The sequence below is a fragment of the Ramlibacter paludis genome (assembly GCF_022012305.1).
GTDB lineage: Bacteria > Pseudomonadota > Gammaproteobacteria > Burkholderiales > Burkholderiaceae_C > Ramlibacter > Ramlibacter paludis.
This window is the reverse complement of record NZ_JAKLTM010000002.1, coordinates 164,401-218,836: the sequence shown is the minus strand read 5'-3', so window position 1 is coordinate 218,836 and position 54,436 is coordinate 164,401. Positions and strand designations below refer to the sequence as shown.

Sequence of the window (54,436 nt, the reverse complement as noted above, 5' to 3'; positions counted from 1 at the left end):
TGCGGGCGGTGGCCATGCGTTCCTCGAAGGTGCGCGTTTCCTGCCACATGAAGTCCGACAGCTGCACCAGGAAGATCTTCTTCGGGTCGAGGTTCTCGATCTCGTCCAGCGGCGTCTTCGCGGCGAGGATGTGGAAGGAGTCCAGGCCGACGCCCAGGTTGGGGCAATCCGCGCGACAGACGACGTCCCAGGCCGTGGTGAACTCGTTGATCGTGCGGCCCCACGAGAGGCCTTCGTAGGCGATGCGAATGCCGAAGGGAATGGCCAGCATCGCCAGCTTGCGCAGGTCGCGCGCGATGTGGTCCAGGTCCGCGCTGGCGTGGGTGGAGGTCGAGGAGCAGGCGAGCAGCACGTCGCAGCCGAGCGCCGCGCACATCTCCAGCATCTGCTTGGCGATGTCCACCTTGTACTGGTGCAGGTGGCCCGACAGGCCTTCGAAGTCGCGCAGCACCTGGAAGCCGGTGCCGCGCAGGCCGCTGGCCTTGACCACTTCCACCGCTGCCCTCCAGCCGCCCGGGTGGCCGTTGAGGTCGTTCGCCTTGAGCATCACCTGGCGGAAGCCGGCGTCGGCCATCGCTTCGAGCTTGGCCTCCAGCGGCCCGGCGAGGGTGATGGTGTCCATGCCGAAGTCGCGCATGGCCTGCTGCACGCTGCGCGAGTCGGTCATGGCTGTTGGCTGTGCACCAGCTCGAAGACGACCGAGCCCAGGTAGGTCTTGGTGATGGCGCCGCGCTGCTCGGTGTGCGCCGCTTGGCTCTCGACGAATTCCATGCCGAGCGCGCGCAGCGCCTTCACGGCGGCCAGCACGTCGGGTACGCCCAGGCCGATGCGGTGCAGCCGCTCGCGGTTGTCGACGGAATCCGGCTCGGGCTCGATGATCTGCAGCATGAAGCGGTTCGCCGGCTGCAGCGCCGGCGCCCGCAGCAGCTTGCCGGCCGGCATGATGCCGAAGCGCTGCTCGTCGGGGATCAGGCTGGTGCCGAACAGCTCCGAGTAGAACTCGATCCAGTCGTAGCTGCGGCCCGCGCCTATGTATTGCACGATGCCGAAGAAGTGGATGCCGGCCACGGCGGGCGGCTTCTGGTCCACCGAGGGAATCGGCACGAAGTCGACGTCGTAGATCGAGAACTCGTCATACCTGTCGACGAAGTGGATGCGGCTGCCGCCGACCCCGTGGATGGCGGGGATGTTCAGCTCCATCGCCTCGGGATGCGTCGGCACCTCCCAGGCGCCGCGCTCCAGCACCCGCTGGTAGGCCGCGCGCGCATCGCGCACGCGCATGGCAACGGCCGCGATGGTGGGCGTGTCGGGCAGGCCGCCCTGGCCCTCGGCGTCGGGCGGATGCGCGTTGATCACGATGTTGAGGCCGCCTTGCCGGTACAGCAGCACTTCGCGCGAACGATGCCGCGCGACCGGCCGGAAGCCCATCATCTCCAGCACCTGGCCCAGGGCCTGCGGCTTGGCGGTGGCGAACTCGATGAACTCGACGCCGTCGAGGCCCAGCGGGTTGGCTTCGTCGCTGAAGGAGTCGAGCATCGGCTCGCGCGCGTGTTCGGGATGCAGCAGCAGGTCGCTCATGGCGGGCCTTTCAGTAATGCAGGCGCGCGACGGCGCGCAGGTTCTCCGCGGTCGTGGTGGGAAAGCCGAAGAACTCCAGGTAGGCGGGGATCTGCTCGAACAGCATGTCCGAGCCGATCTGCACGCGGCAGCCGCGAGCCTGGGCCGCGGTGAGGAAGGCCGTCATCTCGGTCTTCATCACGACTTCGCCCACGAAGGTGCGCGCCTCGAGCCGGTCCATGTCCATCGGCAGGGGGTCGCCCGGGTTCATGCCCAGCGGCGTGGCGTTGACGACGAGGTCGAAGCCGGCCGGGTCGTTGCTGCCGGTCGAAACGTCCAGCGCCGGATAGTTGTCGCGCAGGCGCTGGCCCAGGGCCTCGGCCACGGCGGCGTTGACGTCGTAGAGCGCGATCGCGCCCACGCCCGCCGCGGCCAGCGAGGCGGCGATGGCCGAGCCGACGCCGCCCGCGCCCACCACGAGCACGCGCGCGCCCTGCAGGTCCAGGCCCTTGCGCTGCACGCCACGGACGAAGCCGGCACCGTCGAACATGTCGCCCACCAGGCGGCCGTCGGCCGTGCGCTTGACGGCGTTGCAGGAGCCGGCGACGCGCACCGTTGCCGTCACTTCGTCCAGCAGGTCGACCACGCTCACCTTGTGCGGCATCGTGATCAGCGCGCCGCGGATGTTCTCCAGCGTGAACAGGCCTTGCAGCACGTTCGGGAAGTTCTGCGGCTTGCACCCCATGGGCACGACCACCGCGTTCACCCCCACCGACTCGAAGTAGGGGTTGTAGATCATCGGCGCCTTGAACGAATGCGTGGGCCAGCCCAGGTGCGCGATGAATTCGGTGTTGCCGTTGATCATGTCGCCCGCGTGCGCACCAGCGCGTCCAGCGCGACCAGGTAGCCCTGCACGCCGAAGCCGATGACGATGCCCGCCGCCACCGGCGAGATCCAGGACTTGTGGCGGAACTCCTCGCGCGCATGCACGTTCGAGACGTGGCATTCGATCACCGGCAGGCCGTCCACGCCCTTGATGCAGTCATGCAGGGCGACCGAGGTGTGGGTGAAGGCGCCGGCGTTGAACACGCAGCCGAGCGCCTTGCCTTCCTTGTAGAGGCGGCCGTACTCCTGGATCTTGTCCAGCAGCGCCCCTTCCCAGTTGCTCTGGAAGCACTCGACCTCGTAGCCCAGCCGCTCGCCGGCTTCGCGGCACATGGCCTCGACGTCGGCCAGGGTGGTGCGGCCGTACTGTTCCGGCTCGCGGGTTCCCAGCAGGTTCAGGTTGGGTCCGTTGAGGACGAGGATCTTCTTCATGCTTACTTCCGGGCCTTTTCCAGCTCGGCCATCATGGCCTTTACCGTGGCTTCGCCGGCGGTGGCGGAGTGCTTGGCGATCACCGGCTTCATCTTGTCGCGCAGCTTGGCCACTTCGGCCGGCGCCAGTTCGGTGATCTGCATGCCGCTCTTCTTCAGGCTGTCGAGGCCGGTGGCCAGCGCTGCGCGCGACTGGGCGCGCTCGAAGGCGATGGACTCGTGCGCCGCGTCCTGCAGGATCTTGTGCTCGGCGGGGCTGAGTGTGTCCCAGAACTTCTTGCTGACGATGATGGACTGCGGGTTGTACTGGTGGTAGCTGAGCGTCATGTACTTCTGCACTTCGTTCAGCTTGGCGCCGATGATGGTGGCCACCGGGTTCTCCTGGCCGTCGACGGCGCCCTGTTCCAGCGCGGCATACAGCTCGGGGAAGGGCAGGGGCGTGGGGTTGGCGCCGAGCGCACTGACCCAGTCGACGTTGATCGGGTTGGGGATCACGCGCAGCTTGAGGCCGGCGATGTCTTCCACCTTGGTGATGGCGCGCTTGCTGTTGGTGAGGTGGCGGAAGCCGAGCTCGTAGTAGCCCAGGCCGACCAGGCCCTTCTCTTCCAGCTTCTTGTGCATCATCTGGCCGAACGGGCCGTCCACCACCGCGTCCGCTTCCTTGGCGTTGCCGAAGAGGAAGGGGAAGTCGTAGATGGAGAAGTCCTTCACCAGGCTGGCGAAGATGCCCGAGTTCATCGAGGCCATCTCCAGGGTGCCGCCCTGCAGCGAGGACACGTTGGCCTGGTCGCTGCCCAGCGCGCCGCCGGGGAACACGTTGACCTTCAGCTTGCCGCCGGACTTCTGGTCCACCAGCTCGGCGAACTTGTCCATGCCGTTGACCAGCGGGTGGCCCTTGGCGTTCTGGTTGGCGAACTTGATGGTCTTGGTCTGCGCCTGGGCCATGCCGAAGGCGGCCACGGCCACGCAGGCCACCAGCGTCTTGAGGAACAGTCGTTTCATGCTTGTCGTCTCCTGGGAAAATTGCTTGGACATCAGCCGTAGAACCAGCGCGCCGGCACCATCACCAGCTGCGGGAAGAACACCATCAGGAACATGACGGCGAACTGCGCCACCATGAAGGGCCACACGCCCTTGGTCACTTCGTCCATGCTCACCTTGCCGACGCCGGCCACGGTGGACAGCACCGTGCCCACCGGCGGCGTGATCAGGCCGATGGCGTTGTTGATCATGAACAGCACGCCGAAGTAGACGGGGTCGATGCCCGCTGCCTTGACGATGGGCATCAGCACCGGCGTCAGGATCAGGATGGTGGGCGTCATGTCCATCGCGGTGCCGACCACCATGGTCAGCACCATGATCGCGAGCATCAGCAGGGTGGGTTGGTCCAGCAGCGGCTTCAGCAGGGTCACCACTTCGGCCGGCAGGTTGGCAACCGTGATCATCCAGGCCGAGACCATGGCGGCGGCCACCAGGAACATGATCACCGCCGTGGTGCGGGCCGCGGCTTCGAACAGGCCGTACAGCTGCGAGAGCTTCAGCTCCTTGTAGATGACCGTTGAGACGAACAGGGCGTAGACCGCGGCGACGACGGCGGCTTCGGTCGGCGTGAACACGCCGAACTTCAGGCCCACCACCACGATCGCCGGCAGCACCAGCGCGAAGGTGGCGTCCTTGAGCGCCGTGATCACTTCGGCCTTGGTGGCGCGCGGCGCGGCTTCGATCTTCTCCTTGCGCACCAGCCACCACCAGGTGAGCCACAGCGCGCCGCCCAGCATCAGGCCGGGAGCGATGCCCGCCATGAACAGCTTGGAGATCGAGACGTTGGCGGCGACGCCGAACACCACGAAGCCGATCGAGGGCGGGATGATGGGGGCGATGATGCTGGCGGCCGACAGCAGGCCGGCCGAGCGCGCCGTCGGGTAGCCGGCGCGGTTCATCATCGGCAGCAGCAGCGCGGCGAGCGCCGCTGCGTCGGCCACCGCGGAGCCCGAGAGCGCCGCCATGATGATGGCCGCCATGATCGCCACGTAGCCCAGGCCGCCGCGGACGTGGCCGACCAGCGTCATCGCGAAATTGACGATGCGCCGCGACAGGCCGCCGGCGTTCATGATCTCGCCGGCCAGCATGAAGAAGGGCACGGCCAGCAGCGGGAAGCTGTTGGCGCCCTCGATGGTGTTCTGCGCCAGGATCTGCGCGTCGAACATGTTCATGTGCCACATGAGGGCGGCGCCGCAGGCGAGCAGCGAGAAGGCGATCGGCACGCCCAGGGCCATTGCGCCGAGCAGGGCGCCGAGGAAGATCGTGATGGTCATGGCGGCGGCTTACTTGCGGGTGGCGGGGGCCGTGAGGGGGATGGCGGCGTCGGCTTCGGCCTCGCCGTGCGGGACTTCGTCTTCCGATTCGGTGATGCCGATCAGCTCCGACTCGGCCAGCTTGCCCGTGAGCAGCCGGTACAGGTCGTTCAGGATGAACAACATGGCGAACGCCGAGAAGAACACCCCGGTGGCGTAGAAGTAGCCCATCGAGGCTTCCATCACCGCGCTGGTCGTGCCCGAATTGATGATCGTCTGCTTCCACGAGCCGACCAGCATCAGCCAGCACAGGTACAGCATCAGCAGGTGGCTCAGGCCCAGGCAGATCTTCTTGCCCAGCACCGGCAGCCGCGACACCAGCGTGTCGGTGCCCAGGTGGGCGTGCTGGCGCAGGGCGACCAGCGCGCCGAGGAAGGTCATCCAGACGAAGAGCCAGCGCGAGAGCTCCTCCGACATGGTGATGCCGCTGTTGAAGCCGTAGCGCAGCACCACGTTGCCGAACACCATCACCACCATCAGGAACAGCGCCGCCACCATCACTATGGATAGCAGGCGGCAGAACTGGTCGATCAGTCTTTGCAGCATCACTTTGTCTCCTGGGTCCGGATTTTGTACGGACTGGTTAGTTTTATATGTGCGGGAAAACCCGTAGCCGCGACCAGCGGCTTTCAGCCCTTGCGCATGAACCGCACGATCATCTCCACCACGTTGTCGCGCCGGTGGGTGATGTAGCTGGGCGAGCGGATGTCGAGCTTGAAGATCAGCCCGAAGGTGTGCTGGTTGGACACGTTGAAGAAGCTCAGGGCGGAGATGGAGGCGTGGATGTCCACCGGGTCCAGCCCCTTGCGGAACACGCCGGCCTTCACGCCGCGGTCGTACAGGTGCTTGATGGCCGCGATGGCCGGCACGTTCAGCTCCTGGATGCGCTGGCTCTGCGCCAGGTACTGGCCGCGGTTGATGTTCTCGCTCATCACCAGGCGGATGTAGTTCTCGTGATTGAGGTGGTGGTCGAAGGTGAAGGCGACCAGCCGGCGCAGCGCCTGTTCCGGCTCCAGGTCCTGCAGGTGCAGCTCCGCTTCGATGTCGCGCACCTTCTTGTACGACTCCTCCAACACGGCGAGGTAGAGCCCTTCCTTGCTGCCGAAGTAGTAGTAGATCATCCGCTTGCTGGTCTGGGTAGCGGCCGCGATCTCGTCGATGCGCGCGCCCGCCAGGCCCTTCTCGCCGAACTCGGTGGCGGCGATTTCGAGGATGTTGGCCTTGGTGCGCTCCGGGTCGTTGGTGCGCGTCGTCTCCTTGCCGGCCGGCTTGGCGCCCTTCGCCGCCGGCTTCCGCGAATGTACTAGTTCGTTCATTCGGCGGAGTATAGGACCGCCGACCCGCTACGCCAACTCCGCTCGCCGCGCCAGGTCGGCGCCGCGGCGCGAACAGGCGATCGCTGCCGCCTGCGCGGCGAATTGCAGCGCCACCGCGAGCGCGCCGGCGTCCAGCGCCTGCAAGGCTTGCGGCGTCAGCACGTCGTGTTCGGCCAGCCAGGCGAGCAGGGCCGCCTGGAAGCCGTCGCCGGCGCCGACGGTGTCGACGAGCGGCATGGCGACCGCATCGACCCGTGCGCTGGCTTGCCCGGTGAAGGCCAGGGCCCCGCGCTCGCCCTGTGTCACCACCACCAGCCGCACGCCCTGGGCCAGCCAGCGCCGCGCCAGCGCTTCGGGTTCCTCCCCCGGATAGAGCAGGGCGGCGTCTTCGGCGCTGAGCTTCAGGAGGTGCGTGCGCTCGGCCATCCACTCCAGCGCGCTGCGCCAGCGCGCCGGCGAAGGCTCGACGTTCAGGCGCACGTTCGGGTCGTAGGCGACCAGCAGGCGCGCGTGTTCGCGCTCCACCAGCCGCAGCAGCGTGGCGGCAACGGGCTCGACGACGATCGCATACGAGCCGACGTGCAGCACGCGCGTGTGCGCGGGCAGGGTCGCCAGGGGGCGCGCGGCCAGCAACCGGTCTGCCCCCTGCGCGCCGTGGAAGGCATACGCCGGCACGCCGTGCGCGTCGGTGGTGACGACGCTCAAGGTGGTGGGCGCGGCGAAGCGCTGCACCGCCGCCAGGTCCACGCCTTCGCTTTCCAGCAGTTGCAGCAGGCGCTGGCCGAAGGCGTCGGTGGAGATGCCGCCCGCAAAGGCAACGGGCTGGCCGAGCCGGGCCAGGCCGAATGCCACGTTGAAAGGGGAGCCGCCGGCGCGGGCGTCGAGTGCCAGGCCCGCGGACGTGTCTCCCGCCGGGAACACGTCCATCAAGGCTTCGCCGCAGACCAGGAACATGCGCAGCGTCAGACCGAGTCGGCGGCCGGATCCTGCGCCAGCTTCTGCACCAGCAGCGTGAGGCGGTGCGCGGCCTCCGCATCGCCATGCTTGCGCTGCCAGCGCAGCAGGTCGACGAAGGCGTTGCCGCCCAGGGCGCGGACGGCGATCTTCACGCTTTCGAACAGCGCGTCGTCCAGCGCGAGGTCTCCCTCGATGCAGCGCACGGCCATGAAGGGGACGCGCTCCAGTTCCGGCGTGGCCTTCATGTGGCGCAGCAGGTCGTACATGCGGCCCTCGTCGAAGTGGCAGCCGCACACCACCAGCGCGGGCGGCGGATGCAGCAGCTTGCGGGCTTCTTCGACGCTGTGCGCCGGGACGAGCGAGGCACTGGTGGGAAGGGCGCGCCGGAATGCCGCGACGCCCTCCGGGGTGTCGGCGACAAGGATGGAGGGGGCGCTGGACATGTGTGGATTAGTGTAATGCAATGACACCCGAATGGCCACCCCATGGCAGTGCCGGGAGCGTGCGTGAAAGCGTCGGATTCGCTGCCTCCGCTTTCGTTCCGCCGGCGGCCGTGCACTATTTCTCCCCCATGCGGCGGATAGCTCGCTGGGCGTGCAGGCGTAAGGTGCAAGGATCATGCAATCGCCTACCGTCATCACGCGCCTGCAGTGGGGCGCCCTCCCGTTCCGGGGTGAGCTGCGCGCGCTCGGCACGGTGCGGCAGATCGTCGTGCACCACGCCGCGGGTTACGGCGCCGCCACGCGCCAGGAAGGCGCCCGCCAGGTCGCGGCGTTGCAGAAGCTGCACCAGGGGCCGCTGTGCAACTGCCCCGACATCGGCTACCACTTCCTGGTCGACGCCGGCGGCCACGTCTACCAGGGCCGCCCGTACTTCCGCGGCGAGACGCTGGACGAACTGCCGCAGTTCGCATTGGGCAACCACGTGCTGAACGTCGACTCGCACAAGCTGGGCATCTGCCTGCTGGGCTGCTTCCATGCCGAGGGCGGCGAATGCAGCGACACGCCGACGCCCGAGGCCCTGCAAGCGCTCGAGCAACTGCTGGGCTACCTCTGCCGCGGTTATGCGGTGCGGCCCTCGGACATCCTGACCCACCGCGACTTCGTCGCGACCACCTGCCCGGGCGAGAAGCTTTACGTGGCGCTGGGCCAGGTGCGGGACCGGCTCTCGCTGGCGGGCGGCTACCCCGCCGAACTCGCGGCCTGAGCGTCCTGCAGGCGGCGCCGGAACAGCGCGAATAGGCGCTCCCAATGGCGCTCGGCCGAAGGCTGGTCGTAGATGCCGGTGCGGCGCGGGAAGACGAAGCCGTGCTGCGCGCCGGGGTACCACTCGATGCGATACGGCGTGCCGCCTGCCTTCAGGGCCGCCTCGAGCTTCGCGATGGTCTCGCGCGGCGCCCAGATGTCGGTCTCGGCACAGGCGAAGTAGCTCTCGCACCGGATGCGCGGCGCCATGCGGTGCGGCGAGTCCTCGCGCTCCGTGACCAGGTTGGCGCCGTGGATCGAGGCAATGGCCTGGATCCGCTCCGGCAAGGCCGCGGCGGCCGCCATCACGAAGGGGCCGCTCATGCAGTAGCCCACCGCGCCGACCCGGCGCGCCTCCGCTTGCGGCTGCCCGTCGACGAAGCGCAGCATCGCTTCCGTGTCGCGCACCGCCATCGCATTGGTCAGGCTGTTCATGTGTTCGAACATCGGCTTCATGCCCTCGGGCGTGCGCTCCTTCAGTTCGAACTCCCGTACCCGCCGGTAGTACAGGTTGGGCAGCACCACGTAGTAGCCGACCGCGGCGAGCCGGCGCGCCATGTCGTGCAGTTCCTCGCGCTTGCCGGGCGCGTCCATGTAGAAGAGCACCACCGGGTGCGGTCCGCCTTCGTCGGGATGGACCACGAAGCTGTTCATGACGCCGTCGGCGGTGGGAATGTCCAGGTGCTGTTCGATCATGGTGCTTGCGCTCCTCGCGGCCGAGCTTGCCAGCGCCCGGCCGCGTTGCCTACCGGGTAGTCCCGCGCCTACACGGCTGTGCTTGCGTGGATGACGGTGGCCTGGCTCGTCCGGGCTTAAACCGGATGACCACAGCAGACGCCTGGAGACCTACAACATGCATACCGCCCTCTGTTCCTTCGACGACCGTGCGAACGCCGACCATGCCGTCGACCGCCTGGTCCAGGCCGGCTTCGACCGCCGCGACATCCACGTGCAGCACCGCGGCGGTGCCGCCAACGGCGACGGCGAACCCGGCCACCACTCGGGCACCGAGCGCTGGGACACCATGGAGCGTGAAGTCGCCGTGGATCCCGGCGTGCTGGCCGGCCTGGGCCGCTTCTTCAGCAGCCTGTTCGGCACGAACGACAGCCCGCATGCCAGCAGCTACACCGAAGCCGTGGAGCGGGGCCACTACGTCGTGGTGGTCGACGCGGTCGATGAAACCAGCGCCGACCACGCGCAGTCCGTGCTGCGCGACCTGCGCGGCGCCACCTTGACCGTGGTGCACCGGCCGACCCAGCTGCCGCTGCGCGAGATCGTCGGCACGCGGCAAGGCATGATGCCGCTCGAATCGGCACCGCGCGAGAGCTCCTACGAGGCCGAACGGGCCATGGCTTCGGATCGGCTCGACCAGAAGCGCAGCAGCGATCCGCGCGACGACCCGACGATGTCGCCGGGCCTGCGCTACGCGGACAAGGACAAGCCGAACGGCTGAAGACGGGGGCGTCTGTCCGGCGGCCCCCCAGCCGGAGGGGGCGGCCGCCTGAGGGAGAATGGCGAGGCCTCCCCATCGAGACAGAACCATGCCCCTGCAATTCGCCACCCGCCTGGACAACGTAGAAACCTCCGCCATCCGCGAACTCTTCAAGCTGCTGGGCAAACCCGGCATCATCAGCTTTGCCGGCGGCTTTCCCGACAGCGCCATGTTCGACGTCGAAGGCCTGCGCGAAGCTTCGCAGAAGGCGCTGAGCGAGGAGCCGGGCGGCGCGTTGCAATACGGCGCCACCGAGGGCTACGAGCCGCTGCGCACGCAGCTGGCAGCCTTCATGCAGTCCAAGGGCGTGAGCGACATCGCGCCGCAGAACCTGATCGTCACCACCGGCAGCCAGCAGGCGCTGGACCTGCTGGGCAAGACCATGATCAGCCCCGGCGACAAGGTGATCGTCGAAGGCCCGACCTTCCTGGCCACCATCCAGTGTTTCCGCCTCTATGGCGCCGACCTGGTGAGCGCGCCCGTCGACGAGAACGGCGTCGACACCGACAAGCTGGAACAACTGATCGCGGAACACAAGCCCAAGTTCGTCTACCTGATCCCCACCTTCGGCAATCCGAGCGGCGCGCTGCTGTCGCTGGAGCGGCGCAAGAAGGTGCTGGAGCTGGCCGTCAAGTACCAGACCTTGATCGTGGAAGACGATCCCTACGGCGACTTGTATTTCGGCGAGGCGCCGCCGCCCAGCATCCTGGCCCTGTCCAAGGACGTGCCGGGCAGCCGCGAGTGGATCGCGCATTGCGGCAGCATGAGCAAGGTGCTGAGCCCCGGCCTGCGGGTGGGCTGGTTGATCGCGCAGCCGGAGCTGCTGGCCAAGGCGACGATGTGCAAGCAGTTCAGCGATGCGCACACCAGCACGTTTGCCCAGGCGACGGCGACGCAGTATTTGAAGAGCGGGCGCATGCCGGCGACGTTGCAGAAGGTGCGGCAGGCTTATGCGCAGCGCGCGGCGGCGATGGGTTCGGCCCTGCGGCGTGAACTCGGGGACGCCGTGGCGTTTACCGAGCCGAAGGGCGGCTTGTTCTTCTGGGCGCGGCTGACCGGCGCCGGTGGCAAGGTGAAGGATGCCGGCGAGTTCGCCAAGCGGGCGATCGAGCAGGGCGTGGCCTTCGTGCCGGGGGCGCCGTTCTTCGCGAAGGATCCGGATGCGAGCACCTTCCGCCTGTCCTTCGCGACGGCGGGCATCGACAAGATCGAGGAAGGCGTCGCGCGCCTGGGCAAGGCGATCGGGGGCTAGGCCGTTCCGCGCCGCCCCTCGCTGTAGGCGAGGCGCGATGGACAATGCGCCGTGATCTTCGACCTGGCGCTCCTCTTCCTCGAAACCCTGCGCGGTGGCGATGCCTACCTCGGCTGGTTCCTCGCGCTCTTCAGCAGCGGCATCGGCGCGCCGCTCAGCCAGGACACCTTGCTGCTGGCGTCGGCTGCATGGATGCGCGTGGGTCAGCTCCAGCAGATCCCGCTGATGGCCATTGCGTGGCTGGCCGTGATCGGCGGGGACCTGCTGACCTTCTGGACCGGCCGCCATTTCGGCGCGCGCTGGGTGCGGCGGCCCTGGGCGGCGCGCATCGTTCCGCCGCAGCATCTGCCGGCACTGGAGGAGCGAGTGCGCCGCTGGGGACCGCTGGCGGCCTTTGTCACGCGCTTCCTGCCGGGGCAGCGCACTACGGTGTTCTTCCTCCTGGGCACCTTCCGGATGCCGTACCGGCAGATGGTGGTGTTCGATGCTTTCGCGGCGTTGGTGCAGGTGCCGCTGGCGTTCTACGGCGTGCGGGCGCTGGGGTGGCAGTGGCAGCGGTGGCGCGGGCCGGTCGACAAGGTCGACACACTGTTGACGGTTGCACTGGTGCTGGTGCTGATTGCGGCGTGGCAGAAAGGGCAGCCGAAACGCTGACCCGGCGCCGCAAGCCGCGGTTCCCGTTGGTCACCTTCCCGGCGCCTGCGGCGCCGGACGGCCTACGAAGAGGGAAACGTCAGTGGGAAAGCAGGCGCAGCAACGCCCGGTCGAAAGCCGCTGCGGCTTCGTATTGCGCCCAATGCCCCGCGCCGGGCACGTAGACCAACTCCCGGAAGGTCGGCCCTTCGCGCAGCCGCGCCTCCAGCTCCGGCAGCTTGTCGACATACAGCGCGTCGTGGTCGCCATAGATCGCATCGACCGGGCAGCGGATGGACTGCAAGGCCACGCTCAGGGCATCGGTCATCGCCAGCCGGCGCCGCTGCATGCGGTCGCGCGGCACGTTGGCGGCTTGCACGGCGACGGCGAGGTCGTCGATGGACTCTTCGCGGTACAGCATCAAGGTCGCCAGGTTGCGGCGATGCGCACGCAGCTGCGCGTCCTCGTCTTCCAGGTGGCGCCAGGCCGTCAAGGGCAGCCGGCGGTCGCGGATGCCGAGACCCGGCGCACCGACCAGCACCAGGCGGTGCACGCGCTGCGGATGCGCCGCGGCGAGCAATCCGGCGCTCAAGCCGCCGAAGGAAAAGCCCACCAGGTCCACCGGTGCGGAACCGGTCAGGGCGACGATCCCTTCCGCGATCGGATCGACCACCCCGTCCGCGTCCTTGTTCCCCGGCGGCACCGCCGAATCGCCGAAGCCGGGCAAATCGGGTACCAGCACCCAGCGGCCGGCCGCGGCCAGCGCCTCGACGTTGCGGATCCAGTGCATCCAGCTGCCGCTGCCGCCATGCAGCAGCACCAGCGGATCGGTGCGCGGGTCGCCCCAGGCATGCCAGACGACCTCGCCATCGCCGCAGGGCGTGGCGTGGCGGGTGGCAAGGGCGAGGAGGCGGAGGGCTTCGGCGGGGAGGCTCATCTCACCACCGCTGCGGCAAGGGCTTGAGCAGCACGATGCGCTGGTCCCGCTTGGCCACGTAGCCGCCGGTCTCCAGGTCCTTCATCAGGCGGCTGATCATCTCGCGCGAGCAGGCGAGGTGGCTGGCGATCTGCTGGTGCGTGATGCGCTCGTTGAGCGTGCGCGTGCCGTCTTCCTCCGGCTCGCCCGCCATCTGCTCCAGCAGGCGCTTGGCGCGCCCGTAGACGTCGATCAGCGCCAGGCTGCGGGTGCTCTCGGTGGCGAGGCGCGCGCGGCGGATCAGGCGGGCCATCATTTCCAGCGCGAAGTCCGGATGCTCGGCGATGTAGGCCAGCAGGGTCTCGCGAGTGATGACGGCGCAGGTGGTGGCTTCGAGCGTCTCGACGTTGGCCGAGCGCGGGCCGCCGTCCAGGGACATCTCGCCGACGTATTCGCCGGCGCCGTAGACGCCGAGCGTGATTTCCTTGCCCTGGCCGCCGGAGGCGAAGGCGCGCAGGCGCCCCGAGCGGACGATGTAGAGCGTATTGCCGAGGTCGCCTTCCTGGATCAGGAGCAGGCCCCGGCGGTAGTTGCGCAAGGTGCCGCGGGAGGCCAGGGCCTCCGTGTGGCTGGATTCGGGCGGATGCCCGTTGAGGGGGGAAGGGGGGGGACGGCCGCTCGCGATCACAGGCCCGATTGTGCCGGAGCCGGCGTGCGCAGCGTCAGGCTCATGGGCACCATCGGGGGCAGCGACGCCACGCGCTGCACCAGCAGCCGCATGCTGCCGATCCCCGTCTTCAGGCGCAGGGAACGCACCTGGGTGCGCACCGTGCAGACCGACACGCCATGCGCTTCGGCGATGTCCTGCACTTCCAGGCCTTCGCACAGCGCGCGCAGCACGGCTTCTTCGGTCGGCGTCAGCCCGTGGCTGCGCGAGAAGAAGGTGACGTTCAGGTTCTGGATGCCGGGCTGGCGGCCGAGCATCAGCAGCACGGAGCCGCCGCTGGCTTCGTAGGGCTGGAACAGCGGCACGCAGGCCACCGGCAGGGTGTCGTTGTCGCTGCGCAGCATCAGCATCTGGCGGCGGCCCTGGGCGGCGGCGGTGACGGCGCGCAGGATCTCGTCGCTCTGGGTGGGCGTCTGGCCGACGACGCGGTCGCCGGCGACGCGCAGGAAGCGGGCGCGGGCCAGTTCGTGGCGGGCGAGGTGGTTGGCGTGGTGGAAGGTGCAGTCGGGCTTCACCAGGATCAGGCCGTAGTCGATTTCTTCCAGCGCGCGCCAGGCGAAGTCGGCCTCGGGCGCCGGTTCGTCGTCGCAGAAGGCCCGCAGGCTGCCGGCGGCTTGACCCATTTCGCTGATGATCGCTTGCATTGCTTTCTCCTCGATGTGATGCGAGGAAGTCTAGGCAAGCGGCTTAGGCGAAGGGCGGACGCGGTGCCCGCCAGAATGTGATCCGTTCACCTTCCGGTCGCCGCTGGTTACAGCTCCCTCGTCCTGGGGATTGCGGCTTTCGCCTTCCTTTCTTATCGTGCGACATCCGGCCCTTGCGCCGGCGCGGAAGGACGTGCATGCGCATCCTGGCGATCCACGGCGTCGGCCACGGCGACGCCAAGACGGACTGGCCGCCGCAATGGCAGCAGGCGGTGTTCCAGGGCCTGTCCGCCTGGCGTCCCGGCATGGAGCCGCCCGTGCTGGAGTTCCTCCACTACGACCACTTCTTCGAGCAGGCGCCGCTGGGCGCGCCCGAGGTCACCGAGGCGCTGGTGCGGCTGGCGGCCAGCGGGCTTTTCTACGGGCTGTCCGACAAGTTCCGCTCGCGCGGCGGCCTCGGCGCGGCGCTGGACGCGGTGCGCTGGACGGCCGGCATGATCGCCCAGTGGGTGGCGCTGGAGGACCTGCGCGCCAAGCTGCGCGCGCACCTCGCGCAGGCGATCCAGCAGTCGCAACCCGACGTGATCCTCGCGCACAGCCTGGGCTCGCTGGTCGCCTACGACACGCTGCGGCGCGACGAGGCCGCGGGCGGCACCCTGTCGCGCGACCTGAATTTCGTCACTTTCGGCTCGCAGGTCGGCAACCCGGCCGTGCGGGCCGTCTTCGGCGGGCGGCTCGAGCCGATCGCCAACTGCCGCTTCTGGTGGCACCTGTTCAATGCCGAGGACGACGTCTTCACCTGCCCGGTCGGCCTGCCGGACCGCGGCAAGTTCCGCCAGGTCGACACCTTCTTCGACATCCCCGGCGCGGCCGACCACGACGGCGCCCACTACCTGGCGCACGAGCAGACGGCGCTGACGGTGTGGCAGGACCTCGCGTCCACCGCCCGGGGCGCCAAGCGCTCGGCACCGGCGCAGCCGGCCAACCTCGCGGCTTCGCATGCGCGCATGGCCGTCAAGGCGAAGCCGGACGCGCTCAAGCAGAAGGCGGTGCTGGTGGGCATCGCCGACTATGCCGATCCGGCGGCCCGGCTCGACGGGCCGGTCAACGATGTCTTCGCGGTCAGCGCCGCCCTGCAGGAGCTCGGCTTCCCGCCCGACGGCATCCGCGTCGCGCTCAACGAGCGCGCCACGGGCGAAGGCATCCGCGAGCGCCTCAAGTGGCTGCTGCAGGACGCGCAGGGCGGCGACCAGCTGTTCTTCTTCTTTGCCGGCCACGGCGCGCAGATCCCGGGCTTCGGCCGCGACTCCGAGGTCGACCGCCTCGACGAATGCCTGGTGCCCTACGACTTCGACTGGAGCCACGGGCAGGGCATCAGCGACGACGAGCTCGCGGCGCTGTACGGCCAGCTGCCTTACGACTGCCAGTTCACGATCATGCTCGACTGCTGCCACGCCGGCGGCATGACGCGCGGCAACGGCCTGCGCGCGCGCGGCCTGACGCCGCCGGACGACGTGCGGCACCGCATGCTGCGCTGGGACCGCAAGAGCCAGATGTGGCTGCCGCGCGTGCAGCTCGCCAGGCCGACCGCGCAGGAAGAAAAGAAGGTGGCGCGCGCCAGCGACCGGACGTCCTGGCTCGGCGAAAGCGGCAGCGTGCGCCGCCTGGGCCGCGGCACCAGCCTGTGGACGCCCTCGGCCACCGAGTACAAGGCGGCCAAGGCCGCCAACGACCACCATGGCCCTTACGTGCCGATGATGCTGGAGGCCTGCGCCGAGGGCGAACTGGCCTACGAGTACCGGCATGGCGTCACGGCCTTCGGCGCCTTTACGTTCAGCGTGTGCAGCGTGCTGCGCCAGATCGCGACCGAGCAGAAGCGGCCGCGCCTCAATTACGAAGACCTGATCGCGCGCACCGGCGAGCGCATCGCCAGCGTCGTGCCCGAGCCGCAGACCCCGCAATTGCATTGCGCCGCCTTCCGGCGCAAGGAACTCATTCCCGGCCTTTCCCCCCTGTAGGAGTGCACCATGGCGAAGAAGACCCAACCCGACGAAGGCGCCTACCTGGCGCAGGTGGCCCGCAGCCCGCGCTATTGCGCGGTGGACTACCCCAAAGGCTACCTGCCGGCGAAACCCGGCGCCGGTGGCGACGAACGCACCCGCCTGCTCCGGGAAACGGCGTACAAGTGGCTGAATGGCACGCGCATCCGCTTCTGGTTCTACGCCAAGCCCAAGGCGTGGATGGGCAGCGAGTCCGACCGCGCGGTGGTGCGGCAGGCTTTCCAGATGTGGAAGGCGCTGGGCATCGGGCTCGAGTTCGTCGAGGTGCAGAACCAGGCCGAGGCCGACCTGCGCATCGCCTTCCTGCAGGGCGACGGTTCCTGGTCGTACATAGGCACCGACAACCTGACCAAGCGCGAGGACCCGCGCACCATGAACTTCGGCTGGAGCCTCACCGAGGACCCGGCCGAGGGGCTGGACACGGCGCTGCATGAGATCGGCCACGCGATCGGCTTCCCGCACGAGCACCAGAACCCCTTTGCCGGCATCGTCTGGAACGAGGCCGCCGTCTACAAGTCGCTGGCCGCGCCGCCCAACAACTGGAGCAAGGCCACCACCAAGCACAACATCATCGATAAGCTGGCGGCCGACAAGGTGCAGGGCTCTTCGTGGGACCCGAACTCGGTGATGCACTATCCCTTCGAGGCCGGCCTGATCGTGCAGCCGAAGAAGTACGCCAAGGGCCTGCATCCCAAGGGCGGCCTCTCGGCGCGCGACCGCAAGTGGGTGCGCAGCTTCTACCCGCCGGTCAAGACCGAGACGGCCAAGGCGCTGACGCCCTTCAAGGCCAACTCGCTGTACCTCGCCTCGGGCCAGCAGGCCGACTTCGTGTTCAAGCCCATCGAGACGCGCGACTACGAGTTCCGCACCTTCGGCGACGCCGATGCGCTGATGGCGCTGTACCGCCAGGCGCAGCCGGCCGGCAAGCCGATCGCGCAGGAGGACGACGGCGGCACCGAGGACAACGCCCACCTCAAGGTGCACCTTGACGCCGGCAAGGAATACGTGCTGCGCCTGCGGCTGCGCTATGCCAAGCAGCCGGGGCAGGCCGCGGTGATGGTGTGGTGAAACGGGTGCCGCCATGGCCGACGTCTTCTCCACCACCGTTGCCTGCGAGGACTGCGACGAGCGCAAGGCCGACCTGCAGGAAACGCAGCACGAGGTGATCGACTGCGTGCAGGACCCGGCGCGCCCGGGCACCTGCACGCTGCACTACCGGCGGCCCGCGGGCGACGCCGCCGCCGCGATCAGCGCCACCCAGGCCCAGGCGGCCAAAGCCATCGTCAACCTGTTCGAGACCGGCGAGGTGCTGGGGCACTACGGCGCCGTGACTGTGCTGGCGGGCGACCCGGGCCACCTCACCTACGGCCGCTCGCAGACGACGCTGGCCTCGGCCAACCTGGGCCTGCTCATCGCACGCTACTGCCAGCGGGAAGGCGCGCGCTTCGGCGAACGCCTGAAGTCCTGGCTGCCGGCGCTGCAGGCGCGCGACCTCGCGCTGGACCGCGACCTGCGGCTGCACAACTTCCTGCGCGCCTGCGCCGACGACCCCGTGATGCGCGACGAGCAGGACCGCTTCTTCGACGAGGCCTACTGGGCGCCGGCCGAACGGGCGGCGCGCAAGCTGGGCCTGCGCACGGCGCTGGGCGTGGCGGTCGTCTACGACAGCTGGGTGCACGGCTCCTGGGCCGCCATGCGCGATCGCACCGACACGCAGGGAACGGTGGCGCAAAGCGGCGAGAAGGCCTGGATCACGCGCTACATCGCCAATCGCCACGCCTGGCTGGCCGGCCACCCGAATCCGCTGCTGCGCAAGACGGTCTACCGGATGGCGGCCTTCCAGCGCCTGGTGGAACTGGGCGCCTGGGGCCTGCCGCTGCCGCTGGTCGTGCGCGACCAGGAGATCTCGCTGGCCACGCTGTCCGGGGTGCCGCCGGGCTGCTATGACGGACCGCAGCCCGGCACGCGCAGCGTGGCGGTCTCTTCGCCGCTGCAGCGCGGGCTGGACGTGCGGCTGCTGCAGCTGGGGTTGTGCCTCAGCGGTTTCGAGGAGATCCGCGCCGACGGCATCTTCGGCACCGGCTCCGCCGCCTGGTTGAAGTCCTGGCAGCAGGCCAAGGGTCTGCCGCCGACGGGGGTCGCGGACCCTGCAACGGTGGCGAAACTGGCGACGGTCTGACCGGAATGCAGCTCAGCAGGGCCTGCAGCGAGGAATTTTTCTGCTGCAGCCCGACTCCTTGTGTCGGACTTGAACTTACAGCGCGTAGGAGGGCTCCTACCGCGTTCATTCTGCAAGGAGTTCTTTCAAGATGTTCAAGACCGGAGTCCTGGCCTTGTTTGCCGCAGCCGCCCTCAGCCCCTGCCTTGCGCAAGCGGACGAGTTCGACCAGGGCATGAACACCTTGTGGGAAGTCCTCTGGCACCAGAGCGGCACCGCCACGCGGCTGGTGCGCTGGGAGCAGGACATCAAGGTCCGCATCCACGGCACCAACGTCGCGGCGCACCGCGCCCGCACGCTGCAGGCGCTGCGCGACGTGAGCAAGGAAACGGGCGTCAAGGTCATCGACGTGAGCGACAAGCCCGACGCCGCGCAGCAGGCCAACCTCAGCATCGAGATCGTGCCCGATACCGCGCTGAGCCAGCAGCAGCCCTGCGAGACCCGCATCGACTTCAAGACCGAGACCACCATCGAGTCGGCCACCACGCAGATGCGCGACAGCGATGCCCGCCGCTGCACCTACCACGAGATGATGCACGTGATGGGCATGCGCGGCCATCCGGAAGGCGCCACCGTGCTGAGCTACTTCACCAGCCACACGCAAGGCCTGCTGCCGCTGGACAAGGCGATGCTGCGCACCTGGTATTCCGCGCGCACCCATGCCGGCATGACGCCGTTCGAAGTGCTGCCCATCCTGGGCGACCAGATGGTGGCCCAGTCGGCCGACAAGGCGCGTGCCACGCAGGCGCGCGACAGCTTCCTGGCCCGCACCGTCGAGCAGATGCAGGCCTTCGCCGAAGGCCAGGGCGACGTGCCGGTGATCCTCAAGAAGTGCGGCAAGGCGACGCCCGAAGGCATGCGCTACGGCCGCATGGAGATGAGCTACTTCCTGGGCGTGGCCTACCGCCAGGGCGCCACCGTGCCCAAGGACGAGGTGCAGGCCGGCCTCTGGCTGCAAAAGGCCGCGGCGCTCGGCAGCCGCAACGCGCGCATGCTGATGGCGTCGGCCGGCACCGTGGTATCCGGCAGCCGGTAAGGGTCGGCGCGGGGCGCTAAAGTCGCCCCATGCATCAACGACAACTCGGTCCCTTCGCGGTCTCGGCCATCGGCCTGGGCTGCATGAACCTCAGCCATGCCTACGGCACTCCGCCGTCGGCGGAGCAGGGCGAGCGCGTGCTGCTGGCCGCGCTCGACGAAGGCGTCACGCTCTTCGACACCGCCGCGCTGTACGGCTTCGGCGCCAACGAAGCGCTCGTGGCCCGCGTGCTCAAGCCGCACCGGCAGCGCTTCATCCTCGCCAGCAAGGGCGGCCTGGCCGGCGTGCAGGGCGACGACGGCGTGGTCCGCCGCGTCATCGACGGCCGCCCGGAGGCGCTGCGCCGCAACTGCGAGGACAGCCTGCGCCGCCTGCAGACCGACGTCATCGACCTCTATTACCTGCACCGCTGGGACAAGAAGGTCCCCATCGAGGAAAGCGTGGGCGCGCTGAGCCGCCTGGTGGAGCAGGGCAAGATCCGCACCCTGGGGCTGTCGGAAGTGTCGGCGCAGACGCTGCGCAAGGCCCATGCGGTGCACCCGATCACGGCAGTGCAGACCGAGTACTCGCTCTGGAGCCGCAACGCCGAGATCGCGGTGCTGGCCGCCTGCCGCGCGCTGGGCGTCGCCTTCGTCCCCTTCAGCCCGGTGGCGCGCGGCTTCCTCTGCGACGCCGTGCACGACGTGACGGCCTTCGACGCCAAGGACATCCGCCGCTCCATGCCGCGCTTCGAGCCGGCCAACTACGAATTGAACCTGAAGCTGCTGCCCGGCTACAAGGCGCTGGCCGCGGAGGCCGGCTGCACGCCGGCACAGCTGGCGCTGGCGTGGCTGCTGCACCAGGGTCCGGACCTGGTACCGATTCCCGGGACCACCAGCGTGGCGCACCTGAAGGAAGACCTGGCGTCGGCGGAGGTGAAGCTGTCCCCCGGGCTGCTGCAACGCGTGGACGTGCACATCAACCAGCAGACGGTGCACGGCAACCGCTACAGCGCGCAGGCGCGCAGCGAGGTCGACACCGAGGAGTTCCAGCTCAACGCCGGGACGACAGCCTGAGCACCGCCACCCCCGCGGCCACCAGCAAGGCAATGCCGCTCCACGCCAGCGCATTCGGCACGTCGCCCCACACGGCATACCCCAGCACCACTGCGAACAGCAGCCCGGCATAGCGGAACGGGGCGATCACGCTCATCTCGCCGGCCCGCATGGCGATCGTCACCAGGTAGTAGCCGCCGCTCAGGAACACGCTGGCCACCGCCAGCAGCGCGAGCTGGCGCCCGCTGGCCGGCTGCCAGTCCTGCACCAGGCTCCAGGCGCCGGACAACACGGTGACGCCGATGGCGGTGCTCAGCGTCACCACGATCGACGGGATGCCGCGGTGGATGGTGCGCGTGACGAGGTCGCGCGCCGCCTGCAGCAGCGTGCCGGCCACGCAAAGCAAAGCGTAGGCATTGAAGGCGTCGCCGCTGGGTTGGACGACCAGCAGCACGCCGGCGAAGCCGGCGGCGATGGCGAGCCAGCGCGCCGCACCCACCTTCTCGCCGAAGGCGACGATGGCGAACAGGGTGAGGAAGAGCGGCGTCGCCATGTTGATCGCGGTGGCGTTCGCCAGCGGCAGCTGGAACAAGGCGATCAGGTAGCACAGGGTCGCCACCGCGTCGAACAGGGCGCGCAGCAGCACGCGGGCGTCGAGCAGGCGCGGGATCTGCCGCGTCGCGCCCATGGCATGGACCACCACCAGCAGCAGCGCGATGGCGAAGACGCCGCGCAGGAAGATCAGCTGCGAGGCGGGCAGCGATTGGCTGACGTACTTGACCAGGGTGTCGTTGGCGACGAAGCTGGCCATGCCGGCCGCCATCGCCAGCACGCCGCGCCGGTTTGCCGCGCGCAACGTGCCATCGGAATTGGAATGCATCGGCTTGCGATCTTAAGGCGGCGCTCGCATACTGGCGGCGTCCACCTTTCCGGGAGGGACTGCCATGAACGAGCCTGCGGCCAACGACGAGGAACTCAGCATCTTCGAGAAGTCGTGCGGCTACTGCGGCGCGCGCTTCCGTGTCCTGGCCTCCCACGTTCCCTATGGCGACCACGCGGAGCAGTACGCCTGCCCCGAATGCGGCAAGCACTACCAGACCGAAGCGGCGCTCGAGCCGCAGGTGCAGCTGCTGCGGCCGCGCGCGGATGGCAAGACCGACCGGTATCAGGAAACGATGTTCTGAGCGCGCGGCCGGCGCAGCCAGACCGCCAGCGGCCACAGCACCGCCGCGATGCTCAGGAAAGCGAGCAGGGCCGCCACCGGCCGTCCGAAGAAGGGCAGCAGGCTGCCGTCGGACTTGATCAGCGAGGTCACGAAGTTCTGTTCGACCATCGTTCCCATCACGGCGCCCAGCACCAGCGCGGCCACCGGGTAGCCGTTGCGGTCCATGAAGTAGCCGACCAGCCCGAAGGCGGCGACGGTGAACACGAGCGCCAGGTTGTTGCCGGTGGCGAACGAGCCCACGGCGCACAGCAGGATGATCACCGGCATGATCAGCGAGCGCGGCACGTACAGCACGTAGCGCGCCGAGCGGATCATCATGATGCCCAGCGGGATCATGATGATGTTGGACACCATGAAGACGATGTACAGCGCGTACATGCTCGACGCCTTTTCGGTGAAGAGCGTCGGCCCGGGATTCAGCCCCTTCATGTACAGCACGCCGATGGCGATGGCCGTGATGGTGTCGCCCGGGATGCCGAACAGCAGCGAGGGCACCCAGCCGGACGCCAGGCTCGCGTTGTTGCTCGCGCCGGCTTCGATCAGGCCTTCCGGATGGCCGGTGCCGAATTTCTCGGGCGTCTTGGAGAAGCGCTTGGACATCGCATAGCTGATCCAGGCGGCCATGTCGGCGCCCGCGCCCGGCAGCACGCCGATGATGATGCCCACGATGTTGCCGCGGACCTGCTGCTTGGGATGCGACTTGGTCAGGGCCCATTGGCCGGCGAGGATGCTGCCGAACTTGCGCGGCGGCAGCACGGGGATGTCCTGCGCCTTGTACGCGCGCATCACCTCGGACACCGCGAACACGCCCACCAGCACCGGGATGATCTCGATGCCGCCCAGCAGGTCGGCCAGGCCGAAGGTGAAGCGCGGCGTGCCGCCGGGGTTCTCGTTGCCGACGCACGTGATCAGCAGGCCGAGGAACATCGCGGCGATGGCCTTGATCGGCGACGAGCGCGCGACCATGGTGGCGCACATCAGCCCGAGCAGCGCGAGCCAGAAGTATTCGAAGGTGGAGAACTGGAAGGCGACTTCGGCCAGCAGCGGCGCCATCGCGATCAGCGAGATCGTCCCGATGATGCCGCCGATGGCGGAGAACCACAGGCAGATGCCCAGCGCCAGTTCCGGCTGGCCCTTCATCGTCATCGCGAAGGCTTCGTCCGTGTAGGCGGCCGAAGCGGGCGTGCCGGGAATGCGCAGCAGGCAGCCGGGGATGTCGCCCGAGAAGATCGCCATGGCCGAAGCGGCGATGATGGCCGAGACCGCCGCGATGGGCGACATGTAGAAGGTCACCGGCACCAGCAAGGCGGTCGCCATGGTCGCCGACAGGCCGGGCAGGGCGCCGACGATCAAGCCGTAGATCGACGCGCACAGGATCGTCAGCAGCACGTCCGGCTGCATGACCATGGTGAAGCCCTGGAGCAGGTTGTTCATGCCCAGGGGAAGGCGAGGAGCCCCGGCGGAAGCGGCACGCGCAGCAGCTTGTAGAAGGTGAGGTGCACGAGCGCCGGGGCCACGACGGCGAGGCCCAGCGCCCATTTGACTTTCGCGCCCTGGCTCCAGGCAAGGGCGAAAACCATCAGCGAAGCCGTGATCCAGAAGCCCAGGCGCTCCGAGGCGAAGTAGTAGAAGAAGAGCGCCGCCGGCGGCAGCAGGATCTTCCAGCCGCCGCGCAGGAAGGTGGCCATGCGTCCTTGCGCGGCTTCGACCGCCTCCTCGTCCGCCACCGCGCCGCTCGCGGAGGTGACGATCTTTTCGTCTTCCTCGAAGCTGCGTCCGACGCCCACCATGATCAGCACGCCGCAGGCCACGAGGGCCGCGCCTATGACCATCGGAAAGACGTTGGGGCCGACCTGCTGCCCCGGCACCGGCGGCAGCAGCGAGCCGCCCCAGTACGCGGCTCCGCCCAGGGCGACCAGCATGGCACCGGTGACCCGGTCGGAGACCTTCACGGGTTCAGGTCACCAGGCCGGCGGACTTCATCGCCGCGCCCATCGCGGCATCGGACGCCGCCATGAAGCTGGTGAAGCCGGCGGGGTCGGCCCATTTGACGCCGAAGCCGCGGTTGGCCATGAAGTCGCGGAACTCCTTGGAGTCGTTGGCCTTCTTGAGCGCGGTGACCAGCTTGGCCGTGACGTCCGCGGGCAGGCCCTTGGGACCGGCGATGCCGCGCCAGGCGCCGACGGAGTAGTCGACCCCCATCGATTCCTTCAGCGTGGGCACGTTGGCAAAGGCGGGATTGCGCTCGTTGGCCATGATCGCCAGCGAGCGCGCCTTGCCGGCCTCGACCAGCGCGCGCGACTCGGGCAGCGAACAGGTGACCAGGTCCAGCCCGTTGGCGGCCAGGTCCTGCATGGCCGGACCGGCGCCGTTGGAGGGCACCCAGGCCACGTGGTTCGGCTTGAGGCCCATGGCCTGCAGCCAGCCCACCAGGGCCAGGTGCCAGATGCCGCCTTGCCCGGTGCCCGAAGCCTTGAACTTGCCCGCGGGCGAGGCCTTGATGGCGTCGGCCAGTGCCTTGACGTTCTGGTAGGGCGCCGACCCGCTGACGGTGACGCCCGGCGGGTCTTCGTTCATCAGGGCCAGCGGCGTGTAGCTGGTGGGGTTGAGCTCGGTGAGCTTCTGCCAGTGCATCATGGCGATCTCGACTGTCAGCATGCCCAGCGTGTAGCCGTCGGGCGGCGCGGTCGCGATGGCCGAGTGGCCGACGACGCCGGAGCCGCCGGTGCGGTTCACCACGTTGAAGGGCTGGCCGAGGTCTTTCTCCAGCAGGTTGGCGATGATGCGCACCGTGGCATCGGTGCCGCCGCCCGCGCCCCAGGGGCAGATGACGGTGACCGGCCGGTTGGGCCAGGCGCCTTGCGCGCGCGCAAGGCCGGGGACGACGGCAGCCGCGCCCAGGGCGGCGGCGGAAGAAAGGACGTGGCGGCGATTCGGCATGGATGTCTCCTCCGGGGTCGCGGCCATTCTAGGAAGGTCAGCTTCCGGTCAGGGGAATCGTTAACCCTCGCTTGCCGGGATGAAAAAAGGGCCCCGCAGGGCCCTTGTTCTTACAGCGTGTCGATGAACGACCGCAGCTTGTCCGAACGCGACGGATGCTTCAGCTTGCGCAGCGCCTTCGCCTCGATCTGGCGGATCCGCTCGCGGGTGACGTCGAACTGCTTGCCGACTTCCTCCAGCGTGTGGTCCGTGCTCATCTCGATGCCGAAGCGCATGCGCAGCACCTTGGCTTCGCGCGGCGTGAGCGAGTCGAGGATGTCCTTCACCACGTCGCGCAGGCCGGCCTGCATGGCGGCTTCGATCGGCGCGGTGTTGCCGGTGTCCTCGATGAAATCGCCCAGGTGGGAATCGTCGTCGTCGCCGATCGGCGTCTCCATGGAGATCGGCTCTTTCGCGATCTTCATGATCTTGCGGATCTTGTCTTCCGGGATCTCCATCTTGGCCGCCAGGATGCTGGCGTCCGGCTCGAAGCCGAACTCCTGCAGGTGCTGGCGCGAGATGCGGTTCATCTTGTTGATGGTCTCGATCATGTGCACCGGGATGCGGATCGTGCGGGCCTGGTCCGCGATCGAGCGCGTGATGGCCTGGCGGATCCACCAGGTGGCATAGGTCGAGAACTTGTAGCCGCGGCGGTATTCGAACTTGTCCACCGCCTTCATCAGGCCGATGTTGCCTTCCTGGATCAGGTCCAGGAACTGCAGGCCGCGGTTGGTGTACTTCTTGGCGATGGAGATCACGAGGCGCAGGTTGGCCTCGATCATTTCCTTCTTCGCGTCGCGCGACGAGGCCTCGCCCTCGTTCATGCGCTTGTTGATTTCCTTCAGCTCGGTCAGCGGCACGACCACGCGCGACTGCAGGTCGGCCAGCTTCTGCTGCAGTTCCTGGATCGCCGGCACGTTGCGGGCGATGATGGTGCTCCAGGGCTTGCCGGCGGCGGCCTGCTTCTCCACCCACTTCAGGTTCAGCAGGTTGGGCGGGAAGTCCTTGACGAAGGTTTCCTGCGGCATGCCGCACTTGTCGACGATGATGCGGCGCAGCTCGCGCTCCTTCTTGCGCACGTCGTCGACCTGTCCGCGCACCATGTCGCACAGCTTCTCGATGGTCTTGGCCGTGAAGCGGATGGTCATCAGCTCCTCGGACAGGGCGTGCTGCGCCTTGTGGTACGCGGGCGTGCCCCAGCCTTCCTTGTCGTAGGCCTTGTGCACCTTCTCGAACAGGCCGGCGATGCGGTCGAAGCGTTCCAGCGCCTGCGCCTTCAGCTCTTCCAGCTTCTTGGTCAGGGCCTTGGAGCCACCCGAGCCGTCGTCGTCGTCGTCGGCGTCGAACTCGTCGAAGTCTTCTTCCGCGACGTAGTCGTCGGCTTCGTTCGGGTTGGAGAAGCCGTCCACCACGGTGGAGATGACGATCTTGCCTTCGCGGATCTCCGCGGCCAGGCGCAGGATCTCGGCAATGGTGGCGGGCGAGGCCGAGATGGCCTCCATCATCGCCATCAGGCCGCCTTCGATGCGCTTGGCGATCTCGATTTCGCCTTCACGCGTCAGCAGTTCGACCGTGCCCATCTCGCGCATGTACATGCGCACGGGGTCGGTGGTGCGGCCGAATTCGCTGTCCACGGTGGACAGGGCGGCTTCCGCTTCTTCTTCCGCTTCCTCCGCCGTCGCTGCCGTGGGCGTCGTGTTGTTCAGCAGCAGCATCTCGGCGTCGGGCGTCTGCTCGTACACCGCCACGCCGAGGTCGTTCAGCATGGTGACCACGACTTCGAGGGTCTCGGCGTCGACCAGCTTGTCCGGCAGGTGGTCGGAGATCTCGGCGTGCGTGAGGTAGCCGCGCGTCTTGCCCAGCGTGATCAGGGTCTTCAGGCGCTGGCGGCGCTTGAGCATTTCCTCTTCGGTCAGGACGGTCTCGTCCAGGCCGAATTCCTTCATCAAGGCGCGTTCCTTCGCCTTGCTGATCTTCATGCGCAGCGGCTTGACCTTCTCGGTCACCGCCTCGGCCACCGGTTCGCTGTCGGCGAATTCGGCTTCGATGTCGGCGAGGTCGACGTCCTCACCGCCCGGCTTGGCACCGGCGGCTTCGGCGTTCTTGGGCTTGCGGCCGCGCTTGGCGCCGGTGGTGGCCTTGCCCGTGTCGGCATCGGCGGAGGCGGCCTTGGGCGGGCGGCCGGGCTTCTTCTTGACGACTTCTTCGACGGCGGCAGCGGCCGACTTGGCGGGCTTCTTCGTTTCTTCCTTGGCGGAGGCCTTTTCGGCCTTGGCGGGAGACTTGGTGGCGGGCACGGGCTTGGTTACTTTCGTTGCGGCGGGGACTCGGGACGGGGCACTGCTGTCGTTCTTCACGACCTTCAACGGGGCCTTGGCGGGTTTCGCGGGCGGCGCTGAGGCTTTGACCGGTTTCTTTCCGGCAGGTTTCGTGACAATGGCCTTCGCAGGCTTCTGAGCGGGCATAGAACCTCGGACAAAAACGGCAGGAACACAAAAGCGCCACGAACCCGGCGCGGGTGCAGAAGTGGCCGGCGATGGCCATCAGGGGCAAGATGGGTGGGCGAACATTTGGGGTGCAGCCCTTGCGGTAATTTGGCCTGGGCCCGCTAGGGGGCGCCGCGCAATGTGCACGGCTGGCCGGTCCGGAGGTGCTGCTGTCGCTCTTGCCGCAACCCTACATTATAGGATTGTTCTGCAATTTCAAGCCTTGGGGACGGCTTTTTTATGTTCCTGCAGCGCCATTTGCCGCCGCGTCAGGGCGTAAAGGCGCTCCATCCGGCCCGGATCGGTCAGGGGCAGCCTGGCGACTTCCTTCATCTCCTCCGTGACCGCGTCCAGGTGGATGTCGGTCATGGCCCGCCGCAAATCGGCGTCGCCCACGTCCTCGACTTCAATGGCTCTGCCGTGCGGCTGCATGTTGTCCAGGCCGATCAGGCGGTTGGCCAGCTCGGCGAAGGGCTGGCCTTCCACCCCCAGCTGCAGCACCGCCCAGGGTTCGCCGCCGTGCTCGTGGAAGCGGGCGTCGACCCAGGAGAACAGGTCGCCGAGCGGCGGCTGCAGCTCACAGAGCAGGTGGTGGTCTTCGTGCGAAAACAAACCCCAGGCCTCCGAATTGCGCAGCACGCCGCGGGCGATCAGCTCCGCCAGGGCGATGGACTTGGGCTTGACGGTCTGCCGCGGCCCCGCGCCGTAGGCCCGCTTCGGGTAGGGCGAGTCGCCGTCCTTGCTGCGCCTGGGCTTCCACTTGCCGGCGGCCGGCGGCGGCGCCACGCCCCACAGCTCCATCAGGTCGTGGACCGCCAGCTGGGCCCGCTCGGCGATCTCGGCCAGCAGCTGGCGCTTGAGCGCGCCGTCGGGCAGCAGTTTCCACAGCGGGCCGGCGTTGCTGATCATCTTCGAGCGCCCTTCGGCCGTGGCCAGGTCGCAGCCCTCGGCGGAGGCCTCGATCAGGAAGGTGCTCAGGGGGACGGCTTGCCGCACGAAACGGGCGAAGGCCTCCTGGCCGTGCTCGCGGATGTAGCTGTCCGGGTCGTGCTCGGGCGGCAGGAACAGGAACTTCACCGACCGCACGTCGCTGGCATAGGGCAGGGCGCCATCCAGCGCCTTGCGCGCGGCGCGGCGGCCGGCGGCGTCGCCGTCGAAGCTGAAGACCACGCTGTCGGTGAAGCGGAACAGCTTCTGCACGTGGTCCGGCGTGCAGGCGGTGCCCAGCGTGGCGACGGCGTTGGGGAAACCCAGTTGCGCCAGCGCCACCACGTCCATGTAGCCCTCGGTCACCAGCACGTAGCCGTGCTCGCGCAAGGCGTTGCGCGCCTCGAACAGGCCATAGAGCTCGCGGCCCTTGCTGAAGACCGGTGTTTCCGGCGAGTTGAGGTACTTGGGCTTCTCGTCGCCCAGCACGCGCCCGCCGAAGCCGATGCACTCGCCCTTGACGTTGCGGATCGGGAACATCACCCGGTCGCGGAAGCGGTCGTAGCGCTTGTCGTCCTCCTCGTTGACGATCACGAGGCCGCTTTCGGCCAGCAGCGGGTCGTCATAGGACGGGAAGACGCTGGCCAGGCTGCGCCAGCCCTCGGGCGCGTAGCCCAGGCCGAACTGCTTCGCCACTTCGCCCGAGACGCCCCGGCCCTTGAAATAGGCGATGGCGCGCGGCGAGTTCTTCAGGTGCTTGCGGTAGGCGGCGCCGGCTTTTTCCAGCACGTCGGTCAGCGTCGCCTGTTTCTGCTTCTGTTCGGCGTCGCGCGCGCGTTCGGCCGGCGAGCGATCTTCCTCCGGCACCTGCATGCCGTACTGGCCGGCCAGGTCCTTGACCGCCTCGACGAAGTTCATGCCGGCATAGTCGATCAGGAAGCCCAGGGCATTGCCGTTCTTGCCGCAGCCGAAGCAGTGATAGAACTGCTTGCTCGGGCTCACGGTGAAGGAGGGCGACTTCTCCGAGTGGAAAGGGCAGAGGCCGGAGAAGTTGGCGCCGGTCTTTTTCAGCTGGACGTGCCGGCCCACGAGCTCGACGACGTCGGCTCGGGCAAGCAGTTCCTGGATGAAATTCTGGGGGATCGCCATGTGACGGGTGTTCTTCCCTGATTCTGCACTGCCCGGAAAAGGGCTACCCTTTGCGGCACAACAGCCAGGAGACAAGGCATGGCCAGCATCTTCGACCAGGACCTCCCGCGCAGCGAGGCGAACTTCACGCCGCTCTCGCCGCTCTCCTTCCTGGAACGCGCCGCGGACGTGTATCCGCAGCGCACCGCCATCGTCCACGGCGCGCTGCGCCGCACCTGGAAGCAGACCTACGATCGCTGCCGCCAGCTGGCCAGCGCCCTGCAACGCGCCGGCATAGTCAAGAACGACACGGTCGCCGTCATGCTGCCGAACGTGCCGCCCATGGTGGAAGCGCATTTCGGCGTGCCCATGGCCGGCGCCGTGCTCAATGCGCTGAACACGCGGCTCGATGCGGAAGCCATTGCCTTCATGCTGGACCACGGCGAGGCGAAGGCGGTGATCGTCGATCCGGAATTCGCGGGCGTGATGCAGAAGGCCATCGCGCTGCGGCAGTCGCAGCGGCCGCTGCTGGTGATCGACGCCGAGGACGCGCTGTTCACGGGTACCGCGAGCCGCATCGGCAGCAGCAGCTACGAGGAATTCCTTGCGCAGGGCGACCCGGCTTTCGCCTGGCAGCTGCCCGCCGACGAGTGGGATGCCATCGCGCTGAACTACACCAGCGGCACCACCGGCAATCCCAAGGGCGTGGTCTACCACCATCGCGGCGCCGCGACCAACGCCATCTCCAACATCCTCGAATGGGACCTGCCCAAGCATCCGGTCTACCTCTGGACGCTGCCCATGTTCCATTGCAACGGCTGGTGCTTCCCCTGGACGGTGGCGGCGCGCGCCGGCGTCAACGTCTGCCTGCGCAAGGCGGAGGCGCGGGCGATGGCCGATGCGATCCGCGAGTACGGCGTCACGCACTACTGCGGCGCGCCGATCGTGCACGGCATGCTGGTGAACGCCCCGGAGAACCTGAAGCAGGGCCTGCCCAAGGGCGTGAAGGCGATGGTGGCGGGCGCCGCGCCGCCGGCCTCGCTGATCGAGGGCATGGAGAAGCTGGGCTTCGACCTGACGCACGTCTACGGCCTGACCGAGGTCTACGGGCCGGCAACTGCCTGCGCCAAGCACGACGACTGGGAGCGCGTGGACATCGGCGAGCGCGCGCGCCTCAACGCGCGCCAGGGCGTGCGCTACCACCTGCAGCGCAGCGCGCAGGTGATCGATCCCGAGACGATGAAGCCGGTGCCCTGGGACGGCGAGACGATGGGCGAGATCATGTTCCGCGGCAACATCACGATGAAGGGCTACCTGAAGAACGCCAAGGCGACGGCCGAGGCCTTCGCGGGCGGCTGGTACCACACCGGCGACCTGGCGGTGCAGTACCCCGACGGCTACATCAAGATCAAGGACCGCAGCAAGGACATCATCATTTCCGGCGGCGAGAACATCTCGTCGATCGAGGTCGAGGACGTGCTGTACCGGCATCCCGAAGTGCTGGCCGCGGCTGTGGTGGCCAAGCCGGACCCGAAATGGGGCGAGACGCCTTGCGCCTTCATCGAGCTGAAGCCCGGCGCCAGCGTCACGGCCGCGGACATCGTGGCCCATTGCAAGAAGCACCTCGCCGGCTTCAAGGTGCCGAAAGCCGTGGTGTTCGGCGAACTGCCCAAGACCTCGACCGGCAAGATCCAGAAGTTCGAGCTGCGCAAGCAGGCAGGGTCGGCGGCAGCCATCGACGTGTAGCCCACGGAATCGCGCCGGGGCGGCATACTCCCCGGATGCGAATGCTGAGCCCCGCCGGCGCCTACGTGCTGGCCCATCCCGGCACCTTTGCCCGCCGCGTGCTGAGCGGCTTCAAGAAGAACCAGGGCCTGCTGCTGGCGGGCGCGGTGGCCTATTACGCCCTGCTGTCGGTGGTGCCGCTGCTGATCCTGGTGGTGATCGCGCTGTCGCACTGGGTGGACCAGAACGAGCTGCTGTCCACGCTTGGCCGCTACCTCGAGTGGATCGTGCCCGGGCAGTCGAAGCCCATCGTCGGCGAACTGGCGAACTTCGTGCACCACCAGAGCTACATCGGCTGGGTGCTGCTGGTCACGATGCTGTTCTTCAGTTCGCTCGCCTTCACCGTGCTGGAAAAGGCGATGTCGGTGATCTTCCTGCACCGCTTCGCCGTGCGGCGCCGGCACTTCCTGGTCTCGGCGCTGCTGCCTTACTGCTACATCCTCTCGCTGGGTTTCGGCCTCATGGTGATGACCTTCGTCTCCGGCGGCATCCAGGCGATGGCGCAGGACTCGATCGAGTTCCTCGGGACCCAATGGTCGCTGCAAGGGGTGTCGGGCGTGCTGCTGTACCTGCTGGGCCTGGCCGGCGAGGTGATGCTGCTGACCTCCATCTACATGGTGATGCCGGTCGGGCGTCTCTGGTGGCGCCATGCCCTGGTCGGCGGCGTGACGGCGGCGGTGCTGTGGGAGCTCTCGCGGCGCGTGCTGGTCTGGTACTTCGCCACCTTGTCCAAGGTGAGCGTGGTGTACGGCTCGCTGACGACGGCGATCGTCGTGCTGTTCAGCCTGGAAATCGCCGCCACCCTGCTGCTGCTGGGCGCGCAGGTGATCTCGGACTACGAGCAGATCGACCGGGCTTCGGGCCGGGCGGGAGCGCGCCTGCCTCAGTGACCGAGGATCTTCGAGAGGAAGTCGCGGCCGCGCGCGGTGGCCGGCGCCTCGAAGAAGTTCGCCGGGGTGTTCTCCTCCACCACCTGGCCTTCGTCCATGAACACGACGCGATCGGCGACGGCGCGCGCGAAGGCCATTTCGTGCGTCACGCACAGCATGGTCATGCCCTGGCCGGCCAGCTCTGTCATCACGTCCAGCACTTCCTTGATCATTTCCGGGTCCAGCGCGGAGGTCGGCTCGTCGAACAGCATCACCTTGGGCGTGAGGCACAGGGCGCGCGCGATCGCCACGCGCTGCTGCTGGCCGCCGGAGAGCTGCAGCGGGTACTTGTGCGCCTGCTCCGCGATGCGCACGCGTTCCAGCTGCTGCATGGCGCGTTCCTCGGCGTCCTTCTTCGGCAGGCGGCCGACCCAGGTCGGCGCCAGCGTCAGGTTCTCCAGCACGGTCAGGTGCGGGAACAGGTTGAACTGCTGGAAGACCATGCCGACCTGGCGCCGCACCGCTTCCAGCGCCTTCACGTCGTCACCCAGCGGAATGCCGGCGACGGTGAGCTTGCCTTCCTGGTAGTCCTCCAGGCCGTTGATGCAGCGGATCAGCGTGGACTTGCCCGAGCCCGAAGGCCCGCAGATCACCACGCGTTCGCCCGGTGCGACGCTGAGCTCTATGTCGCGCAGCACGTGGTAGCCGTCGCCGTACCACTTGTTCACGTTGTCGAAGCGGACGATGGGTTCGGTCATGTCAGTGTTGCTTGCTGCGGGCCAGGCGCCGCTCCAGGGAAAGGCTGTAGCGCGACATCGAGAAGCACAGCGCGAAGTAGATCGCGGCGATGAAGAGGTAGCCCTCGATCTTGAAGGGCCGCCAGTTGGGATCGGAGGCGAGCGCGAGCGACAACGCCCCGGTCAGCTCGTACATGCTGACGATGGTCACCAGCGAGGTGTCCTTCAGCAGCGAGATGAAGGTGTTCATGATGCTGGGCACCGACGCGCCCAGCGCCTGCGGCAGCACCACCTTGCGCTGCGTCTGCCAGTAGCCGAGTCCTACGCTCGCCGCCGCCTCGACCTGGCCCTTGCCCAGCGATTGCAGGCCGCCGCGCACGATCTCCGCCATGTAGGCCGCCGTGAAGAGCGTGATGCCCGCCACGATGCGCACCAGCACGTCGGGCGACTTGCCGGGCGGCAGGAACAGCGGGAACATGAAGGACGCCATGAACAGCACCGAGATCAGCGGCACGCCACGGATCAATTCCACGTAGAGCGTGCACAGGCTGCGGATGGCGGGCATGTTGGAGCGCCGCCCGAGCGCCACCAGCACCGCGAGCGGAAAGGCCAGGGCCATCGAGAGCACGGTCAGCATCAGCGTCAGCGGCAGGCCGCCCCACTGGTCGGTCGGCACCTTTTGCAAGCCCAGGACGCCGCCCGCCATCAACATGAAACAGCTGGCCAGCCCCAGCACCCAGGCCGGCACCAGCAGCGCGCCCTTCCAGCAGCGCGGCATGCAGCTGCCCACCACCAGCGTCAGCAGGATCGCCATGGCCAGCAGCGGCCGCCAGTGCTCGGCATGCGGGTAGCGGCCCATGATGATGAAGCGGCCCTTTTCCGCAACGACGCCCCAGCAGGCGCCGATGCCGCGGGCGGCCTGGCAGGTGTCGGCGTCGGCCTTCCAGACCGCGTGCAGCACGCCCCAGTCGAAGGCGTGCCATCCGAGCCAGAGCGCGGCAGCGGCCACCAGCAGCGTGGCGATGCTGCTGAAGACACCCGAAAACAGGTTGGCGCGCAGCCAGGCCGTGCGCCCCGTGCGGATGTGCGGCGCGGCGCGGGGATGGATCACGGCGTAGTCGATCGCGGCTGCGTCGTTCATCACCGTTCCTTCAGCGCCGCGCGCCGGTTCACCCAGGCCATGGCCGCCGACGTCAGCAGCGAGGTCGTGAGGTAGACCGCCATGATGATGGCGATGCATTCGACCGCGCGGCCCGACTGGTTGATCGCCGTGTTGGCGATGGACACGACGTCCGGGTAGCCGACCGCCACCGCCAGCGACGAGTTCTTGGTGAGGTTCAGGTACTGGTTGGTAAGCGGCGGCACGATCAGCCGCAGCGCCTGCGGCAGCACCACCAGTTGCATGGCCCGCATGCGCGGCAGGCCGAGCGCGGCACTGGCCTCGATCTGCCCGGCGGGCACCGAAGCGATGCCCGCGCGCACCACTTCCGCGACGAAGGCGGAGGTGTAGAACACGAGTCCGAGCAGCACCGCGAGGAATTCGGGCGTCCAGGAGGCGCCGCCCTCGACCTGGATCTCGCTCAGGGCCGGCAATTCCCAGTCGAGCGGCGCGCCGCCTGCCAGCAGCGCCAGGCCCAGCCCGGCGACCACGATTCCCGCCGCGCCCAGCGCCACGGGCCAGGGCTGCCCGGTGCGTTCGAAATGCCGGCGTGCCGCGAAGACATAGGCGATCGCGGCCACCACGCCGGCGATGATGATCGCCACGGTCAGGCCATGTCCCGGCAGCCACACGGGCGAAGGAAAGGACAGGCCGTTCTTGCTCAGGAAGAACAGGTGGCCGATGACCACGGGCTCCATCGGCGGCGGCAGGAACTCGGTGAGCGCCAGGTACCACACCAGCAGCTGCAGCAGCACGGGCACGTTGCGGAACAGCTCGACGTAGCCGTAGCAGATGCCGCGCACCAGTGCGTTGCGCGAGAAGCGGCCGAGGCCGAGGGTCACGCCCAGGATGGTGCAAAGCACGATGCCGACGATGGCGACGCGCAAGGTGTTCATCGCGCCGACGGCGAAGGCCTTCCAGTAGGCGTCGTTCGACTCGTAGCCGAACCAGGCTTCGCCGATGTCGAAGCCGGCCGGCTGCGCGAGGAAGTCGAAGCCGCTCTGGATGCCGCGGGCGCGCATGTTGGCCAGCGTGGTGCTGGTCAGCAGCGCGACGAGCCCCACGATCACGACGAGCGCCACCAGCTGGTAGACCCAGCCGCGCAGCCGGGGGCTGCGCCAGGACAGCGCGACCCGCCGGCGCGGAGGCGCCGGTCGCGCGGGAATCAACGCACCGGGGGCGCGTACATGAACCCGCCCTTGGACCACAGCTGGTTGCTGCCGCGCGGCAGGGCGAGGGCGGTCTTGGGGCCGACGTTGCGCTCGAAGATCTCGCCGTAGTTGCCGGTGGCCTTGATGGCGCGGGCCAGCCAGTCCTTGTCCAGGCCCAGCAGCTTGCCGGTGTCTTCGGTGGTGCCCAGGAGGCGGCCGACCACCGGGTCCTTGCTGTCCTTGGCCATCTGGTCGACGTTGGCCTGGGTCACGCCGTACTCCTCGGCCTCGATCAGGCCGAACACCACCCAGCGCACGATGGCGGCCCACTCGTCGTCGCCGCGCCGCACGGCCACGGCCAGCGGCTCCTTGGAAATCAGCTCCGGCAGGATCACGTGGTCGGCCGGCGACTTGGCTTCCTTGTTGCGGATGGACGCGAGGCCGGAGGCGTCGGTGGTGTAGGCCTGGCAGCGGCCGGAGAAGTAGGCGGCGTTGGTCGCCTCCAGCTTCTCGAACACCACGGGCTTGATGTTCAGGTTGTTGGCGCGCGAGTAGTCGGTGAGGTTCTTCTCGGTCGTCGTGCCGGACTGCACGCAGACCGTCGCGCCCTTCAGCTGCTTGGCGCTCTTGATCTTGCTCTTGGTGGGGACCATGAAGCCCTGGCCGTCGTAGTAGGTGACGCCGGTGAAGGTGAGGCCCAGCGAGGCATCGCGCGTGAGGGTCCAGGTCGTGTTGCGCGAGAGCACGTCGATTTCGCCGGACTGCAGCGCGGTGAAGCGCTGCTGCGCGTTCAGCGGCACCCACTTGACCTTGTTCGCATCGCCCAGCGTGGCGGCGGCGACGGCCTTGCAGACGTCGACGTCGAGGCCGCTCCAGGCGCCGTTGCTGTTCGCCTCCGAGAAGCCGGCCAGGCCGGTGTTGACGCCGCAGACGACCTGGCCGCGGGCTTTGATGGCGTCGAGCGTCTTGCCGGCGTGGGCAAGGGGCAGGGCGAAAGCGCACGCGGCGGCGATCGCCAGCATTCGGACGGGATGGAAAGGACTCACGGTGTTCTCCTCGGTGGGGTTGAATTCGTTAGCAAGACACAGGCCATCGCGGCCAGCGCAAGGATAGCCGTTCACTTGGATGCATCCGCATCCAAGCTTCTGCCTATTGCGTCTAAGGAAAACCCGAGGTCAAACGCCGCGAGCGGCCGTCATTTCGGCGCCAGCCGGATCGCGCCGTCGAGGCGGATCACCTCGCCATTGAGCATGTCGTTCTCGAAGATGTGCTTTGCCAGCTTGGCGTAGTCCTCGGGCGTGCCCAGGCGCGAGGGGAAGGGCACGCTGGCGGCCAGCGCGTCCTGCACTTCCTTGGGCATGCCGAACAGCATGGGCGTGCCGAAGATGCCGGGGGCGATGGTCATGTTGCGGATGCCGTTGCGCGCGAGGTCGCGGGCGATGGGCAAGGTCATGCCGACCACGCCGCCCTTGGACGCGCTGTACGCGGCCTGGCCGATCTGGCCGTCGTAGGCCGCGACCGAGGCGGTGGAGATCATGCAGCCGCGCTCGCCGGTCGACTCGGGCTCGTTCTTCGCCATGGCTTCGGCGGCCAGGCGGATCATGTTGAAGCTGCCCACCAGGTTGACCATGATGGTCTTGCTGAACACGCCCAGGTTGTGGGCGCCGTTCTTGCCGACCGTCTTCTCCGCGGGCGCGATGCCGGCGCAGTTGACCAGGCCCATCAGCTTGCCCAGGGACACGGCCTTGGCGACCACGGCCTGGCCGTCGGCTTCCTGGCTCACGTCGCACTTGACGAAAGCGCCGCCGATTTCCTTGGCGACCGCTTCGCCCTTCTCGGCCTGCATGTCGGCCACGACGACCTTGCCGCCCGCGGCGGCCAGCATGCGCGCCGTGCCTTCGCCGAGGCCGGACGCGCCGCCCGTCACAATGAATACCTTGCCCTTGATTTCCATGCTCGCTCCTGGTTGCAGTTGACGTTTACGTAAACGTCATTATCCCCAATCGTCTGCCATGTCCCTGAAGTTTTCCCGTGGCTGGCTTGCCGCCGCCGTCATTCTGCTCGCTGGTTGCGCCTCCGCACCGAAGCCGCCCGAAACACCGCCCACCCCGCCCATCGCCGCCGCCAAGGTGCCGCCGAAGATCGGTCTGGCGCTGGGCGGCGGCGCGGCGCGCGGCTTTGCCCACGTCGGCGTGATCCAGGTGCTGGAAGAGGCCGGCATCAAGCCGGACCTGGTGGTCGGCACTTCGGCCGGCAGCCTCGTGGCCGCGCTGTACGCAAGCGGCCGCAACGGCCAGCAACTGCAGGCCGTCGCGATGGCCATGGACGAAGCGGCCTTTGCCGACTGGACGCTGCCGCTGTTCAACCGCGGCATGCTGCGCGGCGAGGCGCTGGCGCGCTACGTCAATGCGCAAGTGAACAACAAGCTGATCGAAAGCCTGCCCTTGCCCCTGGGCGTGGTGGCCACCGAACTGGCGACTGGGCAAGGCGTGCTGTTCCAGCGCGGCGACACGGGCGCGGCGGTGCGCGCATCGAGCGCGGTGCCGGCGCTGTTCCTGCCGGTGAAGATCGGCAGCCGGGAATACGTGGACGGCGGGTTGGTCTCGCCGGTGCCGGTGCGCTATGCGCGGCAGATGGGCGCGGAAGTCGTGATCGCGGTCGACATCTCCAGCCCGCCCGAGGGCAACCCTTCCGGCGACCCGGTGCAGATCCTGCTGCAGACCTTTGCCATCATGGGCAAGAGCATCAACAGCTGGGAGCTCAAGGACGCCGAGGTGCTGGTGCGCCCCGCGCTGGCCGGCATGAGCGGCGCGGACTTCGCCGGCAAGCGGCGCGCGATCGAGGCAGGGCGGGCGGCGATGCTGGCGGCACTGCCGAAGCTGAAGGCGGCGCTCGAAGCGAAAGCCCACGAAGCGCATTGAAATCGGAAATGAAAAAAGCCCCCGGTCTTGCGACCGGAGGCTAACTGGATCTCGTGAGAGACCCGAGGAGACAACTGGTAAGAATCAGGCGGCGCGCTTGGCCTTGGCCGTGGTGCCCTTCGACGCGTTCACGGCGGTGGTCGCCACGGCGTTGAAGTTGGCTTCGGCGACGTCGGTCGCCTGCTTCACGGCCTTCTGCACGGATTCCAGGGCGTTGTTGCCGGCGGCAACGGCGCTCTTGAAGACGGCGACGGCGGTCTCGGAACCGGCCGGGGCGTTCTTGGCGGCGTTGTCGACGACGGCCAGGAACTTCTTCTGCACGTCGGCGAACTGGCCTTCGAAAGCCTTGGTGAACTCGGCGCCGGTGGTCGTCGAGATGTCGTACAGGTGGCGGCTGTAGGCGGAGGTCTTCTCGGCCAGGGGCTGGAACAGGGCGGCTTGCAGGGCCAGCAGTTCCTGCGCATCCTTGACGGACAGCACGGTCTGGGTGGTTTCGGCGGCTTCGGCCAGGGCGGCGCGGGAGGCGGTCAGGTTCAGCTCGACGAGCTTCTCGACGCCTTCGAAGGCCTTGGTCGTCAGACCGAACAGGGTTTCGACGTTGGCTTTTTGGGCGGCCAGGATTTGTTCAGCGGTCAGCATGGTGGTTCTCCAGATGGAAACGGGTTGAGGTGGCAAACTTCCTGTCTGCGCTGAACCCGGGACCAGGGTCCCAGCTCATGTTGCAGTGCAGCATGGGTTGAATTATAGGGACGTCTTCCGCCACTGCAAGCCTTTTTTGTTGCGGCGCAACAATCTAGGCCGTGCCACCTAAAAATGCGCGTTTTCTACGCTGACCAGTTCGTCCTGCCCCTGCCGCCCGGCCACCGGTTTCCCATGGAGAAGTACCGGATGCTGCGCGACCGGCTGGCCGCCGAGGTGCCCGACGTCCAGCTCATGCGGGCGGAACCGGCCACGGACGGGGAACTGGCGCTCGTTCACACGCCGGCCTACATCCAGGGCATCAGCGACGGCTCGGTCGATCCCAAGGTCATGCGGGAGATCGGCTTTCCCTGGAGCCAGGCCATGGCGGAGCGGGCCCGGCGCTCGGTCGGCGCGACCATTGCGGCCTGCCGTGCCGCCCTGGGCGGCGAGGGCCTGGCCGCCAACATTGCCGGCGGCACCCACCATGCCTATGCCGACAAGGGCGGCGGCTTCTGCGTCTTCAACGACGCCGCCGTCGCCATCCGCCTGATGCAGGCGGAGCACGCGCGCCGCCAGCGCCGCGAACTGCAGGTCGCCATCGTCGACCTCGACGTGCACCAGGGCAACGGCACGGCCCGCATCTTCCGCGACGATCCGTCGGTGTTCACGCTCTCGCTGCACGGCGCGCGCAACTTCCCGTTCCGCAAGGAGCCCTCGGACCTGGACGTGGACCTGCCCGATGGCACCAGCGACGACGCCTACCTGCACGCGCTGGAACGCGCGCTGGAGGAACTGGCGCAGCGCTTCGACCCGCAACTGGTGATCTACCTAGCCGGCGCCGACCCGCACGAGGGCGACCGCCTGGGCCGCCTCAAGCTCACCTGGGACGGCCTCGAGGCGCGCGACCGCCGCGTGTTCGACTGGGCCTGGCAGCGCGGCGTGCCGCTCGCCTTCGCCATGGCCGGCGGCTACGGCCACCGCATCGAGGACACGGTGCAGGTGCAGGTGAACACCTTTGCCGCGGCGGCGGCCTATGCACGCCGCTGGCACAATCGACCGCGATGAGCGAGACCCAAGAGAAGCCGCGCCCCGAAGGCCGCGAAGGCTACCGCGCCTTCCGCCCGATCACCACGCGCTGGATGGACAACGACGCCTACGGCCACGTCAACAACGTCGTCTACTACAGCTGGTTCGACACCGCCGTCAACGCGCACCTGATCGAGCAGGGCGTCCTCGACATCCACAATGGCGAAACCATCGGCCTGGTGATCGAGACCCAGTGCAACTACTTCGCGCCGGTGGCCTTTCCGCAGTCGATCGAGGCCGGCCTGCGGGTCGCGCGCATCGGCAGTTCCAGCGTGCGCTACGAAGTCGGCCTGTTCCTCGCCGGCGAGCCGCTCACCGTGGCCAAGGGCCATTTCATCCACGTCTACGTCGACCGCGCCACGCGCCGTCCCGCGGCGCTGCCGGCGCCGCTGAAAAAGGTCCTGGAGGCCCTGCAGTGAATCCCGAAACGTCCCAGGTCGCCACCGTGGTGGCCGACCCCGCCAGCGTCGACGCGGCCATCGCCAGCCGCTTTTCCTGCCGCGCCTTCCTGCGCGAGAAGGAAGTGCCCCGCCCGCTGATCGAGGAGATCCTCGAGGTCGCCCGCCGCGCCGCCTCCGGCACCAACACCCAGCCGTGGAACGTCTACGTGTTGCAGGGCGAGTCGCGCGACACGCTGGTGGACAAGGTCTGCGCCGCCCACGACGCGATCTACAAGGATCCTTCGCTGGTCGACGAGTACCGCGAGGAATACGACTACTACCCGGAGAAGTGGGTGTCGCCCTACATCGACCGCCGGCGCGAGAACGGCTGGAGCCTGTACGGCCTGCTGGGCATCGCCAAGGGCGAGAAGGACAAGATGCATGCGCAGCACCAGCGCAACTACCGCTTCTTCGACGCGCCGGTGGGCTTCATGTTCACCATGGAGCGCGTGATGGGCCGCGGTTCGCTGATGGACTACGGCATGTTCCTGCAGAACATCATGCTGGCGGCGCGCGCGCGGGGCCTGCACACCTGCCCGCAGGCGGCCTGGAACAGCTTCGCCCGCATCATCCTGCCGCACGTGGGCGCGCGCGACACCGAGATGCTGGTGTGCGGCATGTCCTTGGGTTACGCCGACTTGGAAGCGCCGGTGAACGGCTTCCACACGCCGCGCGAGCCGGTGGCCGGCTTCACGCGCTGGCTGGACTGAAGCTCAGAGCTTGCCGAAGCGCCTGCGCGCGTCCTGCAGGCAGACGTCGCGGCCCTCGGCCGGCAGCATCTCGCAGCGCTCGCGCGCCGCGTTGAACTGCGCCTCGGCGACCTTGTCGTCGCGCTCGGTGCGATCCCGCACGATGCCGTCCGAGCGCATCTGCTGCGCGACGACGTCCTTCTGCAGCTTGGCTTCGGCCTTGGCGCCGGCAAAGACCGCCTTCGCGTCCTTGCGGCAGACCTCGCGTGCATTGCCGTCCAGCGGCTTGCATTTCTGCAGCGACACCGCGTAGATGGCTTCGGCCTTGGCGTTGCGCAGCTTCTCGTCGTTATCGGCGGTCGGCTTGTACTGCAGCGCCAGTTCGGCCTGCTGGATGTCGCGCACGCCGCGCACCTGCTCGTTGCAGACGTCGCGCGCGTTGCCTTTGAGCGGCTTGCAGCGCGCCTGCGCCGCGTCGTATTCGGCCTCGATGCGCAGCTCCTGCGCCTTGTACGCCTCGCGGCTCATGGGAGTGGCGTGGGCGGCCACGGCCACGAAGGCGGCGGCGACGATGGCGATCCGGTAGTCCATGCGGGTCCTCATTCGGCGCGCTCGCGGCGCGGCGCGCTGTCGGCGAAACGGTGATCGGGATGGCTGCTTTCGAACACCGACACCTGGCGGTCGGCTTCGTCCTTGGCCAGGCCGTGGCGCTGCTGGATGCGTCCCAGCAACTGGTCGCGCCGGCCGGCGATGACGTCGAGGTCGTCGTCCGTGAGCTTGCCCCACTGCTCCTTGACCTTGCCCTTCAACTGCTTCCAGCGGCCCTGGATGCGATCCTGGTTCATGAATTTCCCAACGGTTGCTTCCTGCAATCCAATCTAGCCGCACAGCTTGGGCGGGGTGTCGGAGCCACCGGCCACGTACCGTAGGCCGCCGCCGACAATCGGAAGTCCACGGCCGAGCATTGCGGATAATGCGGGCTTGACCATCGCCGGCATCCCCCTCGACTTCCTGCTGTTCGCGCTGACCCTGGCCGGGGTCGCGCTGTTCCACCACCACACCTTGTACGTCGCGGTGACCGGCATGCTGGTCATCGCCGGCTACAAGCTGCTGTTCGGCGACTTTGCCGGGGTGCCCGGCCTGCCGGGGCTCGTGGGGCTGCTGCACCACGAATGGGTGACGCTCGGCAACCTGCTCGGCCTGCTGCTCGGCTTCGCGCTGCTGGCCGACCATTTCGAGCGCAGCCGCGTCACCGACCTGCTGCCGCGCTTCCTGCCGGACGACTGGAAGGGCGGCTTCTGCCTGCTGCTGATCATCTTCGTGCTCTCCAGCTTCCTGGACAACATCGCGGCGGCCATGATCGGCGGCGCCATGGCGCACGTCCTCTTTCGCGGCAGGGTGCACATCGGCTACCTCGCGGCCATCGTTGCGGCCAGCAATGCCGGCGGCGCCGGCAGCGTGGTGGGGGACACCACGACCACCATGATGTGGATCGCCGGCGTGCGGCCGGGCCAGGTGTTCGAGGCCTACGTCGGCGCGCTGGCGGCCATCCTCTTCTTCGGCGTCGTGGCGGCGCGCCAGCAGCACGCGCACCAGCCGATCGTGAAGGACAGCCCGGTGGGCGTGCCGCTCGATCACGCGCGCCTGGCCATCGTGGCCATCATCCTGCTGGCTGCGATCGCCACCAACGTGTGGTTCAACGTGCGCAATCCGGAACTGCTGAATGCATGGCCCTTGATCGGCCTGGCCGTGTGGGTGGCGCTGCTGGCCACCGCCGGCTGGCGCGCGCCCACGTGGAAGCTCCTGCCCGGCGCGCTGCGCGGCAGCATCTTCCTGCTCTCGCTCGTGATGTGCGCCGCGATGATGCCGGTGAAGGCGCTGCCCGCGGCGTCCTGGGGCACCACGCTGGGCCTGGGCTTCGTCAGCGCCGTCTTCGACAACATCCCGCTGACCGCGCTGGCGCTGCGCCAGGGCGGCTACGACTGGGGCTTCCTGGCCTACGCGGTGGGCTTCGGCGGCTCGATGCTCTGGTTCGGTTCCTCGGCCGGCGTCGCCCTGTGCAGCATGTACCCGCAAGGCCGTTCGGTCGGCGCGTGGATCCGCGGCGGCTGGCACGTGGCCGTGGGTTATCTTCTGGGCTATGCGTTGCTGATGGCGGTGGTGGGCTGGAATCCCGAGCTCCACGGCCGCGGCGGCCACGCCCCCATCGGCGCCGCGTCCGCGGCCGCCGCGCAAACTTCCGCCAAGCCATGACCCAACCCGCCATCCTCGTCGCCCGGGCCGTGTTCCCGGAAACCATCGCCTTCCTGCAGCAGCACTTCGACGTCACGCACAACCAGGCCGACGAGGTCTGGAGCCGCGCCGAGCTGCTGCAGCGCCTGCAAGGCAAGGTGGGCGTGCTCACCACCGGCAGCGAGCGCATCGACGCCGAGCTGCTGGCCGCGTGTCCCGGCCTGAAGCTGTGCGCCAACATGGCCGTCGGCTTCAACAACTTCGACGTGCCCGCCATGACGGCGCGCGGCGTTCTTGGCACCAACACGCCCGACGTGCTCACCGAGACGACCGCCGACTTCGGCTTCGCGCTGCTGATGGCCACGGCCCGCCGCATCGCCGAGAGCGAACATTTCCTGCGCGCCGGCAAGTGGAACAAGTGGGCGATCGACATGTTCGCCGGCGCCGAGGTGCACGGCAGCACGCTCGGCATCCTGGGCATGGGCCGCATCGGGCAGGGCATCGCCAGGCGCGGCGCCCACGGCTTCGGCATGAACGTCATCTATCACAACCGCTCGCGCCTCTCGCCGGCGCTGGAGGCGGAGTGCAAGGCGCGCTACGTGGCCAAGGACGAACTGCTGGCAAGTGCCGACCACCTGGTGCTGGTGCTGCCTTACTCCGCCGAATCGCACCACGCCATGGGCGCCGCCGAACTCGCGAAGATGAAGCCGACCGCGACGCTGGTCAACATCGCGCGCGGCGGCATCGTCGACGACGCGGCGCTGGCCCGCGCGCTGCAGGCGAAGCAGATCGCCGCCGCAGGGCTCGACGTGTTCGAGGGCGAGCCCAAGGTGCATCCGGACCTGCTCGCCTGCAGCAACGTCGTGCTCACGCCGCATATCGCCAGCGCCACGGTGCCCACGCGCCGGGCGATGGCCCAGCTCGCCGCCGACAACCTGGTCGGCTACCTGGTGCACGGCAAGCCGCTCACCCCCCTCAACCCCGAAGTCCTGAAGAAGAAGTAAGCGCGCGTGGAAATCTGGATCGTCATGGCGCTGGGCCTCGCCAGCGTGGTCTTGCTGGTGGCCCTGTTGCTGAAGAAGCCGCCGGTGCCGGAAACCGGCCGGGCCGAATTGCTGGCCGCCAGCGAACGGCTCGAGCGCGAATTGCGGCGCGAGATCAGCGAGTCGTCGCGCGGCGTGCGCACCGAGCTGATGCACACCCTCGGCACTTTCCAGGAGGCCGTGGTGCGGCAGAGCGCGGAGGCCACGCGCACGCAGAACAGCCAGATCGACGCTTTCTCGCAGCAGCTCACGCTGATGCAGAAGACGCTGGCCGACACGCTGGCGACGCAGCTGAATTCGCTGGGCGAAGCCAACGGCCGGCGGCTCGGCGAGGTGCGGGCCACGCTCGACGCGCAGCTCGCCTCGCTGCAGCAGACCAACGCAGCCAAGCTCGACGAGATGCGCAAGACCGTCGACGAGAAGCTGCAGGCCACGCTGGAGACGCGCCTGGGCGAGAGCTTCCGGCAGGTGGCCGAGCGCCTGGAGCAGGTGCACAAGGGCCTGGGCCAGATGCAGAGCCTGGCGACCGGCGTCGGCGACCTCCAGCGCGTGCTGACCAACGTCAAGACCCGTGGCATGTTCGGCGAAGTGCAGCTGGAGGCCTTGCTGGAACAGGTGCTCACCACCGAGCAGTACGGCAAGCAGGTCGAGACCAAGCCGCGCAGCAACCAGCGCGTGGACTTCGCCATCCGCTTCCCGGGCCGCAGCGACGACGGCGTGCCGGTCTGGCTGCCGATCGACGCCAAGTTCCCGCGCGAGGATTACGAGCGCCTGCTCGACGCCCACGACCGCGCCGATGCGGCCGGCGTCGACAGCGCGGGCCGCGCGCTGGAAGTGCGCATCCGCGAGGAAGCCAAGACCATCTGCGAGTCCTACCTCTGCCCGCCCTTCACCACCGACTTCGCGATCCTGTTCCTGCCCATCGAGAGCCTGTACGCCGAAGTGCTGCGCCGGCCCGGCCTGATGGACAAGATCCAGCGCGACTACCGCGTGACACTGGCCGGCCCGACCACGCTGCTGGCCATGCTGAACAGCCTGCACATGGGCTTTCGCACGCTGGCGCTGGAGCAGCAGGCCAGCGAAGTGTGGAAGGTGCTGGGCGCCGTCAAGACCGAATTCGAGCGCTACGGCGAATGGGTCGCGCGCATCAAGGAGCAGGTGCAGAAGGCGTCCGACACGCTGGAGAAGGCCGACACGCGCACCAAGCAGATGCGCCGCGCGCTGAAAGTGGTGGAGGCGCTGCCCGACGCGCAGGCGCAGGCGCTGCTGCCGCCGGCCGAAGACAACAGTGACGACAGCGACTGAGGTCACGCCCGCCACGCCGCGCGAGCTCGCGCGGCTGATCACCGGCCAGATCTTCATCCACGCCTGCATGGCCGGCATGCGCATGGCCACGCCGCTGCTGGCGCTGCGCGAGGGCTACAGCGAGCTGGCGGTCGGCGTGCTGATCTCGCTATACGCGCTGACGCAGGTCTTCCTGTCGCTGCCCGCCGGCCGCTATGCCGACCGCCACGGCCTGAAGCGGCCAGTGGCGATCAGCGCCGCCGCCGCCTGCCTGGGCGCCGGGCTGGCCTTTGCCTTTCCCATCTTTCCGGTGCTGTGCCTGGCCGCGTTGCTGACCGGCGGCGCCACCGGCAGCGCCGTGATCGCGCTGCAGCGCCACGTGGGCCGGGCCGCCGGCTCGCCGGCGCAACTGAAGCAGGCCTTTTCCTGGCTGGCGATCGGGCCGGCCTTCTCCAACTTCCTGGGGCCTTTTGCCGCCGGCCTGCTGATCGACCATGCAGGCTTTCGCGCGGCCTTCTTCCTGATGGCCGTGCTGCCGCTGGCGGCCTGGTTCTTCATCCGCACCGCACGCGAAGTGCCGCTGTCCGAGGAGCATCGCAACCGGCCGCGGGGCCGCGCCTGGGACCTGTTCGAGGACCCCATGTTCCGCCGCCTGATCCTGGTGAACTGGTTCCTGTCCTCGGCCTGGGACGTGCACACCTTCGTGGTGCCGGTGCTGGGCCACGAGCGCGGCCTGTCGGCCTCGGTGATCGGCACCATCCTGGGCGTGTTCGCCATCGCCGCGGCCGCGATCCGCGTGCTGCTGCCGATGGTGGCGGCGCGGGTGCGCGAATGGGCGCTGATCGCCACGGCCATGATCGCCACCAGCGCGATCTACGCGGTCTACCCCCTGATGCACACGGCCGTCACCATGGGCATCTGTTCGGTGCTGCTGGGGCTGGCGCTGGGCATGGTGCAGCCGATGGTCATGAGCATGCTGCACACCATCACGCCGGAGCATCGCCACGGCGAGGCGGTGGGCATGCGCATGATGGTGATCAACGCCTCCAGCGTCGCGATGCCGATGCTGTTCGGCACCGCCGGTGCGCTGGTGGGCGTCAGCGCCGTGTTCTGGACGGTCGCCGCCGTCGTCGGCGGCGGCACCCGCCTGGCCTTCCGGCTCAGAGACGATAGAACGTCTTGATCAGGTCCCAGGCGACCTGCGGGTCGTCGGCGAACTGGAACAGGGCGAGGTCGTCCGGCGAGATCACGCCTTCCTCCACCATCATGTCGAAGTTGATCAGCCGCTTCCAGTAGTCGGAGCCGAACAGCACGATGGGCACCTGGCGCGCCTTGCGCGTCTGCACGAGGGTGATCACCTCGAACAGTTCGTCCAGCGTGCCGAAGCCGCCCGGGAAGGCCACCAGCGCCTTCGCCCGCATCATGAAATGCATCTTGCGCAGGGCGAAGTAGTGGAACTTGAAGGACAGGTCGGGCGTGACGTACGGGTTGGCCGCTTCCTCCATCGGCAGGGCGATCGCCAGGCCGACGCTGACCCCGTCGGCTTCGTGGCTGCCGCGGTTGGCGGCTTCCATGATGCCGGGACCGCCGCCGGTGCAGACGAACAGCTTGTCGCGCGGCTCCTTGCCCTCGCTGTACTCGGCGACGATGCGGCCGAAGGCGCGCGCGTTCTCGTAGTAGTGCGTGTTGCGGGCCAGCGCCCGGGCGCGCTTCTTGATCGCTTCGTCGGCGCCGGCTTCGGCGGCTTTCAGCATCGCTTCGGTGCCCTCGGTGTCGCGGAAGCGCGCGCTGCCGAACACGACGATGGTGTTCTCGATGCCGTAGGCGGCCTGTTCCAGGTCGGGCTTCAGCAGCTCGAGCTGGAAGCGGATGCCGCGCGTTTCGCGGCGCAGCAGGAACTCGGGGTCGACGAAGGCCAGGCGGCTGGCGTCGTGGTCCAGCGGCAGCCCCTGGTCCGCGTGGGACTTGAGCGTGGCCCAGGCGTCGGCCAGCCGGCGGTCATGAATGTTGCGGGTGGAAGACATAGGGCGCATTGTGGCGGTTTTCGCGCTTTACACCTCGCGGGCGGCCGCTATCCTTGCGGCGGGACGAAGAGGGGACCAGACTTGGATCAGCCGCTGTATCACGTGCTGCTGCAGGGCCGCCGTGTGGGCCCGTACGACCGGCGCACCATCGTCGGGATGCGCATCAAGAAGACGCTGACCAGCGCCGACGTCGTGGTGGCGGGCAATGGCCAGCAGCTCACCGTGGCCGACCTGGTGAAGATGGGACGGCCCGACGGCGGCTTCGAGGCCAGCCGCAGCGGCAGCTATTCCGTGGTGCAGGCCGTGCATTCAGCCGCCCTGGTCGAGGCCAAGGGCGTCGCCATTCCCAAGTTCAAGGACGAGATCGAGGTGCGGCTGCAGACCAAGGCGCTGCGCCTGAGCGGCCGCTTCCGCACCGGCCTCGGCTGGAAGGAAGACCGGGTCAAGATCGCGCTGAGCGAGCTGGTGCATGCGCGGGCGCGCGGCAGCCTGGTGGAGCTGGCGTTGCGGCAGGACGGCGCGGGCAAGCTGCAGCGGCTGGTGCTGGAGCTGTTCACGCCGGAGTCGGCGGCGGACCTGGTGGGCGCCCTGCCGCCGCTGGCACCGTGGCCGGAAGGCAAGCCGGCCGCCGTTTCGCGCGGCGCGCACCCGATGATCTGGGGCGCCGTCGTCGGCACGGCGTTGGTTGTCGGTTCGCTGCTGGTCTGGGTGCTCATGCACCGGGTCTGATCAAAGCGCCAGCGCCAGCCCCAGGGGCACGAACACCACCGCGAGCGCATTCCCCAGCAGGATCATCGCCGCGACCTTTTCCGGCTCCTGCTCGTAGCGTTCGGCCAGCAGGTATTGCATCACTGCCGGCGGCAAGGCGCCGAACAGGATCAGCTGCGCCCGCGCCATGCCTTCGAGGCCCAGCGCCCACGCCAGCGGCACGGCGACCAGCAGGCCGATCACCGGCCGCGCAAACGCGCCGAGCAGGCCGCGCGGCACGTCGCTGCGCCGCAGCTGCGTGAGGCGCACGCCCAGCGCGAACAGCATCAGCGGCACCATCGCGTCGCCCAGCATCTTCATGCCGTTGAACAGCATGTCGGGCGGCCGCACGCCGCTGGCGGCGCTGGCGAAGCCGAGCGCGCTGGCGATCATCAAGGGGCTGAGCAGCAGGTCCCGCGTGCGCGCATGGGCGCTGGTGATGCGCGCGCCCAGCGAGAAATGGATCACGTTGGCGATCGAGAACAGGCCGACCGCCGCCGCCAGGCCTTGCGGCCCGAAAGCCAGCAGCGCCACCGGCAGGCCCATGTTGCCGCTGTTGTTGAACATCACCACCGGCACCAGCGTGCGCGGTGCGGTGTGCGTGAGCCGCGCGAGCCCCCAGGCCACCACGCCGGTGCCCAGGATCAGGAGCGCGCCGCCGCCCAGCAGCGGCAGGTGCTCGCGCAGGTGGAACTCCTTGCCGGCGAGCGCCGTGTAGACGATCAGGGGCGACAGCACGTCCAGCACAATGCGGTTGAAGCCGCCCATGTCGGGGCGGCGCCAGCGCGCGTAGAAGTAGCCGATGCCCACGATCAGGAACACCGGCACGATGACCTGCGCGATGCGCGCCAGCAGTTCCATCAGGCGCCCCGTGCCTGCAGCCACGCCAGCAGGCGCTCGCGCGCCGGCGTGAGGCCCTTGTACGCCAGCACGGCGTCGCTCATGGTAGCCAGCGCCGCGTGCAGGCGCTGCGCATGGGCCGGCGTGGCCACGGCTTCGGCCAGCGGTTGCAGCATGACGTGGATGGTGAACACGGCCTGGCCGCTGCCTTCGCCGATCGGAAAGAAGGTCTGGCGCTCGGCGCGCAGGAAGAGGCGCTGCGCGAAGGCATCGCCTTCGTCGTCCGGCCAGGGCGTGCGCGGATGCCGTTGCGGATGCTGGTCGTGGCGGCCGCTGGGCGAGATCGTCCAGACCGAGCGTTCCCATTCGCCGCCGTTGGTGACCGTCTGCGCCAGGTGCCGCGCCGCGCCCAGCAGCAGCTGGTTGTCCGCCACCGGCGCGTGCACCGCGGTGAACGGCAGCCCCAGTTTCTCCTCGGGCGCCCAGTGCGAGGGCGCGCAGACGCACAGCCAGGGCAGGGTGGTGCTGGCGCCATCGAGCACCGCGAAGTCCTGCTCGAAGGCGAGCTCGATCGGCTCACCGGCCGCGAGGCCTTCAGCACCGGCGCGGCGCAGGATCGCCGCGATGGCCGGCCCCGGATCGAAGCCGGGCACGCACAGGCGGCTGGCCCCCGCGTCCACGACTTGCTTCTTCTCGTGCCACAGCGCGCTGCCGGGAGCCAGCGGCGTCAGGTGCCGGCCCTGCGCCATCCGCTGCAGGCCCGGCTGCATGCGGAAGGGAAGGGCGATGGAAAGGAGGTCGAACACGCGTAAAAAAGGCTCCTTGCGGAGCCTTTCGTTCGCCTGGCGGGCTTAGACGCGCTTGCGGTATTCGCCGGTGCGGGTGTCGATTTCGACCTTGTCGCCCTGGGCGACGAAGATCGGCACGCCGATTTCGTAGCCGGTGGACAGCTTGGCGGGCTTCAGGACCTTGCCCGAGGTGTCGCCCTTGACGGCCGGCTCGGTCCAGGTGATTTCGCGCTCGACGCTGGTCGGCAGTTCGACGGAGATCGCCTTGCCTTCGTAGAACACCACTTCGGCGGGCATGCCGTCTTCCAGGTAGTTCAGGGCGTCGCCCATGTTCTCGGCTTCCACCTCGAACTGGTTGTATTCGGCGTCCATCCAGACGTACATCGGGTCGGCGAAGTAGGAGTACGTGCAGTCCTTCTTCTCCAGCACGATCTGGTCCATCTTGTCGTCGGCCTTGAACACGGTCTCGGTGCCCTGGTTGTTCAGCAGGCTCTTGAGCTTCATGCGGACGGTGGCCGAGTTGCGGCCGCCGCGCGAGTATTCGGTCTTCAGCACGACCCAGGGCTGGCCGTTCTGCATGATCACGTTGCCGGCGCGGATTTCTTGAGCGATTTTCATGACGGTGTCTTCGGTGAGAGTGGCCGCGGCGCGCGCAAGAATCGGGATTGCGGGTGGCGGCTGGTGGGGTTCCGGGCCAGGGCCCCGAACACAAAGCCCTAGATTCTACCGCGAGCGAGAACGAACTGCCGCAGCGTGGTTACCAGCTCCGGCAGAGCCAGTGCCCGGGCCTGCGCCGCCAGTGCCTCCGGGCCCCAGCCGGCCGGATCCGGCGCCGGCAGCGGGCCGGCCTCGAGCCCGTTCCAGACGCGGTGGAAGCGGGCCAGCGCCGGCGCCGGCCGCAACCAGGCCAGCCAGGCTTCCAGCTTGGCGTGGTGGGCCGCGTCGTCCTGCGGATAGATCTGCCACACGCATGGCACGCCGGCCAGCAGGCCGCGCACCACCGAGTCCTCGCCGCGCACGAAGTTGAGGTCGCAGGACCACAGCAGCAGGTCATATTCCCGTTGGCCGAGGAGGGGCAGCCAGTGCAGGCGCAGCGCGCCGGCCGCGTTCCAGCCGGCGTGCGTGGCGGCCAGGCCGGCCAGCGCGGCTTCGGTGGCTGCGCTGGCGCGGCCGGTGGTGACCAGCAGGTCGCACGGGCTCGTGCCGGCCGCCAGATGCCGCAGCAGGTCGGCCAGGTGCGGGGGCTCGTAGCAGAACAGGCTGACGACCTGGCTCGCGCCCGGCGTGACGCCCCACTGCCGCAGCCATTCGCTGCGGTCGAAGGCCGCGCGCCGCGCGCCGAGGTCCTGTTCGCGGATCAGGCCCCCGGTGCGCTCGCTGAAGCCGGGATAGAAAAAGAACTTCGTCAGTCCCGCGCCCGGCCCCTGGCTGACCGGCGAGGCCAGGCCATGGTTGCGTTCGACGAAGGCTTCGGCGGACAGGTATTCCAGGTTGATCCAGGCCGGCGGCCGCGTGGCCCGCGCCATGCGCTCGACGAAGGCATCCGGCGGGTCGCAGCCGAAAGCCTCGACCACCACGTCGCCCGGCACCAGGGGGGGCGGCTCCGCGGTCCAGTGCACCACTTCCACGCCAGGATGGCCGGGGGCCATCCACTGCAGCGGCGCCGGGTCGTCGATCCACAGGCGCGGCAGGTCGCCGCGCGCGGCCAGTTCCGCGGCCAGCCGCCAGCAGACGCCCGCGTCGCCGTGGTTGTCGATCACCTTGCAGAAAATGTCCCAGCGCATGGCGCTCCGATAATAGGCGGATGGTGTCGGACCACTCAGAAGAACTGCTGGCGCAAGTCAGCGCCCTGCCGGGGCTGCCCGGCGTGTACCGCTATTACGACGCGGACGGGGGCGTGCTGTACGTCGGCAAGGCGCGCAACCTGAAGAAGCGCGTCTCCAGCTACTTCACCAAGAACCACGGCGGCACGCGCATCGGCCACATGGTCGGCAAGATCGCGCGGCTGGACACGACGGTGGTGCGCTCGGAAGCCGAGGCGCTGCTGCTCGAGAACAACCTGATCAAGACCCTTGCGCCGCGCTACAACATCCTGTTCCGCGACGACAAGAGCTACCCCTTCCTCAAGATCACCGGCACCGCCGACCGCTCGGGCCCCAACGCCCGCGCCGACGCGCCGACTTCGCTGGTCTTTCCGCGGGTCGCCTACTACCGCGGCTCGGTGGACCGCAAGCACCGCTACTTCGGCCCTTATCCGAGCGCCTGGGCGGTCAAGGAATCGATCCAGCTGCTGCAGAAGGTGTTCCGCCTGCGCACCTGCGAGGACACGGTGTTCGCCAACCGCACGCGGCCCTGCTTGCTGTACCAGATCAAGCGCTGCACCGGCCCCTGCGTGAACCTCGTTTCGCCCGAGGACTACCAGCAGGATGTGCTGAACGCCGAGGCCTTCCTGCGCGGCGACACCCAGTCGGTGCTGAACGCGCTGGAAAGCCGCATGCTGGCGCATGCCGAGAAGCTGGAGTTCGAGCAGGCGGCCGAACTGCGCAACCAGATGGGCGCGCTGTCCAAGGTGCTGCACCAGCAGTCGGTGGAGACGGCTTCCGACAAGGACGTGGACATCCTCGCGGTGCAGGTGCAAGGGGGCAAGGCCTGCGTGAACCTGGCCATGGTGCGCGGCGGCCGCCACCTGGGCGACCGCGCCTACTTTCCCAGCCACGTCGAGGATGCGACGGCGGTGCAGGACTTCGACGACGCCGCCGACGCGGTGGCGGCGCAGCCGGTGGAAGTGCAGGTGCTGGAAGCCTTCATCGCGCAGCACTACCTGGGCGTGCCGGTGCCGGCGGCGCTGATCACCAGCCATCCGGTCGCGGGCGAACTGGTCGAGGCGCTGTCGCTGCAGGCGGGCGGCCGCATCGCCGCCGTGCACAACCCGCGCGGCCAGCGCCGCCTGTGGCTGGAGATGGCGGAGAAGAACGCCGCCATCCAGCTGGCGCGGCTGCTGGCCGAGGAAGGCTCGCAGCAGGCGCGTACCCGCGCGCTGGTGGACGCGCTGGATCTCGCGCCCGACCACCTGGACACCTTCCGCGTCGAGTGCTTCGACATCTCGCACACGGCGGGCGAAGCCACGCAGGCTTCGTGCGTGGTGTTCCACCACCATGCGATGCAGAACCGCGAGTACCGCCGCTACAACATCGAGGGCATCACGCCGGGCGACGACTATGCGGCCATGCGGCAGGTGCTGACGCGGCGCTACGCCAAGCTGGCGCAGGCCGGGCGCGACACGCCGGAAGCCACGCCGTCGGAGGAGGAGGAAGCCGCGGCCGTCGACGAGGTCCAGGCGGATGCGCAGGCCGAGCCGGCGCTGGAAGCCGTCGCCATCGTGGCCGAGGCCGCACCCGAGGCGCTGGTCTCGGCGGAGCCGCCCCGGAAGATCAAGATCGGTGGCGGCGGCAGCGCGCAGCGGTTGCCGGACCTGGTGCTGGTGGACGGTGGCCGCGGCCAGGTGAGCATGGCGCGCGAGGTGTTCGCGGAGCTGGGGCTGGACCTGTCCGTGATCGTGGGCGTGGAGAAGGGCGAGGGCCGCAAGGTGGGCCTGGAGGAACTGGTGTTCGCCGACGGCCGCGAGAAGATCTACCTGGGCCGCGAATCGGCGGCCCTGATGCTGGTGGCGCAGATCCGCGACGAGGCGCACCGCTTCGCCATCACGGGGATGCGCGCGCGCCGGGCGCGGGTGCGGGTGGGCGGCAGCCAGCTGGAGGAAATTCCCGGCGTCGGCGCCAAGAAGCGGGCCCGGCTGCTGCAGCGCTTCGGCGGCGTGCGGGGGGTGGCGGCGGCCAGCGTGGAGGACATTGCCACCGTCGAAGGCATCTCGCGCGAGCTGGCCGAAGAGATCTATCGCGCGCTGCACTGAGCGGGCCACGGCGTCATGCACAATCGGGGTCCATGTTCTTCACCGTCCCGACGCTCCTGACCTGGACGCGCATCGTTGCCATCCCGCTGCTGATCGGGGTGTTCTACCTGGGATGGGATCCCCACCTGCAGAATCTGATCGCCACGGTGATGTTCATCGTGTTCGCGGCGACCGACTGGCTGGACGGATTCCTGGCGCGCAAGCTGAACCAGACCTCGTCCTTCGGCGCCTTCCTCGACCCGGTGGCCGACAAGTTCCTGGTGTGCGCGTCGCTGCTGGTGCTGGTGGACCAGCAGCGGGCCGACGTCTTCGTCGCGCTGATCATCATCGGCCGCGAGATCGCCATCTCCGCGCTGCGCGAGTGGATGGCGCAGATCGGCGCCTCCAAGAGCGTGGCCGTGCACATGCTCGGCAAGGTGAAGACGACCGTGCAGATGATCGCCATCCCCTTCCTGCTGTACGACGGCCGCCTGTTCGGCGCCATCGACACCAACGTGTGGGGCCACTGGCTGATCTGGCTGTCGGCCATCCTGACGGTCTGGTCGATGA

Annotated in this window: 56 protein-coding genes (2 of these 56 running past the window's edge); 23 read left to right on the top strand and 33 right to left on the bottom strand. The window is 68.5% G+C overall.

What is annotated here, in order from left to right:
• From LZ009_RS07765 to LZ009_RS07720, 10 genes are all read right to left on the bottom strand, one after another.
• Positions 1-667 carry the 5' portion of a sugar phosphate isomerase/epimerase family protein gene (locus LZ009_RS07765; RefSeq protein ID WP_275697334.1) on the bottom strand. It extends 236 nt beyond the left edge of the window, so 667 of the gene's 903 nt are visible here — the first part of the coding sequence; the start codon lies at positions 665-667; its stop codon lies off the left edge, out of view.
• Positions 664-1,578 carry a 4-hydroxyphenylpyruvate dioxygenase gene (locus tag LZ009_RS07760; RefSeq protein ID WP_430300210.1) on the bottom strand — a complete coding sequence of 305 codons (915 nt, stop codon included), beginning with the start codon at positions 1,576-1,578 and terminating at the stop codon, positions 664-666. The genes LZ009_RS07765 and LZ009_RS07760 overlap by 4 nt, the downstream gene beginning before the upstream one ends.
• Positions 1,579-1,588: 10 nt before the next feature.
• Positions 1,589-2,422 (bottom strand): shikimate dehydrogenase family protein, encoded by an 834-nt coding sequence (locus LZ009_RS07755; RefSeq protein ID WP_275697333.1) that lies wholly within the window; start codon positions 2,420-2,422, stop codon positions 1,589-1,591.
• Positions 2,419-2,874 (bottom strand): type II 3-dehydroquinate dehydratase, encoded by a 456-nt coding sequence (gene aroQ, locus LZ009_RS07750; RefSeq protein WP_275697332.1) that lies wholly within the window; start codon positions 2,872-2,874, stop codon positions 2,419-2,421. The genes LZ009_RS07755 and aroQ overlap by 4 nt, the downstream gene beginning before the upstream one ends.
• 2 nt (positions 2,875-2,876) lie before the next feature.
• Entirely contained in the window at positions 2,877-3,875 is a 999-nt protein-coding gene (locus LZ009_RS07745; protein WP_275697331.1) for a TRAP transporter substrate-binding protein, read from the bottom strand.
• 32 nt (positions 3,876-3,907) lie between these two features.
• Positions 3,908-5,188 (bottom strand): TRAP transporter large permease subunit, encoded by a 1,281-nt coding sequence (locus LZ009_RS07740; RefSeq protein ID WP_275697330.1) that lies wholly within the window; start codon positions 5,186-5,188, stop codon positions 3,908-3,910.
• Positions 5,189-5,197: 9 nt separating this feature from the next.
• Positions 5,198-5,773 carry a TRAP transporter small permease gene (locus LZ009_RS07735; protein ID WP_275697329.1) on the bottom strand — a complete coding sequence of 192 codons (576 nt, stop codon included), beginning with the start codon at positions 5,771-5,773 and terminating at the stop codon, positions 5,198-5,200.
• A gap of 83 nt (positions 5,774-5,856) precedes the next feature.
• Positions 5,857-6,543 (bottom strand): TetR family transcriptional regulator, encoded by a 687-nt coding sequence (locus LZ009_RS07730; protein ID WP_275697328.1) that lies wholly within the window; start codon positions 6,541-6,543, stop codon positions 5,857-5,859.
• Positions 6,544-6,570: 27 nt separating this feature from the next.
• Positions 6,571-7,497 carry a carbohydrate kinase family protein gene (locus LZ009_RS07725; protein ID WP_275697327.1) on the bottom strand — a complete coding sequence of 309 codons (927 nt, stop codon included), beginning with the start codon at positions 7,495-7,497 and terminating at the stop codon, positions 6,571-6,573.
• 8 nt (positions 7,498-7,505) lie between these two features.
• Entirely contained in the window at positions 7,506-7,943 is a 438-nt protein-coding gene (locus LZ009_RS07720) for a hypothetical protein (RefSeq protein WP_275697326.1), read from the bottom strand.
• A 175-nt stretch (positions 7,944-8,118) separates the two neighbouring features.
• Here LZ009_RS07720 and LZ009_RS07715 point away from each other — a divergent pair, with 175 nt between their 5' ends.
• Positions 8,119-8,706, top strand: coding sequence for a peptidoglycan recognition protein family protein (locus LZ009_RS07715; protein WP_275697325.1), 588 nt, complete (start codon positions 8,119-8,121; stop codon positions 8,704-8,706).
• Here the strand turns inward: LZ009_RS07715 and LZ009_RS07710 are convergent.
• Positions 8,682-9,440 (bottom strand): dienelactone hydrolase family protein, encoded by a 759-nt coding sequence (locus tag LZ009_RS07710; RefSeq protein WP_275697324.1) that lies wholly within the window; start codon positions 9,438-9,440, stop codon positions 8,682-8,684. The genes LZ009_RS07715 and LZ009_RS07710 overlap by 25 nt on opposite strands.
• A 157-nt stretch (positions 9,441-9,597) precedes the next feature.
• On the opposite strand from LZ009_RS07710, the gene LZ009_RS07705 reads away from it, so the two are divergent.
• From LZ009_RS07705 to LZ009_RS07695, 3 genes are all read left to right on the top strand, one after another.
• Positions 9,598-10,197 carry a hypothetical protein gene (locus LZ009_RS07705; protein ID WP_275697323.1) on the top strand — a complete coding sequence of 200 codons (600 nt, stop codon included), beginning with the start codon at positions 9,598-9,600 and terminating at the stop codon, positions 10,195-10,197.
• A gap of 94 nt (positions 10,198-10,291) precedes the next feature.
• Positions 10,292-11,488 carry an aminotransferase-like domain-containing protein gene (locus LZ009_RS07700; RefSeq protein WP_275697906.1) on the top strand — a complete coding sequence of 399 codons (1,197 nt, stop codon included), beginning with the start codon at positions 10,292-10,294 and terminating at the stop codon, positions 11,486-11,488.
• 51 nt (positions 11,489-11,539) lie between these two features.
• Positions 11,540-12,142, top strand: a complete 603-nt coding sequence (locus tag LZ009_RS07695) for a DedA family protein (RefSeq protein WP_275697322.1) — start codon at positions 11,540-11,542, stop codon at positions 12,140-12,142.
• A gap of 79 nt (positions 12,143-12,221) precedes the next feature.
• Here the strand turns inward: LZ009_RS07695 and LZ009_RS07690 are convergent, their stop codons facing one another.
• From LZ009_RS07690 to LZ009_RS07680, 3 genes are read right to left on the bottom strand one after another with little or no spacing between them, the layout of a single operon-like run.
• Positions 12,222-13,058 (bottom strand): alpha/beta fold hydrolase, encoded by an 837-nt coding sequence (locus tag LZ009_RS07690; RefSeq protein WP_275697321.1) that lies wholly within the window; start codon positions 13,056-13,058, stop codon positions 12,222-12,224.
• Position 13,059: 1 nt separating this feature from the next.
• Positions 13,060-13,725 (bottom strand): Crp/Fnr family transcriptional regulator, encoded by a 666-nt coding sequence (locus LZ009_RS07685; RefSeq protein WP_275697320.1) that lies wholly within the window; start codon positions 13,723-13,725, stop codon positions 13,060-13,062.
• On the bottom strand, positions 13,722-14,408 hold the full coding sequence (locus LZ009_RS07680; protein WP_275697319.1) for a helix-turn-helix transcriptional regulator: 687 nt from the start codon (positions 14,406-14,408) through the stop codon (positions 13,722-13,724). The genes LZ009_RS07685 and LZ009_RS07680 overlap by 4 nt, the downstream gene beginning before the upstream one ends.
• A 197-nt stretch (positions 14,409-14,605) precedes the next feature.
• On the opposite strand from LZ009_RS07680, the gene LZ009_RS07675 reads away from it, so the two are divergent.
• The 5 genes from LZ009_RS07675 to LZ009_RS07655 all read left to right on the top strand — a co-directional run bounded on the left by LZ009_RS07675 (position 14,606) and on the right by LZ009_RS07655 (position 20,777).
• Positions 14,606-16,426 carry a caspase family protein gene (locus LZ009_RS07675; RefSeq protein WP_275697318.1) on the top strand — a complete coding sequence of 607 codons (1,821 nt, stop codon included), beginning with the start codon at positions 14,606-14,608 and terminating at the stop codon, positions 16,424-16,426.
• A 9-nt stretch (positions 16,427-16,435) separates the two neighbouring features.
• Positions 16,436-17,536 (top strand): M12 family metallopeptidase, encoded by a 1,101-nt coding sequence (locus tag LZ009_RS07670; protein WP_275697317.1) that lies wholly within the window; start codon positions 16,436-16,438, stop codon positions 17,534-17,536.
• Between the two features lie 13 nt (positions 17,537-17,549).
• Positions 17,550-18,647 (top strand): peptidoglycan-binding protein, encoded by a 1,098-nt coding sequence (locus LZ009_RS07665; protein ID WP_275697316.1) that lies wholly within the window; start codon positions 17,550-17,552, stop codon positions 18,645-18,647.
• Between the two features lie 130 nt (positions 18,648-18,777).
• Positions 18,778-19,722, top strand: a complete 945-nt coding sequence (locus tag LZ009_RS07660; RefSeq protein ID WP_275697315.1) for a DUF2927 domain-containing protein — start codon at positions 18,778-18,780, stop codon at positions 19,720-19,722.
• A 29-nt stretch (positions 19,723-19,751) separates the two neighbouring features.
• A complete protein-coding gene (locus LZ009_RS07655) occupies positions 19,752-20,777 on the top strand; it encodes an aldo/keto reductase (protein WP_275697314.1) in 1,026 nt (341 codons plus the stop codon).
• Here LZ009_RS07655 and LZ009_RS07650 read toward each other — a convergent pair.
• The gene (locus tag LZ009_RS07650; protein WP_275697313.1) at positions 20,755-21,636 is read right to left on the bottom strand and encodes a DMT family transporter; all 882 of its coding nucleotides are present in this window, start codon (positions 21,634-21,636) and stop codon (positions 20,755-20,757) included. The two genes, LZ009_RS07655 and LZ009_RS07650, sit on opposite strands and share 23 nt — an antisense overlap.
• A 64-nt stretch (positions 21,637-21,700) precedes the next feature.
• On the opposite strand from LZ009_RS07650, the gene LZ009_RS07645 reads away from it, so the two are divergent.
• Complete coding sequence (locus LZ009_RS07645) at positions 21,701-21,940, top strand: hypothetical protein (protein WP_275697312.1); 240 nt, start codon at positions 21,701-21,703, stop codon at positions 21,938-21,940.
• Here the strand turns inward: LZ009_RS07645 and LZ009_RS07640 are convergent.
• The 5 genes from LZ009_RS07640 to dnaG form a co-directional block, all read right to left on the bottom strand.
• A complete protein-coding gene (locus tag LZ009_RS07640; protein ID WP_275697311.1) occupies positions 21,922-23,415 on the bottom strand; it encodes a tripartite tricarboxylate transporter permease in 1,494 nt (497 codons plus the stop codon). The genes LZ009_RS07645 and LZ009_RS07640 overlap by 19 nt on opposite strands.
• Positions 23,412-23,933 (bottom strand): tripartite tricarboxylate transporter TctB family protein, encoded by a 522-nt coding sequence (locus LZ009_RS07635; RefSeq protein WP_275697310.1) that lies wholly within the window; start codon positions 23,931-23,933, stop codon positions 23,412-23,414. Before LZ009_RS07635 ends, LZ009_RS07640 begins: the two co-directional genes overlap by 4 nt.
• 4 nt (positions 23,934-23,937) lie before the next feature.
• The gene (locus tag LZ009_RS07630; RefSeq protein ID WP_275697309.1) at positions 23,938-24,921 is read right to left on the bottom strand and encodes a tripartite tricarboxylate transporter substrate binding protein; all 984 of its coding nucleotides are present in this window, start codon (positions 24,919-24,921) and stop codon (positions 23,938-23,940) included.
• A 110-nt stretch (positions 24,922-25,031) separates the two neighbouring features.
• Positions 25,032-27,425: an RNA polymerase sigma factor RpoD gene (gene rpoD / locus LZ009_RS07625; protein ID WP_275697308.1), complete on the bottom strand. Its 2,394-nt coding sequence runs from the start codon at positions 27,423-27,425 to the stop codon at positions 25,032-25,034.
• A 237-nt stretch (positions 27,426-27,662) separates the two neighbouring features.
• Positions 27,663-29,522 carry a DNA primase gene (gene dnaG / locus LZ009_RS07620; RefSeq protein ID WP_275697307.1) on the bottom strand — a complete coding sequence of 620 codons (1,860 nt, stop codon included), beginning with the start codon at positions 29,520-29,522 and terminating at the stop codon, positions 27,663-27,665.
• A gap of 78 nt (positions 29,523-29,600) precedes the next feature.
• Between dnaG and LZ009_RS07615 the strand changes: the two genes are divergently transcribed.
• Positions 29,601-31,247 (top strand): acyl-CoA synthetase, encoded by a 1,647-nt coding sequence (locus tag LZ009_RS07615; protein WP_275697306.1) that lies wholly within the window; start codon positions 29,601-29,603, stop codon positions 31,245-31,247.
• A gap of 35 nt (positions 31,248-31,282) precedes the next feature.
• Positions 31,283-32,176, top strand: a complete 894-nt coding sequence (locus LZ009_RS07610) for a YihY/virulence factor BrkB family protein (protein ID WP_430300207.1) — start codon at positions 31,283-31,285, stop codon at positions 32,174-32,176.
• On the opposite strand, the gene LZ009_RS07605 is transcribed toward LZ009_RS07610, so the two are convergent.
• The 5 genes from LZ009_RS07605 to LZ009_RS07585 form a co-directional block, all read right to left on the bottom strand.
• Positions 32,170-32,913 (bottom strand): amino acid ABC transporter ATP-binding protein, encoded by a 744-nt coding sequence (locus tag LZ009_RS07605; protein WP_275697305.1) that lies wholly within the window; start codon positions 32,911-32,913, stop codon positions 32,170-32,172. The two genes, LZ009_RS07610 and LZ009_RS07605, sit on opposite strands and share 7 nt — an antisense overlap.
• Before the next feature lies 1 nt (position 32,914).
• Positions 32,915-34,033: an amino acid ABC transporter permease gene (locus tag LZ009_RS07600; protein WP_275697304.1), complete on the bottom strand. Its 1,119-nt coding sequence runs from the start codon at positions 34,031-34,033 to the stop codon at positions 32,915-32,917.
• A complete protein-coding gene (locus LZ009_RS07595) occupies positions 34,033-35,220 on the bottom strand; it encodes an amino acid ABC transporter permease (protein WP_275697303.1) in 1,188 nt (395 codons plus the stop codon). The genes LZ009_RS07600 and LZ009_RS07595 overlap by 1 nt, the downstream gene beginning before the upstream one ends.
• Positions 35,217-36,224, bottom strand: coding sequence for an amino acid ABC transporter substrate-binding protein (locus tag LZ009_RS07590; RefSeq protein ID WP_275697302.1), 1,008 nt, complete (start codon positions 36,222-36,224; stop codon positions 35,217-35,219). Before LZ009_RS07590 ends, LZ009_RS07595 begins: the two co-directional genes overlap by 4 nt.
• 173 nt (positions 36,225-36,397) lie before the next feature.
• A complete protein-coding gene (locus LZ009_RS07585; RefSeq protein ID WP_275697301.1) occupies positions 36,398-37,156 on the bottom strand; it encodes a 3-hydroxyacyl-CoA dehydrogenase in 759 nt (252 codons plus the stop codon).
• Between the two features lie 58 nt (positions 37,157-37,214).
• On the opposite strand from LZ009_RS07585, the gene LZ009_RS07580 reads away from it, so the two are divergent.
• Positions 37,215-38,123 (top strand): patatin-like phospholipase family protein, encoded by a 909-nt coding sequence (locus LZ009_RS07580; protein WP_275697300.1) that lies wholly within the window; start codon positions 37,215-37,217, stop codon positions 38,121-38,123.
• Between the two features lie 84 nt (positions 38,124-38,207).
• On the opposite strand, the gene LZ009_RS07575 is transcribed toward LZ009_RS07580, so the two are convergent.
• Positions 38,208-38,762 (bottom strand): phasin family protein, encoded by a 555-nt coding sequence (locus tag LZ009_RS07575; protein WP_275697299.1) that lies wholly within the window; start codon positions 38,760-38,762, stop codon positions 38,208-38,210.
• 174 nt (positions 38,763-38,936) lie between these two features.
• Between LZ009_RS07575 and LZ009_RS07570 the strand changes: the two genes are divergently transcribed.
• Genes LZ009_RS07570 through LZ009_RS07560 form a run of 3 tightly spaced genes read left to right on the top strand, consistent with a single transcriptional unit; the run spans position 38,937 to position 41,040 of the window.
• Positions 38,937-39,869: a histone deacetylase family protein gene (locus LZ009_RS07570; RefSeq protein WP_275697298.1), complete on the top strand. Its 933-nt coding sequence runs from the start codon at positions 38,937-38,939 to the stop codon at positions 39,867-39,869.
• A complete protein-coding gene (locus tag LZ009_RS07565; RefSeq protein ID WP_275697297.1) occupies positions 39,866-40,309 on the top strand; it encodes an acyl-CoA thioesterase in 444 nt (147 codons plus the stop codon). Before LZ009_RS07570 ends, LZ009_RS07565 begins: the two co-directional genes overlap by 4 nt.
• Positions 40,306-41,040, top strand: a complete 735-nt coding sequence (locus LZ009_RS07560; RefSeq protein WP_275697296.1) for a nitroreductase — start codon at positions 40,306-40,308, stop codon at positions 41,038-41,040. Before LZ009_RS07565 ends, LZ009_RS07560 begins: the two co-directional genes overlap by 4 nt.
• 3 nt (positions 41,041-41,043) lie before the next feature.
• On the opposite strand, the gene LZ009_RS07555 is transcribed toward LZ009_RS07560, so the two are convergent.
• Positions 41,044-41,610 carry a hypothetical protein gene (locus LZ009_RS07555; RefSeq protein ID WP_275697295.1) on the bottom strand — a complete coding sequence of 189 codons (567 nt, stop codon included), beginning with the start codon at positions 41,608-41,610 and terminating at the stop codon, positions 41,044-41,046.
• An 8-nt stretch (positions 41,611-41,618) separates the two neighbouring features.
• The gene (locus tag LZ009_RS07550) at positions 41,619-41,864 is read right to left on the bottom strand and encodes a CsbD family protein (RefSeq protein WP_275697294.1); all 246 of its coding nucleotides are present in this window, start codon (positions 41,862-41,864) and stop codon (positions 41,619-41,621) included.
• A gap of 136 nt (positions 41,865-42,000) precedes the next feature.
• Here LZ009_RS07550 and LZ009_RS07545 point away from each other — a divergent pair, with 136 nt between their 5' ends.
• The 4 genes from LZ009_RS07545 (at position 42,001) to LZ009_RS07530 (ending at position 46,761) form a co-directional block, all read left to right on the top strand.
• Complete coding sequence (locus LZ009_RS07545; RefSeq protein WP_275697293.1) at positions 42,001-43,272, top strand: citrate transporter; 1,272 nt, start codon at positions 42,001-42,003, stop codon at positions 43,270-43,272.
• Complete coding sequence (locus tag LZ009_RS07540; RefSeq protein ID WP_275697292.1) at positions 43,269-44,255, top strand: 2-hydroxyacid dehydrogenase; 987 nt, start codon at positions 43,269-43,271, stop codon at positions 44,253-44,255. The genes LZ009_RS07545 and LZ009_RS07540 overlap by 4 nt, the downstream gene beginning before the upstream one ends.
• Positions 44,256-44,279: 24 nt before the next feature.
• Complete coding sequence (locus tag LZ009_RS07535) at positions 44,280-45,599, top strand: DNA recombination protein RmuC (RefSeq protein ID WP_283254212.1); 1,320 nt, start codon at positions 44,280-44,282, stop codon at positions 45,597-45,599.
• Between the two features lie 76 nt (positions 45,600-45,675).
• The gene (locus LZ009_RS07530; RefSeq protein ID WP_346730734.1) at positions 45,676-46,761 is read left to right on the top strand and encodes an MFS transporter; all 1,086 of its coding nucleotides are present in this window, start codon (positions 45,676-45,678) and stop codon (positions 46,759-46,761) included.
• Here LZ009_RS07530 and LZ009_RS07525 read toward each other — a convergent pair.
• Positions 46,739-47,602, bottom strand: coding sequence for an LOG family protein (locus LZ009_RS07525; protein ID WP_275697289.1), 864 nt, complete (start codon positions 47,600-47,602; stop codon positions 46,739-46,741). The two genes, LZ009_RS07530 and LZ009_RS07525, sit on opposite strands and share 23 nt — an antisense overlap.
• Positions 47,603-47,683: 81 nt before the next feature.
• Between LZ009_RS07525 and LZ009_RS07520 the strand changes: the two genes are divergently transcribed.
• Positions 47,684-48,331 (top strand): hypothetical protein, encoded by a 648-nt coding sequence (locus LZ009_RS07520; protein ID WP_275697288.1) that lies wholly within the window; start codon positions 47,684-47,686, stop codon positions 48,329-48,331.
• Here LZ009_RS07520 and LZ009_RS07515 read toward each other — a convergent pair whose 3' ends face one another.
• From LZ009_RS07515 to earP, 4 genes are all read right to left on the bottom strand, one after another.
• Complete coding sequence (locus LZ009_RS07515; RefSeq protein ID WP_275697287.1) at positions 48,332-49,234, bottom strand: AEC family transporter; 903 nt, start codon at positions 49,232-49,234, stop codon at positions 48,332-48,334.
• On the bottom strand, positions 49,210-49,995 hold the full coding sequence (locus LZ009_RS07510; protein ID WP_275697286.1) for a heme-dependent oxidative N-demethylase subunit alpha family protein: 786 nt from the start codon (positions 49,993-49,995) through the stop codon (positions 49,210-49,212). Before LZ009_RS07510 ends, LZ009_RS07515 begins: the two co-directional genes overlap by 25 nt.
• 45 nt (positions 49,996-50,040) lie before the next feature.
• A complete protein-coding gene (efp, locus tag LZ009_RS07505; RefSeq protein ID WP_275697285.1) occupies positions 50,041-50,595 on the bottom strand; it encodes an elongation factor P in 555 nt (184 codons plus the stop codon).
• Between the two features lie 98 nt (positions 50,596-50,693).
• Positions 50,694-51,761: an elongation factor P maturation arginine rhamnosyltransferase EarP gene (gene earP, locus LZ009_RS07500; RefSeq protein ID WP_275697284.1), complete on the bottom strand. Its 1,068-nt coding sequence runs from the start codon at positions 51,759-51,761 to the stop codon at positions 50,694-50,696.
• A 20-nt stretch (positions 51,762-51,781) separates the two neighbouring features.
• Between earP and uvrC the strand changes: the two genes are divergently transcribed.
• Positions 51,782-53,887, top strand: a complete 2,106-nt coding sequence (gene uvrC, locus LZ009_RS07495; protein ID WP_275697283.1) for an excinuclease ABC subunit UvrC — start codon at positions 51,782-51,784, stop codon at positions 53,885-53,887.
• Between the two features lie 32 nt (positions 53,888-53,919).
• Positions 53,920-54,436: the 5' portion of a CDP-diacylglycerol--glycerol-3-phosphate 3-phosphatidyltransferase gene (gene pgsA / locus LZ009_RS07490; protein WP_275697282.1), read on the top strand. 53 nt of this gene lie beyond the right edge of the window; 517 of the gene's 570 nt are visible here — the first part of the coding sequence; the start codon lies at positions 53,920-53,922; its stop codon lies off the right edge, out of view.

Excerpts from the sequence above, each read along its gene's own strand:
- LZ009_RS07760 (WP_430300210.1), bottom strand. The coding sequence starts at position 1,578 with ATGAGCGACCTGCTGCTGCATCCCGAACACGCGCGCGAGCCGATGCTC.
- LZ009_RS07755 (WP_275697333.1), bottom strand. The coding sequence starts at position 2,422 with ATGATCAACGGCAACACCGAATTCATCGCGCACCTGGGCTGGCCCACG.
- aroQ (WP_275697332.1), bottom strand. The coding sequence starts at position 2,874 with ATGAAGAAGATCCTCGTCCTCAACGGACCCAACCTGAACCTGCTGGGA.
- LZ009_RS07745 (WP_275697331.1), bottom strand. The coding sequence starts at position 3,875 with ATGAAACGACTGTTCCTCAAGACGCTGGTGGCCTGCGTGGCCGTGGCC.
- LZ009_RS07740 (WP_275697330.1), bottom strand. The coding sequence starts at position 5,188 with ATGACCATCACGATCTTCCTCGGCGCCCTGCTCGGCGCAATGGCCCTG.
- LZ009_RS07735 (WP_275697329.1), bottom strand. The coding sequence starts at position 5,773 with ATGCTGCAAAGACTGATCGACCAGTTCTGCCGCCTGCTATCCATAGTG.
- LZ009_RS07730 (WP_275697328.1), bottom strand. The coding sequence starts at position 6,543 with ATGAACGAACTAGTACATTCGCGGAAGCCGGCGGCGAAGGGCGCCAAG.
- LZ009_RS07725 (WP_275697327.1), bottom strand. The coding sequence starts at position 7,497 with ATGTTCCTGGTCTGCGGCGAAGCCTTGATGGACGTGTTCCCGGCGGGA.
- LZ009_RS07720 (WP_275697326.1), bottom strand. The coding sequence starts at position 7,943 with ATGTCCAGCGCCCCCTCCATCCTTGTCGCCGACACCCCGGAGGGCGTC.
- LZ009_RS07715 (WP_275697325.1), top strand. The coding sequence starts at position 8,119 with ATGCAATCGCCTACCGTCATCACGCGCCTGCAGTGGGGCGCCCTCCCG.
- LZ009_RS07710 (WP_275697324.1), bottom strand. The coding sequence starts at position 9,440 with ATGATCGAACAGCACCTGGACATTCCCACCGCCGACGGCGTCATGAAC.
- LZ009_RS07705 (WP_275697323.1), top strand. The coding sequence starts at position 9,598 with ATGCATACCGCCCTCTGTTCCTTCGACGACCGTGCGAACGCCGACCAT.
- LZ009_RS07690 (WP_275697321.1), bottom strand. The coding sequence starts at position 13,058 with ATGAGCCTCCCCGCCGAAGCCCTCCGCCTCCTCGCCCTTGCCACCCGC.
- LZ009_RS07680 (WP_275697319.1), bottom strand. The coding sequence starts at position 14,408 with ATGCAAGCGATCATCAGCGAAATGGGTCAAGCCGCCGGCAGCCTGCGG.
- LZ009_RS07675 (WP_275697318.1), top strand. The coding sequence starts at position 14,606 with ATGCGCATCCTGGCGATCCACGGCGTCGGCCACGGCGACGCCAAGACG.
- LZ009_RS07670 (WP_275697317.1), top strand. The coding sequence starts at position 16,436 with ATGGCGAAGAAGACCCAACCCGACGAAGGCGCCTACCTGGCGCAGGTG.
- LZ009_RS07665 (WP_275697316.1), top strand. The coding sequence starts at position 17,550 with ATGGCCGACGTCTTCTCCACCACCGTTGCCTGCGAGGACTGCGACGAG.
- LZ009_RS07660 (WP_275697315.1), top strand. The coding sequence starts at position 18,778 with ATGTTCAAGACCGGAGTCCTGGCCTTGTTTGCCGCAGCCGCCCTCAGC.
- LZ009_RS07655 (WP_275697314.1), top strand. The coding sequence starts at position 19,752 with ATGCATCAACGACAACTCGGTCCCTTCGCGGTCTCGGCCATCGGCCTG.
- LZ009_RS07650 (WP_275697313.1), bottom strand. The coding sequence starts at position 21,636 with ATGCATTCCAATTCCGATGGCACGTTGCGCGCGGCAAACCGGCGCGGC.
- LZ009_RS07645 (WP_275697312.1), top strand. The coding sequence starts at position 21,701 with ATGAACGAGCCTGCGGCCAACGACGAGGAACTCAGCATCTTCGAGAAG.
- LZ009_RS07640 (WP_275697311.1), bottom strand. The coding sequence starts at position 23,415 with ATGAACAACCTGCTCCAGGGCTTCACCATGGTCATGCAGCCGGACGTG.
- LZ009_RS07630 (WP_275697309.1), bottom strand. The coding sequence starts at position 24,921 with ATGCCGAATCGCCGCCACGTCCTTTCTTCCGCCGCCGCCCTGGGCGCG.
- rpoD (WP_275697308.1), bottom strand. The coding sequence starts at position 27,425 with ATGCCCGCTCAGAAGCCTGCGAAGGCCATTGTCACGAAACCTGCCGGA.
- dnaG (WP_275697307.1), bottom strand. The coding sequence starts at position 29,522 with ATGGCGATCCCCCAGAATTTCATCCAGGAACTGCTTGCCCGAGCCGAC.
- LZ009_RS07615 (WP_275697306.1), top strand. The coding sequence starts at position 29,601 with ATGGCCAGCATCTTCGACCAGGACCTCCCGCGCAGCGAGGCGAACTTC.
- LZ009_RS07610 (WP_430300207.1), top strand. The coding sequence starts at position 31,283 with ATGCGAATGCTGAGCCCCGCCGGCGCCTACGTGCTGGCCCATCCCGGC.
- LZ009_RS07605 (WP_275697305.1), bottom strand. The coding sequence starts at position 32,913 with ATGACCGAACCCATCGTCCGCTTCGACAACGTGAACAAGTGGTACGGC.
- LZ009_RS07600 (WP_275697304.1), bottom strand. The coding sequence starts at position 34,033 with ATGAACGACGCAGCCGCGATCGACTACGCCGTGATCCATCCCCGCGCC.
- LZ009_RS07590 (WP_275697302.1), bottom strand. The coding sequence starts at position 36,224 with ATGCTGGCGATCGCCGCCGCGTGCGCTTTCGCCCTGCCCCTTGCCCAC.
- LZ009_RS07585 (WP_275697301.1), bottom strand. The coding sequence starts at position 37,156 with ATGGAAATCAAGGGCAAGGTATTCATTGTGACGGGCGGCGCGTCCGGC.
- LZ009_RS07580 (WP_275697300.1), top strand. The coding sequence starts at position 37,215 with ATGTCCCTGAAGTTTTCCCGTGGCTGGCTTGCCGCCGCCGTCATTCTG.
- LZ009_RS07575 (WP_275697299.1), bottom strand. The coding sequence starts at position 38,762 with ATGCTGACCGCTGAACAAATCCTGGCCGCCCAAAAAGCCAACGTCGAA.
- LZ009_RS07570 (WP_275697298.1), top strand. The coding sequence starts at position 38,937 with ATGCGCGTTTTCTACGCTGACCAGTTCGTCCTGCCCCTGCCGCCCGGC.
- LZ009_RS07565 (WP_275697297.1), top strand. The coding sequence starts at position 39,866 with ATGAGCGAGACCCAAGAGAAGCCGCGCCCCGAAGGCCGCGAAGGCTAC.
- LZ009_RS07555 (WP_275697295.1), bottom strand. The coding sequence starts at position 41,610 with ATGGACTACCGGATCGCCATCGTCGCCGCCGCCTTCGTGGCCGTGGCC.
- LZ009_RS07550 (WP_275697294.1), bottom strand. The coding sequence starts at position 41,864 with ATGAACCAGGATCGCATCCAGGGCCGCTGGAAGCAGTTGAAGGGCAAG.
- LZ009_RS07540 (WP_275697292.1), top strand. The coding sequence starts at position 43,269 with ATGACCCAACCCGCCATCCTCGTCGCCCGGGCCGTGTTCCCGGAAACC.
- LZ009_RS07535 (WP_283254212.1), top strand. The coding sequence starts at position 44,280 with ATGGCGCTGGGCCTCGCCAGCGTGGTCTTGCTGGTGGCCCTGTTGCTG.
- LZ009_RS07530 (WP_346730734.1), top strand. The coding sequence starts at position 45,676 with ATGCGCATGGCCACGCCGCTGCTGGCGCTGCGCGAGGGCTACAGCGAG.
- LZ009_RS07525 (WP_275697289.1), bottom strand. The coding sequence starts at position 47,602 with ATGTCTTCCACCCGCAACATTCATGACCGCCGGCTGGCCGACGCCTGG.
- efp (WP_275697285.1), bottom strand. The coding sequence starts at position 50,595 with ATGAAAATCGCTCAAGAAATCCGCGCCGGCAACGTGATCATGCAGAAC.
- earP (WP_275697284.1), bottom strand. The coding sequence starts at position 51,761 with ATGCGCTGGGACATTTTCTGCAAGGTGATCGACAACCACGGCGACGCG.
- uvrC (WP_275697283.1), top strand. The coding sequence starts at position 51,782 with ATGGTGTCGGACCACTCAGAAGAACTGCTGGCGCAAGTCAGCGCCCTG.